Consider the following 57,671-nt stretch of genomic DNA (forward strand, 5'->3'; position numbering starts at 1 on the left):
CACATCATAAAGTGAGCTGAATATTTTTTGCTTTTCCTGTCTATGATGTGAATATTGATAGACAAGGAGGTGAATCACATGTTGACGGTACAACAAGCTGTATTTACAGTTGAGGGCTTAATCGGCAAAGTCCAACAACAAAAACAGCTCATTCATCAACTCGTTCAAGAAAATGAACATTTGCGTCACGAAAACAAACAACTACGCAAAGAAAATGAACAACTGAAGTACCGTGTTCAAGAGCTGGAAGCACGCACGAAAAAAAACAGCTCCAATAGCCATTTGCCCCCATCTTCTGACCGTTTTGCCAACACACGTTCTTCTCGTCAACCATCTGGCAACAAGCCAGGCGGACAAGAAGGACATCAAGGAACGACGCTCCGTCAAGTGGAACATCCACATCATCGTGTCGTCCACCGTGTGCATACGTGTCAAGGATGTGGGGCTTCTTTGCGTGACGTCAAACCGTTCAAAGTCGATATCCGTCAAGTGTTTGATGTCCCTCCTGTGGCGATCGAGGTGACACAACATGAACGTGAAGTGAAATCGTGTCCACATTGTCGATGCGTGCAACAAGCCGAATTCCCATCCCATGTCACGAATCATGTGCAATACGGTCCACGGCTCACGGCGCTCGTTGTTTATTTACATCATATCCAATTGATCCCGTACAAGCGTTTAAGTGATACAATCGAAGCGTTATATCAACACTCGATTAGTACAGGAACCCTTGCCAATATGGTGAAACGAGGACGCGAAGCGCTGGAATCAAATATGGACATCATCGAAGACGCCTTACTTGAATCCAACATCCTGCATGTCGATGAAACGAGTTTGCGCATCAATGGGAAACTCGCATGGGTGCATGTCGCGTGTACATCGAGATATACATACTTGGCTCCTCACGCTTCTCGTGGAAAAAAAGCGACCGATGAGATCGGGATTCTTCCCCGATATGAAGGGACGATGATGCACGATGCGTTCGGTACGTATCCGAAATACACACATGCCACCCATGCCCTTTGTCATGCCCACCATTTGCGTGAGTTAAAAGGATTCATCGAACAGGGGCATACGTGGGCGATGCGCATGACCACGTTTCTGTTAGCCGCCAAGCAAGCCGTCGAAGCCCATCACGGTGCACTTTCCGAAGAAGAAGCGAGACGGTGGGAACGAGTGTATGATCGCATCCTAGAAAGAGCACAACACCGATTAGAAACGATGACGCCTCTTCCGAAAAAAGCACTCGCTTTTGTTCGACGCCTTCAAAAACGAAAGGAAGAAGCGCTGCGTTTCTTACGTGAAGTACATGTTCCCTTTGACAACAACCAAGCCGAACGCGATCTTCGCATGGTCAAAGTCAAAGAGAACATTTCGGGTACGTTTCGCGAAGAAACATTCGCGCAGTCGTTTTGCATCGCAAGAAGCATCGTTTCCACACTGACGAAACACGAAAAAAACGTGTGGGATTCGTTATGTCTTCTGTTGGCAGGCGAAACGATCGATCGAGTTCTTTCCGCTACCTAGGGCATTTTCTATGACCGAAATGCCCTATTTGTGCTGGGCTTTTTTATACACTAGCACTGGGGTGAATAGTTACAATAAATTTTATACATCAGAGCTTAAGAATAAAATTATTAATAAATTAAAAGAAGAAGATTATGATTATATCTATATTGACCATTTACCCATGATGGTCTACCAACATCTTGTAAATTATCATTTTATTTCAGCACAAAACACCCATTTTTTTGCACATTCTTTCAGAAAGCCCTCTCCCCTTTTCTGAAGGAATGTGCTAAATTTTTTGTGAATTGTTTCGGACAAAGATTTCCATTCGTTTCAATGAGGGGGAGGAAGTGTGATCCAGTTTCACGACTTTGGCATTGACATTCAAACGTATACGGATCGTGGGAAAGGGAACGATTTTCCCGACGTGAACCAATGCCCCCACTGTTCATCCCGCCGCCCCTTGCATCGTCACGGATACTACCAACGTTATGCGTTGACGGCAGAGGGGGAGTATCACCTTTGGATCGCACGATATCGCTGTCAAGAGTGTCGCAAAACCGTGAGTGTGCTGCCTTCTTTTCTCCTCCCGTATGTTCAATATACACGATCGGTTATTTGGCAAGCGGTCAAAACGTGGCTCGAAACGCCAAGGCGAGGAGCGAAGACCAAACAGGTTGGTTTTCCCACCAAGGAGGTCATCTTATTTTATGTCCGACGATTTTTACGGAATCTCTCCCGCTTGCATCACGCGGCGGCGAGAAGGTGGGGGATCATCGGCCCTGTGGGGAACGCAAGAACAGAACGGGCGGTTTGGTGGATGCAGACTTTGGAGGGACGGGGGTGGGCTCGATCATCCAAGACCTGTGGACAAACGAGAGGTGGCATCTGTTTGCGGATCAAATTGCTTCCTGATTTTCTACTTAACACCAAAAATGGAGATGGTTGATGTTCCCACAAACCCTTCCTCTCGACGAATCTCGAGCCGTTTCGTAAGATAGGAGGCAGAGGGACCGGGACGGTCCAACATCACAGGGAGACAGGGAGGAGATCCGGATGGATGAATCGATGAGACACGACATCGCGCTGTTTCGGTACGGGCTGATCGCTCCGTTGGTGAATGGCCAGGTGGAGCCCAAGGCGTATTTGAATGAGGTGGGCGGGCGAGTGCATTCGATTCCTCATCAAGGGGACAAACCCATTGCGGCGAAGACGATTCTGGATTGGTGCGCCCGATACAAAAAAGGGGGCTTTGACGCCTTAAAGCCGAAGCGCCGTTCGGACCGCGGCCACTCAAGGCGTCTGTCGCCCGATGATGAGGATCATATTTTAGCCCTAAGAAAAGAACATCCCACCATGCCCGTGACGGTGTTCTACGAACACCTGATCGAGCAGGGGGAAATCCCAAAAAACCATATCTCTTACTTTACTATATACCGATTATTGAAAAAACACAACCTTGTCGGGAAAGAAATCTTGCCGATGCCGGAGCGAAAGCGCTTTGCGTATGACCAGATCAATGAGCTTTGGCAAGGGGACTTATCCCATGGACCCACGATTCGCGTCCATGGGAAAGCCCAGAAAACGTTTTTGATCGCGTATATCGATGACTGCTCGCGGTTAGTGCCATATGCCCAATTTTTCCCTTCGGAGAAGTTTGACGGGCTGCGGATCGTCACGAAGGAAGCGGTGCTTCGTTGCGGGAAGCCGAAACGCATTTACTCGGACAACGGGAAAATTTATCGGTCCGAGGTGCTGCAGTATGCGTGCGCCGAGATGGGGATTACACTCATCCACACCCAGCCGTATGACCCGCAAAGCAAGGGAAAAATCGAACGGTTCTTCCGCACCGTACAGACACGGTTTTATCCACTGTTGGAGCTGAATCCGCCGAAATCGCTTGACGAGTTGAACGAGCGTTTTTGGAAGTGGCTTGAAGAGGAGTATCATCGAAAACCGCACGCCTCACTGGACGGAAAAACGCCGCATGAGGTGTTTCAATCGCAAGTGCATCTCGTGTCGTTCATCGAAGATGGCGATTGGCTGGATGCGATTTTTCTGAAACGGGAGCACCGCAAGGTGAAAGCCGATGGCACAATCACCCTGAATAAACAGCTATACGAAGTGCCGCCTCGGTTCATTGGGCAATCGATTGAGCTCCGCTATGACGAACGAGGCGTCTATGTGTACGAAGAGGGCAAACGGGTGGCGGAAGCCATTCGGGTGCGTTTGGAGGACAATGCCTATGTAAAACGCCATCGGTCCCCGTTTGCGGCGATTCCGGCGAAGGAGGGAGAACACGGTGTATAAATCGTTTTACTCCCTTTCGCGGGAGCCGTTTGCGAAAGAAACAGACCCGTCCGAGGCGTATCAAGGGGCGTCATTTCAAGCGTTGCGGGCGCTGGAGTACGTGAAACGAACCCGGGGGATCGGGCTGTTGATCGGAGAGCCGGGGGCGGGCAAGACGTTCGCCCTTCGGGCGCTGAAAGAGTCATTGAATCCATCATTGTATCATGTCGTCTACTTTCCGTTATCCACCGGAGGCGTGATGGATTTTTACCGTGGACTGGCCTTGGGATTAGGAGAGGAACCGAAGTACCGCAAGGTAGACCTCTTCCGCCAAATCCAGCAGGCGATCGAGCGATTGTATCATGAACGGCGGATCACGCCGGTGTTCATTTTGGATGAGATGCATTTAGCGAAGGATGCATTTTTACAGGACATCGCGATCTTGTTCAACTTTGAGATGGATTCGACCAACCCATTTGTCTTGATTTTGGCCGGGCTGCCCCATTTACAGGGGAAGCTGCGGCTCAATCAGCACCGCCCTCTCGACCAGCGGATCATCATGCGATACCGGATGGGGCCGCTGGAGAAGGAAGAGGTGGCGGGCTACATCGAACATCGGATGAAACAGGCCGGGGCGAAGCATCCGATCTTCACCCCATCGGCGTTAGAGGCGATTGCCCTGCAGTCGCGGGGATGGCCTCGGGTGATCAACACGTTGGCCACGACGTGCCTGTTATACGGGTATCAGCTGAAAAAGGACGCCATTGACGAAGAAGTGGTGCGCATGGCCGCAGAGGAAATGGGGTATTAGCACGAAAGGGGCCGAATCGGCCTCTTTTGTGCTTTCTCTTTTCCATAGGTCCATCAGGCGCGCTGGAAATCTTCATCTGAAAGAGCGTGCAAACGTTCCGAAAGAATGTGCAAAATCCGGAACAATCCGCAAAAATTTTGCACATTATTTCCGAATCCGCCTGAAATAATTTGAAAAAGGGATTCTGAAATAATGTGCTAGTTTACAACATCTTTTTTCAAAAAACAAACTAGTTCTAGATCAGCATAACGTTGAAAGTCTAATTTTTAAAAGATTAATTGAAACAGAGTCAAATTTTATAAAAAAAGCATTAGGTTTACTGGAGTTTATTAAGCTTAAACGATTCGAAATAAAATCTTTACAACTTGCACAACAGATTATTTGCTTAAGTGAAAATGATAAGGAAGTCTTCAAAGGATTTGGTATAAAGGAAGAAAAACTAAATGTTATACCTATACATTTAAAATTAAATAAGAAATACGAGTATCAAAAGAAGGAAAAGGATAAATTGAAAATTTTATTTCTTGGTTCTATGTCTTGGTATCCTAATCAAAATGGGATTAGATGGTTTATGGAAAATGTTTGGGTTAATCTTAATCAAAATGATTATGAGATGTATATAGTTGGAAGTAATCCACCCAGATACATCCAAAAATATCATAATGGACAAAATGTATTTGTAACGGGTTATGTTGATGATGTTGATGAATACATTAGACAATGTGATGTTAGTGTTGTTCCTTTATTTATGGGAAGTGGTCAAAGAGTGAAAATTATAGAGTCTTTTGCCAAAGGCATACCAGTCATTTCGACTTCTATAGGTGCCGAAGGTCTGGTATATGAGAAAAATAAAAGTATAATCATAGCTCACGAGTGTTGATTATCCAAAATTATACATACGCCTTCCATAAATTTGGGCATACTCAAACAAAGCAGCGGCCATCCCGGATTTCCAATCGAGAGGAAGCTGCCCAGAGAAAAAACGGCGAACGAACGAAATGAAGGAAAGAGAGACGTTCGTCTGTTTTTTGGTTTGATCATACAGCCATCGCAGCAACACATACGCGATGAACGCCGCAAACAGTTGGTTGTATACCGCATTTTCCGTCGTGCCAAACAAGGTCGGGACATTCAGATATTGCTTCACCCAACGGAAAAAGACCTCAACAGTCCAACGTTGTTGGTACATGTCGGCAATGGTTTCCGCAGACGCATGGAAGAGGTTCGTCACGACCCGAATGTCGCGGCCATTCGCATCTCGAAAGATCACTACCCGGTGACGCTTGGTGGAGCGGCATTGTTTCGTCCCCAACTGGCACGTGAAGTCGGCTTGAACCGATGAGGATGTGCTGGAAAGGCGTTTCAAGCTTTTTTCTGATGAAGTTCGATGTTGTCCTTCATTCGAATGACAAAGAGCTGATGCTGCTCCACAAATCGATCGAGGCGTTCGATTTTGAAATACGCCCGGTCTTCCACGAGCACTTGTTGAGCGTTCGTCAACTGTTCTCCCACCGGGCCATCATGACGCAGTCCGATGGTTTCCACCACGTCTGCCGGCAGCGAGGATTCCGGCGAATACGCGACGTGCAGCTTCACTCCGGCGCGTTCGCCGTGATATGGCGCCCATGGCAGGCGGTTTTTCCCGACCGTGACGGTCGTCGAATCCACCACCCGAAGCGGTTTGGGAAACCGAAGCGAGCGGCGGGTTTGGCGGTTGCACTTGGAAATGATCAACGCCAACAAGCGTTTCATGATGTCATAGGGAACTTCTTTCGCTTTCTTGGATACTGTGGAATAATGGAATCGCGGCAATCCATACAGAGGCCCCACATCGGCTCCGTGGCGAAAGCTTTTCCATTGATGCATGGCGGCCAGCAGGAAGAAGTGAATCAACTCGCGCAACGTAAAGGTTCGAGACGAATCACGATACCCAACCGCTTCGGCAATCAGTTGAATCTCTTCATCCGAAACAAGTTTTTGCATCAAATTCGGGAGTGTGGTATGCTTGTTCATAGAGAGCACCTCCTGGGTTTGTTTGTGTCGTTACTCACATTCTACAGGAAAGGTGCTCTTTTTTCTATACCCTTTGGATTTTATTGGATAATCAACACGCCTGATCATAGCTGATAATGCAAAACAATTTATAGAGTCCCTTAATATGTTAAAACGGGATAGCAATAAACTAATCGAACTATCAGAAAATGGAAAAAAGCTTTTTTACAAACATTATTCATTTGAAAATTTACCTCACAAATTAACATATGTATTAAATAAATTGGATTTAGAGGATGATTTGGTTGAAAAGAAATAAAGTTACTCTGTTTAATGTTACATTTGATAATCTAACTATGGATGAGGCTGTTAGAGAGATTGATAATATTATAGTTCAAAATAAAAGGCATAATAAAGCAGATTTTGTAGTAACACCTAATGTAGACCATATAGTTAATATTCATAAAAATAGGCTTTTTAAAGAAGCGTATCAAAAAGCGGCACTAACTTTAGTTGATGGTGCTCCAATTGTCTTTTTGTCAAGAGTCTTCAATAAATCTTTAAAGGAAAAAGTATCTGGATCAGATTTAACCCCTCGTCTTTTTGAATTAGCCCAAAAAAAGCAGTACAGAGTTTTTATTTTTGGTTCCCTGCCGGGGGTAGCGGATTTAGCAATAAAAAGAATAAAGGAAGAACATGGATATAACTTCCCGATATCTTCGTATTCACCTCCTTTTGGATTTGAAAATGAGGCGTATACCTTAAATAAATGTATTAACCTGAATCCGTGATAAAAACGCGTTCAAACTGCTGAGAAAGCTTGATAAATCAACAAATATCACACTTTTTGCTTTTCACTCAATAAGTGAACATCCGAAACTGGGCTAAACCCTTGATATGATTACGTTTTCCGGTGCTTTTGATGAGCTGCTGTCACGGATTCAGGGTATTAATATTATTAAAGAATTTAATCCAGATATACTATTAGTTTCCATTGGATCACCTAAAGGGGAATTATTCATATATCAAAACTTAGAAAAATTAAAAGTACCTTTATCTATCCAAGTGGGAGCCTCTATAGACTTTATTGCTGGAACGGTCAAAAGGGCACCCCTATGGATGCAAAAATACGGTTTAGAATGGTTTTATCGATTCTTAAAAGAACCGAAGAGATTGTTTAAAAGATACTTTGTAAACGATAGTTATTTTTTTCTATTAATAATAAAAGAAATTTATTCAATTTATTTAAAAAGAAAGTGATTTTATAGGGAATAACGTCAAAATTGGTCCACTTACAAATATTATTGATAGCAACTATCATCAGATTGATATGGATGACGAAATGAGACCGAGGAAAATTAAAATTTCTGATAATGTTTGGATAGGAAGACAGTGTATTATATTACCAGGAGTTACTATAGGGGAAAATTCAGTCATTGCCTCTGGGAGTATATATAGATGCAACAAAGAAGTTTAACATATCCTTGACAGAAAAGTGGTTTGCCCATTTTCGACTGTCGAAGGCAAGCGTGTGGCTTGCCTTCGACAGTCGGATGCAATGACCGGCAAAGACGAAAAATGTTAAAGCTTTAAATTGCATCTATCCTGAAAATACCCGAACTCCAAAATGTGTAAAATTGTAAAATTCAACATAGAGGTCTTTTCATCCTTCCGATGGTGACGAAATTTTTTTGTCATGGGAGTCTATATAGTTACTAAAGATGTACCACCTAATGTTTTAGTAGCTGGTTCACCTGCTAAAGTAATACGTCAGTTAAATATAGGAGATAATTGGATAAGAAAGTAATTAAATTTTAAAAAAGCGAGTTAATTGGCTCTTCACCACAAGTTGTACTTGATCATTTAAGGTAGGTGTGCATAGAGGGTACAAAAAATGCGAATTTTCCTGTATGGTAAAGGTGACCAAACCAAACCATGGAGGGAAATTCGCATGTACTCTCAGTTTATCAAAGAACTCATCGATTTACCAGATGTTTTGATTCAAAAGGTGCGAAAAGAAGGGGAACGTTGGATTTTCGAACTTTCTCTACCCGAACAATGCCCGTTATGTCCTGTCTTGAAGCGCACGATCAAAATGACAGACAAAAAGAAGCAATGGATGCATGGCTATGCTCAGCGAATCGGAATTTTTTGGATCGAACTTCCTGTCGAGCGCAGACGTTGTAGCACGTGTGGCGTGACGTTCAGCACGTCGTATCCAGCCATCTCTCCTCGAAGTGTGGCGACGGATGCTTTTCAGCGATGGGTCGCGCAATCTTGCATCGGAACATCCATTCAGGCGGTGGCTCGTATGCTCAAGCTTCCTTACACGACCGTTGAACGATGGTTTTATACCCATGCCCCTTCCTTCCTATCGAATGACGTCCAACCAAAGGCGGTTTGTGTCGATGAGTTTGCTTTTCGAAAAGGGCACGACTATGGAGTGGCGATCATGGATGCCGAAACGGGAGAAGTGTATGCCATGGAAGCAGGAAAGAACGAGGAAGCCATTGGGCGTGCATTGGCTCATGTATCTCGTTCCGTTCAGTATGTCGTGAGTGACTTGGCTCCAGCGATGAAAAAAGCGATTCAACGGGTTTGCCCAGAGGCGACACATGTCGTCGACTATTTCCATGTCATTCAGCTGTTTACCGATGCTTTAGAACGTTGTCGCAAATATTTGGGCAAAGGAGGCAAGAAACACGGAAATGTTCGTTACGTTTGCCGTTTATTGAGCCAATGCCCAGAGAAATTGACGGAGGAAGAACGTCAAATCATACGAGAATGGTGTAATGAAAGCGATTACTTAAAGTCTGTTTACCAATCGCTCCAACATGTTCGCTATGTGTTCAAAAGCAGATGAGCAACAGGCGAAACGACGCTTGAAGGCTTGGATTCATCGGTATTTGTTTTGTCCTTGTTCCGTTGTTCGTGCCATCGCAAAATCACTCGTCAAACGAACAGACGAAATGATATCGTGCATTTTATCCCATTATTCGAATGGGAAGATGGAGGGAACGAATAACAAGATCAAGCTGATGAAACGTCGGGGATACGGATACCGAAATATCCAGCGTTTTGCACTGCGGGTTCGGCTGGAAACAGCTAACATACTTTCATGACAGGTGCAAGTACATCTTTTGGTGATGAACCAGTTAATTATAAATTATAGAAAATATTACCATGAAATTTTAAATAATAAAATAGGGGGAGTTTTTTTGAAACTAGTACTTTTGTCAGGCGGCTCGGGCAAACGCCTTTGGCCTTTATCTAACGATGCGCGCTCTAAGCAATTTTTAAAAGTGTTAGAAAATCAAAACGGTGAGCTGCAGTCAATGGTACAGCGCGTATGGGGTCAGTTAAGAAATGTCGGCCTAGCTGATTCCGCTGTGATTGCTACAAGCAAATCCCAAGTCGATATGATTCAAAGCCAATTAGGACAAGAAGTACCGATTATCATTGAACCGATGCGGCGCGATACGTTTCCGGCGATCGCTCTAGCATCGGTTTACTTGTATAGTGTGGAAGGAATTCGTTTAGATGAGGTCGTTGCGGTGTTGCCTGTTGATCCGTATGTAGAGGATCGCTTTTTTCATCGAGTCAAAGATTTGGAAGAAACCGTACTTGCAAGTGGGGCTGATTTGGCGTTAATCGGTGTGGAGCCAACGTATCCATCTGCGAAGTACGGTTATATTGTTCCAGCTTCCAAATCTAGTGATAGCGGTTATTTAAGAGTAAGTCATTTTACAGAGAAGCCAACTGAAGAAAAAGCAGCGGAATTAATTAAACAAGGCGCGCTTTGGAACTGTGGTGTGTTTGCATTTAAACTTGACTATATTATTTCATTGCTGCAAGAAAAAGGATTTCCAATTCAATATGATGAGTTATTAAAGCAGTATGATAAGTTACCAAAAATCAGCTTTGACTATGAGGTCGTAGAAAAGACAAAACATATTGTTGTATTGCCCTACGATGGTTATTGGAAAGACCTAGGTACATGGAACACGCTAACAGAAGAAATGGCAACAAACCAAATCGGTAAGGGTGTTATTAGTCCTGATTGTGAGAATACCCACCTCATTAACGAGCTAGATATTCCTGTGACAGTATTGGGAGTATCTAATGCGGTTGTTGCGGTGAGCCCAGATGGGATTTTAGTTGCCGACAAAGCGAAGAGCCCGAAAATTAAAGAGTTAGTAAATGGTTTTGGCCAGCGTCCAATGTATGAAGAACGCCGCTGGGGTTGGTATCGGGTATTAGATTATACAAAGTTTGAAGATGGAAGAGAAGTATTAACAAAACGAATTGGCGTTACCGCAGGGAAAAATTTAAGCTATCAAATGCATCATCAGCGTAGCGAAGTGTGGACCATTATTAAAGGTGAAGGGGAATTTGCTTTAAATGGAGAAATTCGCCGCGTTAAGCCAGGGGATGTGCTTGAAATTCCTGTCGGTGCGAAACATGGAATTAAAGCGATTACGGATTTAGAATTTATCGAAGTGCAAACAGGAACACAGTTAATTGAGGAAGATATTGTTCGTATTTATATGACGTGGGAAGAAGTAGAGGCAAATTGCTTCTCTGCGAGTAAATAATGGTTTGGCTGCTAGAAGGATGGTTCATCACCAAAAGTTGTACTTGCACCTGTCATGAAAGTATGTTAGCTGTTTCTAGCCGAACCCGCAATGCAAAACGCTGGATATTTCTGTATCCGTATCCCCGACGTTTCATCAGCTTGATCTTGTTATTTGTTCCCTCCATTTTCCCATTTGAATAAGGGGATAAAATGCACGATATGATTTCGTCTGTTCGTTTGACGAGTGATTTTGCGATGGCGCGAACAGCAGAACAAGGACAAAACAAATACCGATGAACCCAGGCGTTCAAACGACGTTTCGCTTGTCGCTCGTTTTGGCTTTTGGATACATAACGAAAATGTTGAAGGGATTGATAGACAGCCTGCAAGGAATCACTCTCTTTCTGCCACTCCCGCACCGTTTGGCGCTCCTCCTCGGTGAGTTTCTCGGGGCACTGGGTCAATAAGCGGCAAACATGCCGAACATGCCCATGTTTCTTGTTCCCTTTTCCGAAGGATTTGCGGCATCGATCCAACGCTTCCGTAAACAATTGAATCACATGAAAATAATCGACCACATGCTTCGCTTCCGGACACACCCCTTGAATGGCTTTTTTCATCGCTGGAGCCAAATCACTCACGACATACTGAACAGAACCAGACACAGGAGCCAACACACGTCCAATGGCTTCCTCGTTCTTTCCTGCTTCAACGGCATACACTTCTCCCGTTTCGGCATCCATGACTGCCACTCCGTAATCATGTCCTTTTCGAAACGCAAACTCATCGACACAAACTGCCTTTGGTTGGATGTCATTCGATAGGAAGGAAGGGGCATGGGTATAAAACCAGCGTTCAACGGTCGTGTACGGAAGCTTGAGCATACGAGCCACCGCCTGAATGGATGTTCCGATGCAAGATTGCGCCACCCATTGCTGAAACGCATCCGTCGCTGCACTTCGAGGGGAAATTCCGGGATAAGACGTGCTGAATGTCATGCCACATGTACAACAACGTCTACGCTCCACAGGGAGTTCCACCCAAAAGATGCCGATCCGTTGAGCATACCCATGCATCCATTGCTTCTTTTTTCCTGTCATTTTGATCGTGCGTTTCAAGCAAACAGGACATAACGGGCATTGTTCAGGAAGAGAAAGTTCGAAAATCCAACGTTCTTCTTCTTTTCGCACCTTTTGAATCAAAACATCTGGTAAATCGATGAGTTCTTTGATAAACTGAGCGTACATGCGAATTTTCCTCCAATGGTTTGGTTTGGACACCTTTACCATACAGGAAAATTCGCATTTTTTGTACCCTCTATTTTCTCTATGCACACCGATCTTCAATGATCAAGTACAACTTGTGGTGAAGAGCCAGAAGGATGTGTTCCTTCTAGAAGTTTCTTTTTTTGTTAGTAAGAGAAAAAGGAAGGGTTTTAATCAATTTTCTTGCGCCCCGCTTTCTAGGAACGCATCTGGAGCGGAATGAAATTGTTGGATTTGTACGGGTAGGACATTCCTTCCGAGCCAACGGGGGACTGTTGGACCATTTCAACACATCTGTAAACAACAAAGGAGCATTCCCGTTAGGAGCTTTTCCGGGGACTTGATCAAAAAAAGCCCTCTTGGTATGATGCAGGGGTGTCAAACAATACCTACCATCATGCCAAGGAGGACTTCAGATGAATTGTACACAAAACTATAAAATTGATCAAGTTACGGAACAAACGCTTGTCGTGGGCATCGATATCGCGAAACGAACCCACTACGCCTGCTTCGTGGATGACCGGGGGCGCGTGCTTCGCAAGTCGTTCCCGATCTTCCAGTCGAAAGAGGGGTTTCAGCAGCTGTATAAAGCGATTCAGGGGGCGATGCAAGCGTTCGGGAAGTCAGAGGTGATCGTCGCCGTGGAGCCGACCGGGCACTACTGGTTGAACCTGGCCTACTTCCTCGAGGAGCACGGGATCCCGTTGGTCATGGTCAACCCGGCGCATGTGTGCCGGTCGAAAGAACTTGATGACAACCTGCCGACGAAACACGACGCCAAAGACGCCCTGGTCATTGCCAGACTGGCAAAAGACGGACGATTCCTCGTTCCCCGGCTGCTGCACGAGATCGAAGCCGATTTGCGCGTGGGAAGCACGCTCAAAGAGAAGCTCCGCAAGGAACAGACGGCGGTGAAAAACGCGATCGTCCGCTGGACGGATCGGTATTTTCCAGAGTTTTGGACCGTGTTTCGTGACTTGGGGAAAACGGCGCTTTCGGTGTTGGAGTGGACGCCGCTTCCGGCTGATATGGCCGGCCGGACGGTGGAGGAGCTTCTTGAGGTGTACCGGCAAAGCGAAGGGATGAAATGCCCGCAGAAGGCCAAAATTCAGGCGTTGATCAACACCGCGAAGGACTCGATTGGGGTGACGGAAGGGACAGCGATGGCCCGGTTTGAGATCGCCGCGCTCGTCCGCCGATACCGCCAATTGGAGGCGGAGATCGCTGCACTGGACGCCGAGTTGAAGGCATTGGTTCAAACGACGATGGAGTACCAATGGTTGAAAACGGTCGACGGGTTGGGAGACGCCACGATCATCGATCTGCTGGCGGAGATCGGCAGCTTCGCCCATTATCGGGACCCGCGCCAATTGGTGAAGTTGGCGGGCCTGACGCTCAAGGAGAACTCCTCCGGCCAGCGCAAAGGGCAAAAGCACATCTCCAAACGGGGACGGAAACGGCTGCGCTCGGTGCTGTTTCGGGCGATGATTCCGCTGATTCGGCACAACGAGGCGTTTCGCGAGCTGCATGAGTATTATACGACCCGATCCGTCAATCCGCTGACCGGAAAGCAGTCCATCGTCGCCTTGTGCCGGAAGCTGTTGAATGTGCTGTTTGCGATTTGTACGAAGAAACAAGCGTTTGACGCGGAGCGAATGAAACAGGACGTCTTGTCCCAGGTGCAACGGGCGGCCTAAGGCCTCCCCCTGCGAACGGAAGAATCGTTGGACAACGAGATGACACCGGAGAAGCTGGCGTGATTTTATCCATTCGACCTTGAGTCCCCAAAGGAGCTTGGCCGGCCTCCGCCTGATGACGAGACCGAACGAGGGAATGTTGGCGCGAAGACGCCCGGAGACATGGGAGGGTTCGTCCTCATCAGCGACGCGGAGATCCAAAGGGTGCATCGAATACGCTTCCCCCACGGCAGGAAAATATAACCAGCCGTGGCCGCGAAGCGCACCCTAGGTCTGTAAGATATCCACAAAACTGAAAAAGGATGTAAGAGATTTTGTCGAAAAATATTTTTTGGACACCCCTGAGGGGCCGAAAAGCCTTGATAAATCAACATTTCTAGAGGGAGGGGACAGAAAGATGACATATAAAGCAGCAGTAGAAAAATGGATTTCATATCCAGAGTTGGATGCAGAATTAAAACAACAATTAATTTTGATGCAGCATAATGAAAAAGCCCTTGAAGATAGCTTTTACAAAAATTTAGAATTCGGCACAGGCGGGATGCGCGGGGAAATTGGCCCTGGTACGAATCGAATGAATATCTATACAATCCGCAAAGCATCGGAAGGATTAGCACGTTATATCGTGGAACAAGGCGAAGAAGCGAAAGAGCGCGGTGTCGTGATTGCCTATGATTCCCGCCATAAGTCGCCGGAGTTTGCGCTGGAAGTCGCAAAGACGGTTGGAAAGCATGGGATTAAAGCTTACTTATTTAAAGAGCTTCGCCCAACGCCAGAGCTGTCGTTTGCGGTTCGTTATCTTGGGGCGTTTGCCGGTGTTGTCATTACCGCAAGCCATAATCCGCCTGAGTATAACGGGTTTAAAGTTTATGGCCAAGATGGCGGACAAATCCCGCCAGCTGTGGCAGATGCGATTATTCAATACGTCAATGCCGTCGAAAATGAATTGACGGTTGAAGTAGCAAGCGAGCAAGAACTTCTGGAAAACGGATTGCTTACCTATATCGGCGAAGAAATCGATGAAGCCTACCTTCAGCAATTAAAAACGATTCAACTCAATCCAGAAATAGTTGCGGAAGTGGCGAAAGAGTTAAAAATTGTTTTTTCTCCTTTGCATGGCACAGCCAATAAGCTAGTCCGCGCTGGTTTAAAAGCATTTGGCTTTGAAAACGTGACGGTTGTAAAAGAACAAGAACTTCCAGACCCGAACTTTTCCACTGTTGCCTCGCCAAATCCGGAAGAGCATGCCGCGTTTGCATTAGCGATTCAATACGGTGAAAAAATCGATGCCGACATTTTAATGGCGACCGACCCGGATGCGGATCGGCTTGGTGTCGCGGTGAAAAATTTAGATGGCGAATATGTCGTGTTAACAGGCAACCAAATGGGCGCGTTGATGCTGGAATATTTATTATCGCAAAAGCAGGCAAAAGGAATCTTGCCGAAAAACGGCGTCGTTGTGAAAACGATCGTGACGTCGGAAATCGGCCGCGCGATTGCCGAGCATTATGGTTTGCCAACGATCGATACGTTGACTGGGTTTAAATTTATTGGCGAGAAGATTAACGAGTTTGAACGGACGAAAGAATACACGTTCCAATTCGGGTATGAAGAAAGCTATGGCTATTTAATCGGCGACTTTGTCCGCGACAAAGATGCGGTGCAATCGGCGATTTTTGCCGCGGAAGTAGCGGCTTATTATAAAACGCAGGGAAAAACATTGTATGAAGGGTTATTAGAGATTTTTGAAAAATACGGTTACTATCGTGAATCATTGCGTTCGCTAACGTTAAAAGGAAAAGACGGCGCCGAGCAAATCGCGAACATTTTAGCGGCCTTCCGCAAAGAACCTCCGAAAGAAATCGCTGGCGTTAGCGTTGTCGCGATCGAAGACTATTTGATAAGCAAGCGCACCATTGTCGCGACAGGGGAAGAACAGACGATTGACTTGCCTCGTTCGAACGTGTTGAAATATCATCTTGCGAATGGCTCATGGTTCTGCTTGCGTCCATCAGGCACAGAGCCGAAAGCGAAGTTTTACTTTGGCGTGAGAGGAACATCGTTACAAGAGAGCGAAGAACTTGTTGCCGCATTAGAAAACGCGGTAATGGCTATAGTCCATCAAATAGTTAATGTATAATTGGGGGATTGTATATGATTCTTGTTGTCGGCGGAGCCGGTTATATCGGCAGTCATTTAGTGAAAGAGTTAGTGGAAAAAGAGCAAGTAATTGTGCTTGATAACTTATCGACTGGCCATCGCTATTTAGTGGATGACCGCGCGGTGTTTGTGCAAGGGGATTTAGGGAACAAAGCGGACCTTGAACCGATTTTTGAAAAATACCCGATTCAAGCCGTCATGCATTTTGCGGCGAACAGCTTAGTCGGCGAATCGGTGGTGAATCCGCTGAAGTATTATCAAAACAACGTTGCCGCTACCTTAACGTTACTAGAGACGATGCTAAAGTATAATGTGAAAAACTTTATCTTCTCGTCAACCGCGGCGACGTATGGAATTCCGAATGTCGAATTGATTACGGAAGATTGCCCAACAAATCCAATTAACCCATACGGCCGCTCAAAGTTGATGATCGAACAAATTTTAGCGGATTTTGCTTCTGCGTATGGTTTGAACTATGTCGTCCTTCGCTACTTTAACGCGGCTGGGGCGCACGAGTCGGGGGAAATTGGCGAAGACCATAACCCGGAAACACATTTGATTCCGCTTGTCTTGCAGCACTTGTTAGGCCAGCGCGACAAAATTTCCGTCTTCGGTACGGACTATGATACACCAGACGGGACATGCATTCGTGACTATATCCATGTCACCGACTTAGCGAAGGCGCATATTTTAGCGTTGGAAGCTTTATTGTCAGGCAAAAAGAAAACCGCCATTTACAACCTTGGCAACGGCTTAGGCTATTCCGTGAAAGAAGTGATTGAAACGTGTGAAAAAGTAACTGGTCGCAAAGCGGTAATCGAATACACTGACCGCCGCCCGGGCGACCCGGCGCGCCTTGTCGCTTCCTCGCAAAAAATTTACGAAGAACTTGGCTGGAAAGCGGAATATTCGCTTGAGGAGATTATTGCAAGCGCGTGGAAGTGGCATAGCCGAAATACTAAGTAAATTCAAAGCCTCCTGTTGAAGTAATTCAGCGGGAGGCTTATTTATGTTGGAGGTGACTGTTGTGACGAAGAAAAAGAATCTGCGACCAGAAACCGAGCGTTTCAAACATATATTGATCAAAGCGTATCAACGAGGGGAATTGTCTGCAATATGACCGCGAAAGACATGCCCGAGTTCGACAGTGACTAGGCAAACAAAATGCCTCTCGCCCCTTGATACAACTCACATTTCGCACCCTAACAAGGTCAAAACAAAGGATTTTTTATTTAGTTTTTCAGAATAACTTTTTGACCAACACAACGAGCGATGGCAATCCTTTTTTTACCATCGCTGGTCGTTCCGTATCACGTTACACGTAGATGCTCTCATCCATGCCCAATCCCTGCAGAATCCTTCGCTGATCAGGGGTAAGGGAGCGATCCAGTGAGCGTTGGATGCGCCCATCCGGCAGCTTGAACAGGACGACGTTCACATATTGAAACAGCTGAAAAATCGCCTGTCCCGTCGGCCGGGTCAGCTTGCGGCCTCCAGAACCCTTCAACGGGTGTTCTGGAGTAATAAACTGACGCACTCTCAAGGATTCATTCGACATCGGAACGAAAAAATCCTCCCGATTTTCGTCGAGAGGGTGCGAAATGTGAGTTATATATTATCCAAAAAATGCATTAACGATTAGTAGCGTGATTAAGGATACATCCCATGCAAGAGTTGTTGGAATTGACCATGTTAAAATTTGTTCTTTCACTTCTTTTATTCCAAGCATACGGTTAATGACCCAGAATAGGCTATCGTTAAAATACGAGAAGATCATAGCTCCTAGGGCGGCTGACTGTGCGGCTCTTTAGTGTTGCCTATTTGTCCATTGCCTTTGCCGCTTTGGCGATGGCCGGTCTAGCCTGTGCCGCAGCTTGATGAATGAGGTTGTCTAGGAGTACCAATGTGACCGATTTAACAGCGGAAAACGGCAAGGATTGATAGAATGATAAACAAAAAGGTTCATCACCAAAAGTTGTACTTGATTTTTTCTGAACATACTCTATTTACGCTTGTGAGGGAAAATCAACAAATCAGTGATTTTTGCACATCTTTGGGCAGGAAACCGTATTGCTTGTCAAGTACATGTTGTGGTGAAGAGCCAACAAAAAGGTGTTGGAGACATGAAGTGGATTCCGTCCCGATTTAACGCGATGGCGCAAACGAAGCAAGGTGAATTGATTCTCTACAATAGCTATACAGGGGCGATTGGCGCGGTGGCGGAAGGCGAGAGAGCCGCCGTGCTTGAGGCGCTCAAGAGAACCGGGATTGACCGCGAACTGTCACCGGTGGAACAAACGCTGGTGGAGTGTGGGTTTCTTGTCGCTGAGAACGTCGATGAGAAGCGACGGGCGCAGTTTTTGCATCAATCGTTGCACCGGACGGATGTGATGCATCTCGTGATCTTGCCGACGGAGGCGTGTAATTTCCGTTGTGTCTATTGTTATCAAGAGTTTTTGCGCGGACAGATGAAACGTGAGGTCATTGACGGGTTGAAACGTTTTTTGACGAAGACGATTCCGCGTCTCACCCATTTGACGGTCAGCTGGTTTGGCGGCGAACCGCTGTTGGCGATCGATGTGATTGAAGAGATTAGCACGGTGATCATCGAACAAACGAAACGGTATGGCGTTGCGTATCAAGCGGACATGTCAACGAACGGCTACGGTTTGTCGAAAGAAACGATGCGGCGTTTGTTGCGGTGTGAAGTGACCCGTTTTATGGTGACGCTTGATGGAAGCAAAGACGTGCATGATGTGCGGCGGGTGCTGGCGAATCGGGGACCGACGTACGAGACGATTCTTGGCCATTTGCGTGATATTCAGACGCTTGACGAATCATTTGAAGTGGACATCCGGGTCAATTTTGATGAAGACAACCTTGACCGGATTCCGCTGTTTTTAGACGAGCTGGCTTGTTACTTTGCCGGGGACCGGCGTTTTCAGCTGTTTTGCCGTCCCGTTGGGAGATGGGGCGGGGCGAATGATGAGCGGTTGCCGGTTTGTGACCATCGGACGGCAGAGGTGAAAATATGGGAGTTGACGGAATACGGAATCAAGAAAGGACTTTCGATGAGCTCGATGGTGGAGTCGATGTTGATGCCTTCTGGGGCGGTTTGTTATGCGGCGAAGCCACATTCCTTCGTCATCGGGGCCGACGGCCAAGTGTATAAATGCACATGCGCCTTTGACGAGGAATATAACCGTATCGGCCGTCTGCATGCCGATGGAACGATGGATGTCGATATGGATAAGCTCGCTCTATGGGTAACGTCAGGAGAGGAAACGGATGAACAGTGCCAAGCTTGCTTTTTTCGGCCGGCGTGTCAAGGAAATCATTGCCCGTTGTACCGCCTGCGAACAGGGGATCGTCCTTGCCCTCACGAAAAGCGAAAAATCAAAGAAGTGCTCCGGCTGATTGATGCGCAGTCATTCGTACGAGATGAAGGGAAAGGGAGGTGAGAATATGCGTATTTTGCGTCCTGCCGCATCGCCTGTTGCGTTGTCCCATTCTGGGCGGCTGACGAAATCAGTGCCTGGTCATTTGAAATGATGAATGGGAGAGAACCACGGTTTGGTAGGCGATCCGAGAAAAAGCTGTGAAATGGTTTAAGATTCTTTCCCGGCTGACGTCACTATGTATCAAGCATTCCTTTTCTCGCGATGCGAAAAGATTTCGTTTTTTCAAGAAGATACACGATCAACCATGCGCCAAATGAAGTGAACGAAAAAGTATTTGATCATGACAATGGCCCTTGTCGAATAGACAAGGGCCATTTTATGTGCTTCATGGCATGAATAAGGATGGTGATGTAGTTGGAAAAACGATTTGATGTTCCTCTCGATGGCTCTTGAGAACATTGTGTGGCAAGAAACAGTTGTTTCTCGTCCTTTACGAGTCTCCATTCAGGTGGAAAGGCGGTTAATCAATTGTTGCAGCGAATGAAGTGAACGTGGCTGGGTTTGGTGCCTGTCACCACCCGAAATTTGTCGAAACATTGGTAATTGAAAGATAAAGGAGAGGGTATTACAATGATGGGTAAGAACTAATGTTCTGTGATTGGGAGGGATGGATGAGTGACGGTGAAGATTTTAAGCATTGGGTTAAGGGGGGTAGAAGGGTATCGGGTGCAGGTGGAGGTGCAGGAGGTGCCGGGGATTGCGGCGATGGTGATTGTTGGGTTGCCGGATGCGTCGGTGAAAGAGGCAAAGGAACGTGTTCTTGCTTCGCTTTATGCTTTCGGATGTGATTTTTTTGATAAAAGGCTTGTTGTTCATTTGTCTCCGCCGGAGCGGAAAAAGCATAGCCCGATGTTTGATTTGGCGATGGCGATTGGGATTTTGAAGGCAATGGGCAAGCTGACAGCGCCGGTTTCCCCCGATGCAGCGTTTTTAGGTTCGTTATCGTTGGATGGAGCGATTCAGCCGGTGGATGGCATGCTTCCAGCGATATTGGCAGCAAAGAAGCTCGGTTTTCAAAAAGTATACCTTCCGTATGATCCCACACTTCCGTTTCATCATTTGAAAGATCTCGATTGTATCTTTGTTCAGACATTGGAAGAAACGGTGCAATATCTGCAAGGACAACGTGTTCTTTCGTTATCCCCAGCTTTTCGCACTCCTGAAATCATAGACTCCCCGCGAAAGCATCATCGGGATTTTCAATCGATTATTGGCCATCATCAAGCAAAGCGAGCATTAGAGATCGCAGCGGCAGGCGGACATAACGTGTTAATGGTTGGACCGCCTGGGTGCGGGAAAAGTTTGTTGGCGGAAACGTTTCCGACGATTTTGCCGAGCCTTACTCATGATGCGCAGTTAGAGGTGATCAGTTTGTACCAGCTGGCAGGGGAAAAAATCGAGAACGGCCATCCGCCTTTTCGTCATCCGCATCATTCCGCTTCATCGGTTTCTTTAACATCTTTCCGAAAGAAGTCTCCCACTTCTAAACGAAGTGAAAGTGGGAGATGAATTTCGGTTAGGTATAGCCTAAAATTGTCTCTTTTTTGTGTATTACAATATAATCAGTTATAGAAAAAATATATCGAAAATCAAGGTATGAAGTGATGTGGTGTCGATATGGCAAACAAAGCCTATCAGTTCCGTCTATACCCAACAAAAGAACAAGAACAACTGCTCGCCAAAACCTTCGGTTGTGTCCGTTTCGTGTATAACAAAATGCTTGAAGAGCGCATACAAATGTTTGAAAAGTTCAAGGACGATCAAGAATCCTTGAAACAGCAAACATGTCCGACCCCTGCCAAGTACAAAAAGGAGTTTCCTTGGCTAAAAGAAGTGGACAGCCTTGCGCTGGCAAACGCCCAATTGAATTTGCAGAAAGCGTTTCAACACTTCTTTTCTGGCCGCGCTGGATTTCCCAAGTTCAAAAACCGCAAGGCGAAACAGTCGTACACCACAAATATGGTAAATGGCAACATCAAGCTTTCAGATGGCTATATCAAGCTGCCCAAACTGAAATGGATCAAGCTCAAGCAACATCGGGAGATCCCTGCCCACCATATCATCAAGTCTTGTACGATCACGAAAACCAAAACAGGAAAATACTATATTTCTATTCTCACAGAGTACGAACATCAACCTGCCCCAAAAGAAGTACAAACGGTTGTTGGGCTTGATTTTTCCATGAGTACGTTGTATGTCGATAGCGAGGGTAAGAGAGCCAATTATCCTCGATTCTATCGCAAAGCATTGGAAACATTAGCGAAAGAACAGCGTAAATTGTCTCGTAAAAAGAAAGGCTCGAATCGTTGGCATAAACAGCGTCTGAAAGTGGCAAAGCTGCATGAAAAAATTGCGAACCAACGAAAAGACTTTCTGCATAAGGAGTCGCACAAATTAGCGAAACGGTATGATTGCGTGGTCATCGAAGACCTCAACATGAAGGGAATGTCCCAAGCCCTCCATTTCGGTCAACGCGTTCATGACAACGGCTGGGGCATGTTCACCTCTTTCCTTCGGTACAAATTGGAAGAACAGGGGAAGAAACTGATCAAAATCGACAAATGGTTCCCCTCGTCCAAAACGTGTTCGTGCTGCGGTCGAGTCAAGGAGTCTCTATCGCTTTCTGAGCGTACATTCCGCTGTGAATGTGGATTCGAGAGCGACAGGGACGTCAATGCGGCCATCAATATCAAACATGAGGGCATGAAACGATTCGCGATCGTCTAACTTGTCCTCGAACCGTGGGGCACACGGGGATCGCTCGGTCAACTTCCCATCATGAGATGGGATTACCCGAGAAGCCCCCACCTCTAAGCGAAGCGTAGGTGGTGGGAGTATGTCACTTGGCGGGGGAACGCACCCAAAGCCTGGCGAGGTGTCGCTAGCACACCGCGGTGTTTTGTTTCTCGATGAAATGGCGGAATTTGCGAAAAAGACGCTGGATATGCTTCGCCAGCCGTTAGAGACGGGGAAAGTGACGATTAGCCGTATTTCGTCGACGGTAACATATCCTGCGGACTTTATTTTGCTTGGGGCGATGAATCCGTGTCCGTGTGGATATTTAGGCTCAAGAACGCGCTATTGCACATGTAGTCCGAAACAAATTCAAGCGTATCGAAATCGTGTTTCCGGGCCGATTTATCTTAATTAGGCGAGAAGACTCCCACTTCAACGAAGCGAAGCGGAGTAAGTGGGAGATGAATCGCCTTAACTATATTTTGCTGAAAATAGGATAGATTCAGTAAAATATAGTATCATATAGTTAGATGGGAGGTGAAAACATGTATTTTTGTATCAAACAACAGCTAAATGGTTTGACCAAAGAAGAATACTTGACTCTTCGAGAACTGTGCCATATTGCCAAGAACATGTACAACGTCGGATTGTACAATGTCAGACAATACTATTTTGAACACAAGGAATTTCTTAATTATGAGAAAAACTATCATCTTGCAAAAACTAACGAAAACTATAAGCTGTTAAACAGCAACATGGCACAGCAAATTTTAAAAAAGGTCAATGAAGCCTTTACATCTTTCTTTGGTTTGATCAGTCTTGCCAAACAAGGAAAATATGACCACAAGGCTATCAGTATTCCAAAATATCTTAAAAAAGATGGCTTTCATTCACTGATCATTGGCCAGATTCGTATAGACGGCAACAAATTCACGATACCGTATTCTCGCCTATTTAAAAAGACTCACAAGCCTATCACGATAACGATTCCGCCTGTGTTACTGGACAAAAAGATTAAGCAGATTGAAATCATTCCTAAGCATCATGCCAGGTTCTTTGAGATTCAGTACAAATATGAAATGCCTGAAGATCAAAGAGAATTAAATGACCAAAAAGCACTGGCAATTGATTTAGGATTAAACAATGTTGCCACTTGTGTCACATCAGACGGCAGATCATTCATCATTGATGGGCGGAGATTAAAAAGTATAAATCAATGGTTTAACAAAGAAAATGCCAGACTTCAAAGCATAAAAGATAAGCAAAAAATCAAAGGCACCACTCGTAAACAGGCTTTGCTTGCTATGAATCGCAATAATAAAGTGAATGATTATATCAACAAGACTTGCCGTTACATCATTAACTACTGTATTGAAAATCAAATTGGCAAACTTGTCATTGGCTATGCGGAAACATGGCAACGCAATATGAATCTAGGAAAAAAGACAAATCAAAACTTTGTCAATATTCCTCTCGGTAACATAAAAGAAAAACTAGAATATCTTTGTGAATTTTACGGCATTGAATTCTTGAAACAGGAAGAATCATATACGTCTCAAGCCAGCTTTTTTGACGGCGATGAGATTCCTGAATATAATGCCGACAATCCAAAAGAATATAAGTTCAGCGGCAAACGTATTAAGCGCGGCTTGTATCGAACAAAGTCTGGCAAACTAATTAATGCTGATGTCAATGGCGCATTAAACATCTTAAAGAAAAGTAAAGCTGTAGACCTGAGTGTCTTATGCTCTAGCGGCGAAGTGGACACGCCTCAAAGAATAAGGATTGCTTGAAGCAGTCAAACTTCTTTGGAAGCCTCCACTTCAAATTTTCGCTAGAAAATTAAGTGGGGGTAGTTCACACCGGTGAATATTAATTTTCATATGATTAACGAACAAATCCATTAGTTTTGGCCGATTTTGCCTCTGCTATGGGCTCGACGATGTCGTCCTTCGCTATTTCAATGCCGCTGGGGCGCACGAGTCGGGGAGAATTGGCGAAGACCTCACATGTCGCACCGTCTCGACAAAGAAGCAGGTGTCAACCGCTCTATCGCAGGGCGGTTGTTTTCAAGCAAATCTCCCACCTTTTCGCGGTTGCGCAGGTGGGAGAAGGGTCAAATGTATTTGATCATGGCTGTTTCATCGCAACAGTCCAGTTTCGGGCAGTTGACGCAATCAATCCACACTTTTTCCGGCAGTGTTGATTTATCTACGATCTCAAACCCGCATTTTCGAAAAAACTCGACTTGGTAAGTAAAGGATATTAACCGCTTCACCCCGAGTCTGGCCGCCTCGTCGGCAATATGGTGGACGAGCAGGCGGCCGATTCCTTTCCCCATATGGTCAGGAGATACGACGAGCGAACGCACTTCCCCGAGATCGTGCCCTAGGATATGCAGCCCGGCGGTGCCGACGATTTGGCCGTTTTCCCTGGCGACATACATGCATTGCAAGTGCTGGTAGATGGACAGCAGCGAGCGGGGCAGCACGAGTCCTTTTTTTGCATAGTGTTGGATGAGCGCGTGCATGTCTTTGACATCGCTCGTGACGGCATGGTCGATTTGCATTGGGATCCCTCGCGATCAGTCGTCATTGTATGTTTATAAATATACAATATTTTGTTTCTATATACATGCAACATGAAGAGTTAACTTCTCAGTCATCCTGCACACCCTAAGCGCTGCAGCACTTCCTCCGGACGTTCGTGGATGTAGTGGACAAACCGAGTAATGGCTTGAATGATATCGTTGCGATCCTTGTGAAATACATTGGCAATCACCGTATCTTTCAGCCATTTCCATAAGCGTTCGATCGGGTTCAGCTGTGGCGAATAGGGAGGAAGGTAAATAAAGTGAAAACACTGCCCTTCTTCCTGCAAAAACTCCTTGACCATTTTGGCATGGTGAATGCGGGCGTTATCCAACACCAAGACCATGAGACGGTCCGGATAGCGCTCTTTGAGCATTCTCAAGAAATCCAAGAACGTCGCGGCATTGGCAGCGGTCGTTTGATGAAGCACCGTTTCGCCATCGTGGATGTTGACCGCGCCAAACAGCGATACGTGGGCATGATGGCCGAACGTCGGCACTTGTTTTTGGCGGCCGACTTCCGACCATGTGGACCGCAAGACATGGTAAGAGCGGATATGTGTTTCATCAAGGTACAACAAGACCGAATCAGGATCCATTAAGTTTTTTTTTATGAAGTCGATCTGTTTCTCAAAATTCTTTTGTCGATCCGGATCGCCTTTCGCCAATGTGTAGGTCGGCCGTGTCCACGACAGCCCTTTGCGGTGCAGGAGTTTTCGCAACGCTTCGCGGGAAATGGAAACACCGAAGTGCTTTTCGACATAGGATTGCAGGAGTTTGGTGTTCCACGCCGAAGCGACGTCCCAGCCCAGTTCCGCGGGAGTGGTGGTCAACACAAGCTGTTTGATCTCTTCCTGCTGTTCTTCGGTGAGAAACGGCTCCCGCCCGGGGGCGAAATCCCGATGAAGCAAGAGCTCCAGACCGCCTTCGTTGAACAGCGACACATAATGGGAAACGGTTTGTCGGCACACGTTGACCATGGAGGCCACCTCTTTGCCCAAATAGCCTTCCATGACCAGGCGAACCGCCATCACCCGTTGGCGAAGAAGGGTGTTTTTGATTTTCCGTTCCTGTTTGCGAAGTGTCCGAGGTGTCCATCCGTGATCGTTGGTGATTTTGAGACGTTTCATGCAGAATTCCGCTCCTTTTCCATGCTTTTCCTTAGGAGCAGTATAACCGGAGTGGGCACCACTTATACGAAGGTTAACTTTTCAATGAGCATATATATATATTCAATTACGAATTTTCGTTGGCTGGGGGATGTTTCTGCCAAACGCTGCGCGGCAGGAGGAACAAGAATGCCATTGTCGAAAGAATAAAGTGTTTTTTGGAAAGCAACAGGAATATGCATTAGATGATGGCATATTGGTCGATTAAATCGTATGGAAATGTAGGGTTTTTCATGAAACGAGGGGGGAAGGATATGAGCACGATTACCACGTTTGACAGTACGGTCGAAAGTTTGCTTGATTTGCTTGAGAGCATTCAAGAATGCCGAACACAGCTTCTTGAAAGGGTTTATTCAGGCGGCTCAATTTTTGCATGAGCAGCATGTGTTTTCCGCGCGCGACTTGCCGTACGGCACTCAGTTGATCCCGCTGGCAGCCATTTTTGTAGAACTAGGGAAAGAAGCGCATAATGTCCATGTCCGTGATCAAATTGCCCGCTGGTATTGGTGTGGCGTATTGGGTGAACTATACGGAGGAGCGACGGAGACGCGGATTGCCCGTGACGTGGTGGAAGTCGTCGAATGGATTCGCGGCGGTGCGGAGCCGACGACGGTGCGGGATGCCCATTTCGCCGCTGACCGTCTCTTCACGCTGCGCACGCGAAACAGCGCCGCTTATAAAGGGTTGCACGCCTTGCTCATGAGGGAAGGGGCGCGGGATTTCTTATCTGGGGTGCCGATTGATATTCAGACGTATTACGGCGAATCGATTGATATTCACCATATCAGGCGTGTTGATTATCCAATAAAATCCAAAGGGTATAGAAAAAAGAGCACCTTTCCTGTAGAATGTGAGTAGCAACACAAACAAACCCAGGAGGTGCTCTCTATGAACAAGCATACCACACTCCCGAATTTGATGCAAAAACTTGTTTCGGATGAAGAGATTCAACTGATTGCCGAAGCGGTTGGGTATCGTGATTCGTCTCGAACCTTTACGTTGCGCGAGTTGATTCACTTCTTCCTGCTGGCCGCCATGCATCAATGGAAAAGCTTTCGCCACGGAGCCGATGTGGGGCCTCTGTATGGATTGCCGCGATTCCATTATTCCACAGTATCCAAGAAAGCGAAAGAAGTTCCCTATGACATCATGAAACGCTTGTTGGCGTTGATCATTTCCAAGTGCAACCGCCAAACCCGCCGTTCGCTTCGGTTTCCCAAACCGCTTCGGGTGGTGGATTCGACGACCGTCACGGTCGGGAAAAACCGCCTCCCATGGGCTCCGTATCACGGCGAACGCGCCGGAGTGAAGCTGCACGTCGCGTATTCGCCGGAATCCTCGTTGCCGGCAGACGTGGTGGAAACCATCGGACTGCGTCATGATGGCCCGGTGGGAGAACAGTTGACGAACGCTCAACAAGTGCTGGTGGAAGACCGGGCGTATTTCAAAATCGAACGCCTCGATCGATTTGTGGAGCAGCATCAGCTCTTTGTCATTCGGATGAAGGACAACATCGAACTTCATCAGAAAAAAAGCTTGAACCGCCTTCCGAGCGCATCTTCATCGGTTCAAGCCGACTTCACGTGCCAGTTGGGAACGAAACAATACCGCTCCACCAAGCGTCACCGGGTAGTGATCTTTCGAGATGCGAATGGCCGCGACATTCGGGTCGTGACGAACCTCTTCCATGCGTCTGCGGAAACCATTGCCGACATGTACCAACAACGTTGGACTGTTGAGATCTTTTTCCGTTGGGTGAAGCAATATCTGAATGTCCCGACCTTGTTTGGCACGACGGAAAATGCGGTATACAACCAACTGTTTGCGGCGTTCATCGCGTATGTGTTGCTGCGATGGCTGTATGATCAAACCAAAAAACGGACGAACGTCTCTCTTTCCTTCATTTCGTTTGTTCGCCGTTTTTTCTCTGGGCAGCTTCCTCTCGATTGGAAATCCGGGATGGCCGCTGCTTTGTTTGAGTATGCCCAAATTTATGGAAGGCGTATGTCTAATTTTGGATAATCAACACTCGTGTCACCATATTTTCCCTCGTGACTATTGTGAAAAACGAGGGATTGAGAAAGCGAAGTACGATTGTATTATGAATAAAACTTCATTGTCCTATAAAACGAATCGGATGATTGGCCGTGATGCTCCAAGTGTATATTTGAAGAAATTGGAGGAGAGGAACGGCGTTTCGGCAACGGTGTTGGATGACATCCTGCAAACGCATGTCATTGATGTGACATCCATAAGAGCGGATGATTTTGACGAGTTTTTTGAAAAAAGAAGGCTGGCTCTGCTTGCGATGATCGAGCGGGTGATGGGCAAGAAAGTGGAGTGAACGGGATGGGCGGATGTTGTAGGGGAGAGGTTTTGGTTTATATTTCAAGGAAAAGGACCTTTAGGATCTTTTTTGGTAAATGCCTTGGAACGACGTATCCGCGGGGAGATCAAAGGGGGAAAGCTTGATGGAAAAACAGGAACAGATACATTGGCTGCTGGACAGCAGACAAATGGAAATAGAATATTTAAAAGAAATCATAAGAAGTTTAGGCAATACGAAGGAGAGGCTTTTAGACATCATTACTAACCCTGGGAATTATGATGAACAAACGGTTCAACGAGCATGGGATCATTTGAAAATGATCGACCTAAGATTGTTGGGGGAAAAAGACTGGGTAAAAATACATAATGAGATGATCAACGTCAAGCGGGAATTGAAAAAGATCCGGAAATGGTGCCGCCAGCGGAAACGGGATCATGGTGATGGGAAATGAGGGCCCCTGTTTGTCAAATATGTATGGACAAAAGAGGGGAAACTGTTTATGGGTGAAGGAGAAACATCCTTCTTCTGATCTTTATGCATCTTTTGTTTTTCAAAAAGACGGCAGCCCCAAGGATAGGCTGCCGATTTTCGTGTTTACGCATTTGCTTCTGGAGACAGTTCAACAGCGACGCGGATGGCCTCGAGCATGCTTTGCTCGCCGGCTAAGTTTTTTCGGCAATGTCCAAGGCAGTGCCGTGGTCGACCGAGATGCGGATGATACCGTCCTTGAGGACGACGGTGAAGTTCTTGCTCGCTAAAAATGGCAGGCGAGCGTATGTCAGTTCGAATGTACTGTTTTTTGATTGCTTGCTGAGGTAGCCGAAGCTTGCCTCTGCGGTATGGTTTTTCCTAAAAAGAAGGTGACAATGCCTGCCAAGGCGAGAGACAAGGCTAAGAAATAAAAGCCTGCATGGTAGTTCCCTGTTAGGTCTTTGAGTACACCAAAGAATTTTGGTCCGTTGTAACCACCAAGGTTGCCGATGGCGTTTTGCAAGCCCATGGCTGCACCGGCTACTTCAGCAGGAATAATGGCCGTCGGGATCGCCCAGAGCGGCCCGTATGGTGCATATACGCCGATTGCTGTGATGGATAAGAGAATCATTTTTAACAGAGGTGTTTCTACAAACTGTCCCATTATCATAGCGCAAGCTGCTACAAACAACGGGATGACGACGTGTTGTGTGCGGTTCATGCGCCGATCCGACCAAGATGAGTTCACAATCATGCCAACGAGCGCGCATGTGAACGGAATGGCGGTCAACCACCCCATGACAGATGAATCGTCGGTGAACTCACTGACAACGCTAGGCACCCACATCGTATAACCGTAAAATCCAGTCATCCAGAGGAAGTACATGATGACAAGTCCCCAAACGGCTTTGTTTTTAAATGCAGCCGCATATCCTTGAGATTTGGCGGATTGGCTTTGTTCAGCAGTCAAGGCGTGCAATAATTGCTGTTTTTCGTTCTCATCCATCCATTTAGCTTCAGTTGGACGGTCTTTAATCATCGCATACCATACAAACGCCCAAACAATGGGTGGGATGCCTTCCAAAATGAGCACTGTCTTCCAGCTGAAATGCTTCAATAAAATGCCTGTGATTGGCGCCATGAGGATGGCGGAAACAGGCAAGCAAGCCATCCAAAATGCGTTAGCCCGCGCTCGTTCTTGAAGGGTAAACCAGTTGGCGAGCAATACGAGAACCGCTGGCCAAACCCCTCCTTCAGCTACGCCTAGCAAGAATCGAACGAGTTTTAGCTGTCCCTCGGTTTGAACAAAACCAGAGGCCATAGCGGCCAATCCCCAAACATGTTTGGTGCCTGTCACCGCCCGAAATTTTGCCGTTTCCATTGTCATAGGTTTTGATGAATTCGTGGAATAAAAAGGGTTTTTTGAGGGTATATAGAATCAGTTATAAATGGCATGAATTTCTTTTCACTTTTCATGGCCGATTGCGCTGCGGTGCACTGGAAAAGGCCGACGTTTGGGGTGAAATGAACAGAGAGTCTTCAGCGAGAAGGGCATAAGGTTGATGATGGGGGAAGCAATATCAGCTGGAAATGATTTTGCATGGGCGAGGCAATCCCGTTAACTGGACGCAGAAGCAAGTCAATGTTTACCTGAAAAACGCTGCTGGCAAGAGGGGATGCCCACGATAAACGACTGTAACGAAACGGGTAATGAGTACATACCCGAACCCATCAATCAAGGCCAAAGGTCCGAGACAGGTGCAGTCGTCTTATGACTGGACATGTTTCTTCAGCGCACAGCGGTGTGTATCAACGGACAAAGGGAGGAGAAGGACGTGAAGGAAGAAATAGTGCTGGTAAAAATCCATCATACATTGGCAGAGGGAAAAGACTACTATGAAGCGATACGTGGAAACTGGCTGATAAGCGAACGGAGGTTCTCGTATATCCAGTATGTAGTAGGGATCAATCATGGAAAAATCGTTTGTGCTTTTCGTCCTGAAAAGTGGGAAACTATCGAGGAAAAAGGTCAGAAAAAAAGGCGGTTTGAGGGCGTAGAGGCTCCAGTAGAAATTCTGCAGAAGTTGCGACGGAAGGAAAGTGAAATAGCGAGAAGATTCAAGGGACAAAATCCCGTCAGGTATCTTTCTTTGGACGAACTGGAGAAAATGTAAACCGCACTTCAACAGCGGGCATCTTTGTTTATGGCTGAATATTTTTGCATGGTTGATCCTAGGCATAACGGCGGTGTGACGAAATAAGATGTACATCGTGAGGGTGATTTTGGTTAACAAGGGACAGAGTCGGGCGCCAAGGTGATGCATAAGGAACGAAAGCGCTAGGGGCGGTGGGGTTTGGCTGACGGGCATACAGACTAGTGGAATTAGGCCGGGGTGAGGAGAGGGCGTAACACGGTGCAGGGATGGAAGGTAGCGCTGGCCTATCGAGGAGGGAAGTCGGCTGTTAGACTCCCATGACAAAAAAATTTCGTCACCATCGGAAGGATGAAAACAACCTTCTGTCGAATGGTCTCCTTGCAGCTGGGGTCATGAGGTCGTTGTATCTATGGTACGTAAAAGTCCGAAGGATAGACAGACCCCAGTAGTCTGGTGCACCACGGAATGTCGCTCCCTTGAGGGAAGCACGCAGGATAGAAAAAGGTGAAAATGTAAATGAAGAAAATAATTCTTCCTGTAATTTTATTCGTCAATCTTGTTTTTATAGTGGGTTACCTCATAGATACTGGGTTCCCCTTCGGTTCTTTATGGCTAGTATGGCTACCCTTTTTCGTTGCTGGTATCATCCTGTCCATTATGTTTCTGGTTCGTTATAGAAAGGAATCCAATGCTAGCCTATTTTTATCGCTTGCTGTCTTGTTAAGTAGCCTTAGTTCTTTAGGTCTTTGGAGTTTTTATTATTATTTAGCTCGTGTTATGGGAGGATAAGAGCGCGAAAAGAGGTTGTCCCCATAGCCATCAAGTGAAGCCTTGGAGCGAGTAGCTCCAAGGCTTCACTTTTCATCTTTGGAGGCTGTGACCGTGAGAATATATAAAGATAGGCATGCCAAATACACCTTCCCTATAGAAGGTTTTTTTCATGGTATGAGGCGGGAATTTCTTACGACACCGGTATGATGACCAAACTCTCGATAATGTCTAAAGCGCTCTTTTTTGTATAACGCCTTGATTTTTTTCCGTGTTGAGCGATGATGTCACACAGTTTTAAAAGGAGGGATTGGCGAATCTATGGAAACGAACATCGGATAACGAACCATATGCCAACGGGAAGTCCGTCCTGATGATAGGGCGGTTTATTTATGGGAAAAAAATCTGTGAACTAGTCAACACCGGAATGCTGGGAGGAAGGAAAAGGGTTATGAGGAAAAAGGTCGAAATTAAACAACGGACATCTACATCGACGGACATGGAGGGAACTTCATTGAGTGCGTTTCGGGAACTTGGCAGATTAGCAGGGAAAGCAACAGGCGCATTGATTGGAGGGGCGGTAAACGCAGTCGGCGAGCTGGCGGACAGCCGCTTTCTCAAAGAGGTCGGAAACGGGGTGAAAAAGGCGTCTGAGTTCGCTGGCGACACGTTCGGCCAGGCAGTCGACGGCGTGTGGAATACGGCTTCCGGCCTTATCCAAAAGGACGAGGCGAAGATTGAGAGGGGGATCGAGAGCATCGGCCAGTCGATTTCACGCACGGCAAAAGGCGTATATGAGACCGCTAAACATACATACCAAAGCGGCAAGGAAGTGTATGAGGGGATGCGCGATGATGACGTCCAAAAGGTGAAAAACGGGCTGGCCAGCATCGCCAAAACGGCGGCGATCGGAACGTTGGCTGTCGGAATTGTCGACATGATCGATGGAGCAGACTACGGTGATGGGGTTGAGGGGAGTGAAGATGTGAACTTGGAAACCCATGGTGCAGATGTTCAGAGTCAGCTGGTCAGTTCCGCGTCCCTTGAAGCAGCTGCGGCCGTCGAGTCAGACGAAAGTCCGGGAACGCATCATGTCCGCCCGCACTGGGTGGAAGGACATTGGCGTGACGGGCAGTGGATTGAAGGATATTGGCGCGACGGCGACGGGAATACTGATGTGAACTTGACCGAGGAACAGGGCGGCGGCTATGAGCGGACGAATCCGGACGGTAATCCGGGGAATAACTTGACGTCGGCCTGAAGACCTTTAGGGCAGTGTGGTGTGCAACCGCGATGGATCGCAATCGATGGTTTTGACAATTGAGGCCGTTCATCGTCTTTGGCGAGGAGACCCCCACTTCAACGACCAAAGGGAGTAAGTGGGGGAGGTGATATAATATATTAAATATATTTAGTGAAAGAGAGGTGAGACAAATGGACATGACGTTAACAGCCAAAATAAAAATTTACCCAACAGCGGAACAAGCAGAAGTATTGAAAGCCACCCTTTCCGCTTATCGACAAGCGTGCAACGCTGTATCTGTTGTGATTTTTGACACAAAAGTGCTTGCACAAGCCAAGTTACACGACATGACCTATCGTCTACTTCGATCAAACTACGCTTTGCGTTCACAAATGGCGCAATCTGTGATTAAAACGGTGATCGCTAGATACCGTTCCCTAAAAAGCAATGGTCATGAATGGACATTGGTTCGCTTTAAAAAGCCTGAATATGATCTCGTTTGGAATCGAGATTACTCCATTGTTCAAGGGTTATTTTCTGTCAATACGCTAGAAGGACGAATCAAAGTGCCATTCGAACCAAAAGGCATGGAACAATATTTTGATGGCTCATGGACGTTTGGCACAGCCAAACTCGTCTATAAGCATAACAAATTCTTTTTGCACATTCCCATGACTAAAACAATTCCGACCGTAGATGAACACAACATTCGCCAAGTGGTCGGTGTCGATGTAGGGGTTAACTTTTTTGCAGCAGCTTATGATTCGCAAGGGAAAACTACCTTTTTTAACGGACGAAAAATCAAGCATATGCGGGCGAAGTACAAACGAATGCGAAAAACCCTCCAGCAAAAAGGGACGGCTTCTGCGCGTCGGAAGTTGAAAACAATCGGACAACGAGAAAACCGTTGGATGACGGATGTGAACCATGCTGTCACGAAGGCACTCGTTCGTCAATATGGAGAACGTACCCTTTTTGTATTAGAAGATTTAACAGGCATTCGTGAAAAAACAGAACGTGTACGTATCCATGACCGATATGAAACTGTATCGTGGGCGTTCTATCAGTTCCGTCAAATGTTAGAGTATAAGGCACGTTTGCATGGGTCAAAAGTGATGGTGGTTGCTCCGCATTACACCTCTTTGACATGTCCAAAGTGTGGTCATACGGAAAAAGCCAATCGAAACAAGCGTACACACACCTTTTGTTGCTGAACATGCGGATACACCTCAAACGATGACCGCATTGGTGCTATGAACCTTCAACGAAAAGGAATAGAGTACATCGTTGAAGGAACGACACAGGCATGACCTGCGTCGTTGGGCAGTTGTCAACCTGCCCCTAATGCAACCCCAAGTCAAGGAAGGAGGACGAAGTCCGCTCGCACTTCTGGGGAGTTGCAAGCCCCCACTTCAAGCGTTAGCGAAGTGGGGGTAGTTGACACATAGAGAAGGGGGGAGCCTGCAGGGTGCTGGATCGAATCAAAGGTGGCTTGTTTGGGGTGGCGATCGGGGATGCGCTTGGGGCGACGACGGAGTTTATGAGCGCTGATGACGTCCGCCGTAAGTATGGAAAGGTGACGGACATCATTGGCGGCGGTTTCCTTGACTTGAAGCCCGGGGAAGTAACGGACGATACGGCGATGACGATCGCGGTGGCGCGGGGGATTATTCGCGATCCGACATGCCCGATTCATGACATTGGCGAAGAGTTTTGGCGGTGGTACGAGACTGACCCGCCCGATGTCGGCATCATCATCCGCACGGTGTTGAGGCGGTATCAGGGCGACTGGTTTTCAGCCGCGGTGCAGGCTTGCGAGGAGTTAGGGGGAAGATGTGCAGGCAATGGGTCACTGATGCGCTGTTTGCCGATCGCGCTGGCATATGCGGACCAAGAGAAGATGGAAGAAATAACGGCTTTGCATTCCCGCATGACGCATGCGGACGAACGGGCGACAGAGGCGTGCCTGATTTACAACCGCGTCGCCTTTCGGGTGCTTCAAGGAGAGCCGCTCGCCAAGGCGATTCGGAAAGAAGTGGAGCATACCCGTTATGAGCCGCTGCTTATGGTGACGCCTGTCTACCCTCCTGACGGGTATGTCGTCCATACGATGGGGTGGGTGCTGCATTGGCTGCTCCGTTGTGACTCGTTCGAAGATGTCGTCATTTCGGCGGCGAATATGGGTGGAGACAGCGATACGATTGCAGCCATTGCGGGAGGACTGAAAGGGCTGGAAATCGGATACAGCCAGCTGCCGAAGCGGTTTGTGGAAGCGATCGTTTGCGCTGATGAATTGGAAAAACTGGCGTTGCAATTGGCGGATGTTCGGCGTTCGTTCAGTTCGAGCGGTTCGGATGGGGCGAATGGAATGAGGGACAAAGAAAGATAGGGGGTGAAACGGATGGATCGACAAACGTTTGCCGAGAACATGTGGAAATCGTTGTTGGTTGAACTGTACGAAGGAAAAGTCGTATCGACGTTCAAAGGGAAGGAAGCGTTTCGCGTCGTCTCGTTTTCCGATGAGGGGATTACCGTGCGCTTGAGTTCGAAGGAAAAGGAAGTGTTTCTAAGCAAGAAGGCGATGCTCAACGTGATTGAAAAACTCATCGCCCATGAAGATGGCGTGCGGCAAAAAATGGTGGACCCGGAATCCCGTCTAAAGTTAGGGCTGTTTTTGCTTCACCCGTGGACGGAGAAAGTGATGCGCCAGGAGGAGGGGAAACGCCGTCCGTATTTGTTGTTAACGGATGAAGCCCGTCAGAGATTGGCAAGCGGCGAGTAGAGGGATTGACACACTAGGACGTGCGCTCGCTTTGGCGGCCAAAGGCCAAGGGAAAAGTCCGACTGTTGCTTGTTCCACACGCCAAGAGCCATAGGGAAAAGACCAGTGATAAGAGCCGAACGGTTGCGGCTCTTTTGTGCTGCCTATTTGTCCATTTCCTTCGCGAGGTCGGCGACTTCGGCGACGGTCAGGCCGATTCGCTTTGTTGTTTCCGGCATCAGGAACATCATTCTGGGAGGAAGTGATAACAAGGAATGCTTGTTTCGTTTTGATCGGCTCTGCGGTTTGCCATTGGCGACCGGCAAAATAGAGAAATGACTTTGTTGTGCTTTTAGGAAGACGATGCGGTCTAAATCATCTGTTGATGAAGTCATTCAATTCTTGGAGCATGCCCGTGAATATTGGGTCATGATGAATGGTGTCATATATGCTCGGAGAAATGGTGATATAATCATTTGATAAAAGATTAAGCAGTCTATGTTCGTGTTGAGGAAACAGAAGAGGATAAAGCGCAAAATCTTTTATATTGGCTGTGACGAGAATGCAGTCGTATTGCCAAGCGGTTAGCAGGATACGGGCATCAGACACGCTGCCGTATTCCATGTCTCTCATGGCATTGATTTTCCTCTGGTATTCAGAGCGAATATAAGCCACCATTTTCCTTACTTGATGTTCCATATCGGGAGTTGTCCAATCGGGAATCGTTATCGTTATATTTTCCAACAATTCCGAGATCCGTTGTCTTTCCTTTTCGCCAAGTGTGTAGGATTGCAATTCAAGCTCTCGGATGACTTCTTTAGGGATATAGAGCACAGCCTCTTCATGGCGAACTTCCTGCAAAACATCTTTCCAAAAACGCTTGGCGGCTTTTTTGTGGTTCGTGTGGGCAGATGGGCTTGACTTGTATCGGAATACGTTTGTATCCAGCAAATATGCTTTTGTTTCCGTGCCGTTTCCGCTCATGAAGAACTTTCTCCTATTCTCCAAACTCTTTTTCCATTTTTTCCGCGATACGAATCGACTGGCTTTTCAGCTGTTCTCTCATTTGGAGAAATGAAGGCCAGTTTGGGTGGTGAAAAAACTGTGCGGCCGGGATGATCCATTTTCCACTGTCTCCAAGCCGTTGGTAAGCCTCGATTTTTCCTTCTGCGCAATAACGGCGCACCATTTGCGGCGTGACATCAAGCAGAAGAGCCACATCGCGGACATGGAGATCATCTGGAATTGTTTGTTCCGCCATTTCGGTAAGAATATGCCGTACGCTCTGTTTTTCCTGGTCGCTTAGGTTGGAATAGATTTCTTTTTTTCGCTTCTCAAGTTCAAGCGACTGTTGGACCAATTCTACATAACGTCGAACGTTGTCGCTTAGTACAGTTTCGTGAAGAGGTGGGGGGGCTGTCTTTCGGGTTTCTGTTTTGCGGGACAAAGTACTCATTTTTCTTTTCCTCCTTGATGTTTATATCCATTATACTATTTTGGCTGGAGAAACAAAAGAAAAAAAGGAAACAAAAGAAATTGAGATCTTGCCAAGCAGCAAAGGGAGGATGAAAAGAGCCGCGCGGTTGCGGCTCTTTTGTGCTGCCTATTTGTCCATTTCCTTTGCGAGGTCGGCGACTTCGGCGACGGTCAGCCCGGTTCGTTTGGCGATTTCGTGAATGGGGAGGACGTCAAGCAAATTTTTGGCGATTTCGATGGCCTTCCGTTTTTCCGTTTGCTTGATCGCCTGTTCTTTTTCCTGCATCACTTTCTTCAACATTTCTTCTCTTTCTTGTTCAAGTTCTTCGACTAATAGGCGAAACACTTTGTTCATTTTGATCCACTCCTTTACTTTTTCGGCGTATGACCGGTCGATGAATTTATCTGTGGCGGTCAGGACGCCGGCGATGATGTGCAGCTGTTTCGGTTCGTCGTCGATCGTTTTCGCCAGTTCGATCGTTTTTTCGATCATCGTTTGCCGGTCGAAGCGGGTGTGCATGAGCGGCACGAGGATGAGTTTCATCGTTTCTTCCGGAGTGAGCGGTTCGCCGTTGTGGACTTTTTCTTCAATGGCATGGAAAATCGCATCGCCGTTGAATTCGCCAAGCAGCACTGCTTTGGATGAAAGAAGCACATCGCCGGCGTCAAGCTGTTCGCGGGCGCTCGTGACATCGCTTGTGTAGATCACAACGATGCGAATCGGGCGGATTCGTTTTTCCTGTTGATAGTATGTGTGGAGGAGCCGACAGGCATAATCGAGATACTTCAAATGGTTGTCGAGAAATCGTTCGTTGCTTTCGTATTCCAGAAGCAAAATGGAATCGTCTTCGAGAAGAAACACGGTGTCGGCGCGCCGTTCATCCGCCCGTACAGACGGAAATTCGGTTGGAAGCAGTGCTTTGATCCGTGGGAGTCCGTGAAGTCCGTACACATCGAGGGCTTGGTTTTGGTACAATGCGCTGAGTGATTTGAACAAAATGTCTTTGGCGTGATGCGAGATCCCGCCTGGCATCGTCTTCACTCCATTCGCTTTTGACCTAATTATACTACTTGCCCGACCGGTTGTCAGCTGCCATCGTGAGCGGAAACACGGTGTTCGTTCGGTGGGAGTGAATGACATCTTCTTGAAAAATAAAACGGGTTGTGACTCAGAACAGACGGATGAATGACGCTGTTTTGCCCTCACGGCCGGATAAACACCTCCGTTCCGTTCGGGACGATGGAGGCGAGCTCGAGCACGTCTTTGTTGTGCATGCGGATACAGCCTTTGGATACGTATTTGCCGATCGAGGACGGGTCGTTCGTGCCGTGGATGCCGTAATGGAGTTTGGATAAGCTTAACCACATCGCGCCGAACGGACCGCCCGGGTTCGGCTGGCGGTTGACGATGACAAAATCGCCGACAGGCGTGGCGGTGACCATTTTCCCGACGCCGATCGGATACGTGCGGATCGTTCGTCCCCGGTGTTTTAACGTCAGCTGGCGGCGGCTGATCGATACATGGATCGTATACGGAATCGAGCCTTTCGCCGGGAGGTGGGGGATGATGATCGCTTGGCCGGGAAAGATGACGGACGAGGCGGTGAGGCCGTTGGCGCGAAGCAGCGCCTCGACAGACGTGCGGTAGTCTCTGGCGATGGATGCGATCGTTTCCCCGCGTTTGACGATATGTTTGTACATGGCATTTCGCTCCTTTTTTTCGCTGGATGGAGAAACCAGCTCCGATTGATGATACATTAGTGTATGAGAAGATTCGAATAAGGTTGCTCAAATGGGAAGAGAGTCTCATGCGCATGGCATGCGGCCGCCAATGCCGTATGAACGCGCTGTGCGTTAGTCTATACTTGACAGGGAGCGTTGCCTAACGGGTGTTTCTTGTCAAAACGTGTAGGGGAAAAAGGAGGATGGCGCGAATGAGAACGTTTGTCCTAAAACCAGAGGAAGGACAGAAGGTTGATGATGAGCTGTATGCCGAGCTTTCCCCTGTCCCGCTTGAGATCATGGACGGCGATCTCTTTTTTTGCAAAAGAGGAGCGGGAAAACTTGCTTAAGCTGTTGATATACAATGTCGGCATGAATCGGACGCTTGAGATCATCGAGGAATGGAAGGAGCGGTGAAAGCGGCGCCCGTTCGATATCGGGGCCGCGTCGATGTTGGGGTTACGGGCGGTAAGGGAACAAAATGTTCTTTTCCCCTTTTTCTTTGGCGACGAAGACGTCTTGATGGATTTCGAACACGCCAAAAGCGCTATGGAACGTCTGAATGACGCGGACGCGATACACGTCGTGAAGCGGTTTGTTCTCATCAGACATCGACCATGACGACAGGTTTTCCACCTCATCGATGCGGTAGTCGAACGTCTCGACGCCGAAGTCTTGCATAAAGACGTGGGCACGGCGCTGGATGTAGACGTCTTTTGGGAATTTCTTTTTCATGAGCGGGTGAAACAGCCCCCAAGAGCTGCCAAAATCCCCTGCCTGTTCATAGCGGTAAAACTTGTCCACGATTTCCTTCGCCTCATTTTGTTCGTTCGAAAGAAACAGGGTCAAAATCGCCACCAACACGGCGGCGGCAGTGAGAACCGCCACCCCCGTCCTGGCTCGGATCGTTTTTTGACGGTAGCGTGGGAACATGGGGTCTTCTCTCCTCTCTGTTATACGATATGCACGATGGACGGCCGATATGGGCGGAGAAAGGAAGAACATGCTGCGGGCTTGAGATGACGGTGCTTTTGAGTCAAAAAATCCGCTGTGGTGTAGTAAAATAGAGGGTAGAAGCCATTGCAGCGGAATTGAATTCATTCGTTCTATGCGGAAACGGGTGGGAAAGCGGAGCGTCCATCGGCTCCGTTTTTCCTTTTCCATGTTGAGAAAAACCGAACGTGCAGGAGAGGGAGAGAGGGATGAAGAGATCATTCATTTATGTGTTGCTTGTCGGGATCATGGTCGCCTGGGGGCTGAATGTGACGGCGTTGAAAGTTTTGGTGGAGCATTTTTCGCCCGTCGCGTTGACAGCGCTGCGCATTCTAACGGCCGGGTTGGTCGTGCTTTTGTTTTTATGGGGGATCGGCAAGCTGGAACGAGTCAGTTGGAAGGAGGCGAAACAGATTGGCGTGGCCGCCTTGTTCAGCGTCGTGGCCCATCACTTCTTTTTAGCGTTGGGAATTGCGAGGACGACAGCGGTGAATGCGGGTCTTGTGTTAGGGCTTGTGCCGCTTGTGACGGCGCTGTTGGCGATCGTGTTTTTAGGCCAGCGGCCGACGTTGTTTCGGCTGCTTGGCATTGCGCTTGGGTTTTTTGGCGTCGTGTTTGTTGTGGCGAGCGGCGACGGGGGCCTTGGCCATTTGTCCATTGGGGATGTGTACGTCTTTTTGGCTGTTTTGGCGCAAGGGATCAGCTTTATTATGATCAAAAAAGCGACGGTCGAGGCGCGGTTGATGACTGGGTGGATGCTTGTCTTCGGGTCGCTTTGGCTGTTTGTCTTAAGCCTCGTGCTCGAGCCGAGCGGCCTATCGAGTTTGAAAGAAGGCACGCTTCCGCTTTGGATGATTTTCCTTGCTTCGGCGGTCGTCGCGACGGCGCTTGGCCATATGTTTTATCTTAATTAGGCGAGAAGACTCCCACTTCAACGAAGCGAAGCGGAGTAAGTGGGAGATGAATCGCCTTAACTATATTTTGCTGAAAATAGGATAGATTCAGTAAAATATAGTATAATATAGTTAGATGGGAGGTGAAAACATGTATTTTTGTATCAAACAACAGCTAAATGGTTTGACCAAAGAAGAATACTTGACTCTTCGAGAACTGTGCCATATTGCCAAGAACATGTACAACGTCGGATTGTACAATGTCAGACAATACTATTTTGAACACAAGGAATTTCTTAATTATGAGAAAAACTATCATCTTGCAAAAACTAACGAAAACTATAAGCTGTTAAACAGCAACATGGCACAGCAAATTTTAAAAAAGGTCAATGAAGCCTTTACATCTTTCTTTGGTTTGATCAGTCTTGCCAAACAAGGAAAATATGACCACAAGGCTATCAGTATTCCAAAATATCTTAAAAAAGATGGCTTTCATTCACTGATCATTGGCCAGATTCGTATAGACGGCAACAAATTCACGATACCGTATTCTCGCCTATTTAAAAAGACTCACAAGCCTATCACGATAACGATTCCGCCTGTGTTACTGGACAAAAAGATTAAGCAGATTGAAATCATTCCTAAGCATCATGCCAGGTTCTTTGAGATTCAGTACAAATATGAAATGCCTGAAGATCAAAGAGAATTAAATGACCAAAAAGCACTGGCAATTGATTTAGGATTAAACAATGTTGCCACTTGTGTCACATCAGACGGCAGATCATTCATCATTGATGGGCGGAGATTAAAAAGTATAAATCAATGGTTTAACAAAGAAAATGCCAGACTTCAAAGCATAAAAGATAAGCAAAAAATCAAAGGCACCACTCGTAAACAGGCTTTGCTTGCTATGAATCGCAATAATAAAGTGAATGATTATATCAACAAGACTTGCCGTTACATCATTAACTACTGTATTGAAAATCAAATTGGCAAACTTGTCATTGGCTATGCGGAAACATGGCAACGCAATATGAATCTAGGAAAAAAGACAAATCAAAACTTTGTCAATATTCCTCTCGGTAACATAAAAGAAAAACTAGAATATCTTTGTGAATTTTACGGCATTGAATTCTTGAAACAGGAAGAATCCTATACGTCTCAAGCCAGCTTTTTTGACGGCGATGAGATTCCTGAATATAATGCCGACAATCCAAAAGAATATAAGTTCAGCGGCAAACGTATTAAGCGCGGCTTGTATCGAACAAAGTCTGGCAAACTAATGAATGCTGATGTCAATGGCGCATTAAACATCTTAAAGAAAAGTAAAGCTGTAGACCTGAGTGTCTTATGCTCTAGCGGCGAAGTGGACACGCCTCAAAGAATAAGGATTGCTTGAAGCAGTCAAACTTCTTTGGAAGCCCCCACTTCAAATTTTCGCTAGAAAATTAAGTGGGGGTAGTTCACAACCAGGCTGTTCAACATCTTGGTCCCGCTGAGTCGGCGGTGTTCATCAATCTCAATCCGTTTTTTTCGCTTCTTGGGGCGCATTGGCTGCTGGGCGAGCCGATTTCGCCGATGCAGCTGGCTGGTTTTCTTTTCATCGTCGCGGGCGTGTTGTTCGGCAGCGGGGGGATGGATAACGTGATCGCCCGTTTCCGCCGGGCGAAAGTGGCGGCTGGGGGAAGGAAGGCGGGGATGTAGCCGCCTTGGAATCCCCCACTTCTAGGCCTTGCGTGCAAGTGGCGAAACATTCATATCCAGGAATGGAGGGGGCTTCACATTGCGGTCGGCGTCTTGGCTGTCTCTTCTCGAAAAGGGACAGCCATTTTTGTGCCATCGGCAGGATTTTGCTTGATGATGTCGAAAAAGAGAATACGAAACGTATTCGTGTGAGGTGAATGTATGGCGATCGATCACGACCGGTTGTTCAAGGAGTTGTTGCAGACGTTTTTTGAGGAATTTGTGCTTCTCTTCTTTCCGGATATGCACGAGCATATTGATTTCAACCATTTGTCGTTTTTGTCCGAAGAGCTGTTTACGGACGTAACGGCTGGGGAGAAGTACCGCGTTGACCTGCTCGTCGAGACGAAGTTCAAAGGAAAAGACGGATTGATCATTGTTCACGTAGAAAACCAAGCGTACGTTCAATCGTCATTTCCAGAAAGAATGTTTCTTTACTTCAGCCGCTTGTTTGAAAAATACCGCACTCCGATCATTCCGATTGCTGTCTTCAGCTATGATGCCATCCGAGATGAACCCTCTTCGTTCACGCTCTCCTTTCCGTTTGGAGATGTGCTTGACTTTCGCTTTTTCCACGTGGAGTTGCGCAAGCAAAACTGGCGCCAATTCATCCGCACCGACAACCCGGTGGCGGCTGCGCTGCTTAGCAAAATGGGGTATACTGAAAGTGAACGAGTGGAACTGAAAAAGCAATTTTTGCGCATGTTGGTGCGTCTTGAGCTAGACGAGGCAAGACAGCGTTTGTTGATGGGCTTTTTTGAAACGTATGTGAAGCTGTCCGATGAAGAAGAACAACAGCTTCGAAGCGAGGTGGAACAATGGAGACGAAAGAAAAAGAACGCGTGCTGGAATTGATCATTTCGTACGAGCAAAAGGGAAAAATTCAAGGCCGAAAGGAAGGACGGGAGAAAGGGCGCAAAGAGGGAGCGGAACAAGAAAAACGGCACATTGCGAAACGGATGTTGATGAAAGGGTTTGATGCGCAGACGATTCACGAACTGACCGGATTGCCTGTGACGGAGATTGAGGAAATGAAACAAAGCGGCTTCAAGTGAATGGAAATCAAACAGGCGGGGCAAAAGGCCAGCCCCGCCCTAGCGCGTTGGTTTTGTTGCTGTGGATTCCCGTTTGATCAGTTTCGTAGACAATAGCACTTCCTGAAAAGGTTCGTTCGGGTTGTCCCACCGCCAGCGCAACAATTCCACCGCTCGTTTGCCGTAGCGCTTCAGGTCGATGTCGACGGTCGTGATTTTCGGCGTCGCGATTTGCGACAGCTGCCCGTTGTCAAAGTTGCACGAAAGAAGTGTATGAAGCGGCGGAAATGGACGGCGCGATTGGCTGGAAGCGGGTTTGGCACGTGACGATTCCGATGCTGTACCCTTCGTTTTATACCGTGACGATTTTGGCGGTCGGTTTGATGTTTGGCATTTTCACCGAACCGTATGTGCTGACGGGAGGCGGGCTGGAGTATGCGACCCATACGTGGCAGCTCGAGATTTACAACCAGGCGTTTGAAAAATTAAATGCGGGGTATGGAACCGCGGTCGCGATTATCAATTCGATCGTCACCTTTGCGAACACGTATTGGGCGATGATCTTGCCGAAGGCCGTCAACTTGTGGGCGATCTTTATGTACACGAACTTTTTCCGCAGCATTCCCGATGAATTGATCGAAGCGGCAAAGATGGATGGAGCGGGCCATTTCACCATCATTCGCCGCATTGTTTGGCCGATGTCGCGGTTGATCACCACGATCATTTTCTTGTTCCTTTTCATGGAGCGATGGGTGGAACTGCTTTGGGATATGCTTGTTGTGAATAACGAAAAGATGTTGACGTTAAACGTGTTGTTGGCGCAAATTCGCCACAAGAGCCCATTTCCTCGATGGCCCGGCGAAGCGTCCGGATTTGGCGGATGTCGTGTTTAGCGGCGGACTGATTCGCAACGGGGACGGCACGGCCGATTTTTACGCTGGAACAAGTGACGCAGAAGCGCAAAAACTCACGATCGTGGATCCATTTACGAAATACGAAAGGCAGGGGTGACGATGCACCTTTACCGCTATGAAGAAAACCCGCTCATTACGCCGAACGATGTGCCGCCGTATCACGACGGGTTTGAAGTGATCGGGGCGTTTAACGCTGGGGTGGCGAAATTTCAAGGGGAAGTGTTGCTGCTTCTTCGGGTGGCGGAGCGCCCCGTGTCGGATGACCCGAATATCGTGAAAGCGCCGGTATGGAATCCAAAGACGGGGAAGGTCGAGGTTTACGAATTTCGCCAAGACGATCCGCGCTACGATTTTTCCGATCCGCGCGTTATTAAAGAGGCGGGGGCGGAGCGGTTCGCCTATTTGACGTCGCTTTCGTATTTGCGCCTCGCCCGCAGTCGGGACGGGCGGCGGTTTGTGATCGACGACCGCCCGTTCGTCTATCCATCGAATGAGCTCGAGACATTCGGTATTGAAGACCCGCGCATTACATGCATTGACGGCACGTATTACATTTATTTCAGCGCCGTGTCGCCAAAAGGAGTCGGCGAGGTGATGGTGTCGACAAAAGACTTTCAGACGGTGACGCACCACGGCATGATTTTCGCGCCGGAAAACAAAGATGTGCTCATTTTTCCGGAGAAGATCAACGGCAAGTATTACGCCCTTCATCGCCCGGTGCCGAGAAGCAACGGCCGCCCCGAGGTGTGGATCGCGGAGTCGGAGAATCTGCTTCATTGGGGGAATCACCGCTTTTTGTTCGGTCTGCGTGAAGGAAAGTGGGACAGCGCCCGCATCGGCGGCGGAGCGGTGCCGATCAAAACGGAGCGCGGCTGGCTTGAGTTGTACCACGGCGCGTCGGATGACCACCGCTATTGCATGGGGGCGGTGCTGCTCGATTTGAACGACCCATCCAAAGTTCTCGCCCGCTCGGAGCAGCCGTTTGTCGAGCCGGAAGCGGATTATGAGGTGAACGGCTTTTTCGGCCGCGTCGTGTTTTCATGCGGGGCGATTGTCGATGGCGATATCGTAAAAATGTATTATGGCGCCGCGGATACGTCGATGGCGTGCGTCGAGCTGAAGCTTAGCGAGATTTTGGATTCGCTTGTGAAAGTATGAAAGCGAAGTTGCCCGCACGTTGCGGTGTAAGAACGGAAACGCCTGGATGGCCGGGCGTTTCTTTTTTGGTTTGCCGCGAACATACCGTGAGCGCAGGTGGGAGAGCGTTCAACGCTCATTGCGTCGTTTCGTTTCTTTTCCGTTCAACAGGATTTGGTATAATAAAAACAACGCCGATTCATCGGTCAGGTCGGCAGAGCGGTTTGCGGCTGGGCAATGAAAGACACTGGCCATGACTCGAAACAACAGATGATCATCGGATAGAGGAGGAACCATCGGAGATGAAAAAAGTACGCAAAGCGATCATTCCGGCAGCGGGCCTTGGGACGCGGTTTTTGCCGGCGACAAAGGCCATGCCGAAGGAGATGCTTCCGATTGTCGATAAGCCGACGATTCAATATATTGTTGAAGAGGCGATGGCATCAGGCATTGAGGACATCATCATCGTCACCGGGAAAGGGAAGCGGGCGATTGAAGACCATTTTGACTATGCGTTTGAGCTCGAGCAGCTGCTGAAGCAAAAAGGAAAATTGGACTTGCTTGAGAAAGTAAAAGAGCCATCAAAAGTGGACATCCACTACATTCGCCAAAAAGAGCCAAAAGGGCTGGGGCATGCTGTTTGGTGCGCGCGCAATTTCATCGGAGACGAGCCGTTTGCGGTGTTGTTGGGCGATGATATCGTCCAAGCGGAAAAACCTTGTTTAAAACAGCTCATTGAGCAATACGAACAAACGTTCAGCTCGGTGATCGGCGTCAAGCGCGTGCCGGAGGAAGAGACGCACCGTTACGGGATCATCGACCCGCTCGAGCAGAAGGGACGGCGCTACCAAGTGCGCCGCTTTGTCGAAAAACCCGCTCCGGGCACAGCGCCGTCGAACCTCGCGATCGTCGGGCGGTACGTGTTGACGCCGGAAATTTTCTTGTTTTTGGAGAAGCAGGAAGTCGGCGCAGGCGGGGAGATTCAGCTCACCGATGCGATCGGGCGGCTGAATGAAATTCAGCGTGTCTTTGCCTACGAGTTTGAAGGAAAACGGTACGATGTCGGCGAGAAGCTCGGCTTTATCGAAACGACGATTGAATTTGCCTTGCAAAACGAGGAGCTGCGCGCCGATTTGCTTTCGTTTTTGGAGCGGGTGGTGGCCGAGGCGAAGGGATCGAAGAGCAGCTAATTCAACCATCAGTCGGTCGCATTTCATGTTTTGCATGACAGCTTGTCGTTTTTTAGGGATGAAGACAAAAAGGAGATTCTGCTATCGAAGCATTATCGATGATGAATTGCAGTTCATACAAGTGGAAGCCATCGATGAAGCATCGTCTGCCATCAACCGTGTTCTGGATGAGCTTATGGAGGCGGAGGAAGCGGGGGAATAAACATGGCTAAGGAGGGGTTCGGATGATTCGTGCCATGGTCGGCGATCTGACCAAAGTGGAAGGAGTCGAGTACATTTGCAATGCCGCCAACGGCATCGGGCCGATGGGCGGCGGCGTGGCGGCGGCGATCCGTCGGGCGGGGGGACGTGTGATCGAGGAGGAAGCGATCCGCGTCTGTCAAGCGCAAGACCCTAAGCCCGGCGATTTGTACGTGACAGGAGCAGGCTCGCTGCCGTTTCGCGGGGTCCTTCACTTAGTGACGATGAAGCAGCCTGCAGGGGCGACGTCGTATGACATCGTTCGGGCGTGTCTCGAGCGTCTCGTCGCGCACTGTCGGGAGAACGGAATCAAGAAGGTGGCGTTGCCAGCACTAGGGACAGGCGTCGGAAGGCTTGACAAAGAAAACGTGGCGCAGTTGTTTGTCGAGGTGTTGGGTCCGGTCGAGGACGTGGAGTTTGTGGTGGTGGATATTGATCAAGCATTCATCCGTTTTGTCCAACAGCGCCAATAAAGGGAGAAAAAGGGCCTTGACTTCGTCTTGGCCCTGCTTTTTTGGCAATGAATAACGTGTTTCCTTCTTTCTCATATCATATTATAATAGGAGCACACGAAAGAATGAGTTTCATTGACTTTCTCATCCGGCCGACGGGAGGTGGCATCGCCTTTGGTGTCCGAATGACGAAGCCGGTGTGAAAAGAAAGTGACGGTTTCCTGTTCGAACCGCGATCAGGAAAAACAGCCAAAAATGCCAATGCGGGCGTTTTGGGCGCTATCCGGAGGGATGAATCATGTTATTCTCATTGCCAACATTAAAGACATGTCAAGTGTTAGTAGACGAATTTCGTTCGGCCCCACAGCCGTTTGAGCCGGAAAAGCTTCGCTTTTCGGGTGTCGGGGACCGGGACGTTTATAATATTTCCGCACCGTTTGTGGATGAAGGAGAATGGGTGATCGCTGGGCGCGTCGAGGCGCGCGACAGCGAGCAATCGGAAGTGTACTTTTTCGTCGAGCGCGACGGCGTCTGGGTTCCTCGTGACGGGGCGCCGGTGTTCGCCTTGCAGGATCCGTTTGTGGCGCGCATTCACGGTCAGTTGGTGTTCGGCGGCGTGGAGACGTTTCCGCATCCGGTGTTTGACGGCGAGCTGAGCTGGCGGACGGTCTTTTACCGCGGCCGCAATATTCGCAGTTTGAAAAAGTTCGCCGAAGGGCCGGACGGAATGAAGGACATTCGCCTTGTCGAGCTGAAAGATGGCTCGATCGGCGTGTTCACCCGGCCGCAAGGGGAAAAAGGCGGACGCGGGAAAATCGGGTTCACCCGCATTTTCTCGCTCGATGAGTTGACGCCGGACGTGATTGAGGCCGCGCCGATTTTGGACGCCCAATTTATGGATGAAGAATGGGGCGGCGTGAATGAGGCGCATTTGCTGGCGAACGGGCTTGTGGGGGCGCTTGGCCATATCGCTTGCTTTGACGAGCACGGCAACCGCCATTACTACCCGATGGTGTTCGTGTTGAACCCGGAGACGATGGAGCGTTCAGAGCTGCAATTGCTTGCGCTTCGCTCCCACTTTTTGGATGGTCCGGCGAAACGGCCGGATTTGGCGAACGTTGTCTTTAGCGGCGGACTCATCCGCAAAGGCGACGGCACGGCTGAGCTGTACGCCGGCGTCGGCGACGCCGAGGCGCAAAAAATTTCGCTCATCGACCCGTTTGCGAAATACGAAGCGCAAGAGCTTGATCGGATGTATGCTTCCGTTTAGGGAAAAGGACCGGCGCCGTCCCACCTTCTTTTGATGAGAGGGGGGCGGCCGGCCTTTTTTCGTTTTGGCCGGTAATGGGCGATGGTTCCCGATTTGACGGTCATTTGCGGTGAGAAAGAGTTGGATGGAACGAAGTACATTGAGGTTCCGCCGCTGATTGTCGAGATTTTAAGTCCGTGGAACCAGGCGCATGATCTTGTCGCAACGTTCAATTTGTACATGGCGTGCGGCGTTCACGAATGCGGGATTGTCAATCCGATGAAGCCAGCTGTGACGGGATACCGGCTCAATGAGGAACGGCTATATGAGCAGGCGGATGTTCAAGTGAAAACGGGAACGGTTCGCTCCGTTCATGTTCCCGGGCTTGAAATCGACATGACGGAATGGTTTCGTTGACAAGAGGACGTTAAAAGCGGACAGCGTGGGACGAATCCCACGCTGTTTTCATGAAAAGGCACGCGTCTTGACGGGGCATGTTCATGCCCGGGCGGGAGGGCAAAACGTCGCCCACGGAATTTTTTCATGAAAATGCGCGTGCCTAAACGCATCATTTTCATGCCGGGGAAGGACAAAAACGTGCTCATGGAGCTTTTTGTTTGTCCAATGGAGTCGGGGCGGCGCTCATCAGCCGCGTGGTGTCCCTTTCCCGTTGCGTTTGCCGCTTTTCTCGCTCTTTCAACTTTTCTTCCATCCGCTTCAGCAGCTTTTCCCACGGGTTTTCCGCCGTTTTTTTCTTGCGCTTTCGTTTTTCTTCCGCCATGCTCAAGCGCCTCCTTTCGCTGCGGCCGATAAGGCGAGCAAGTCGCGCAGTTCGTCATCGGACAGTTCGGTGATCCATGCCTCGCCTTCGGTGATGATGTCGGCGAGCGCTTGTTTTTGTTCGAGCATCTCGTCGATTTTTTCTTCGATTGTCCCGACGGTGATCAATTTATGGACGTGGACGAATTTCGTCTGTCCGATGCGGTAGGCGCGGTCGGTCGCCTGGTTTTCCACCGCCGGGTTCCACCAACGGTCGAAATGGATGACGTGGTTGGCAGCTGTTAAGTTGAGCCCGGTGCCGCCTGCTTTGAGCGATAAAAGGAAAATCGGCGCTTTTCGTGCTTGAAACTCTTCGATCATTCGATCGCGCGTTTGTTTCGGGACGCCTCCGTGCAAAAACAACACCCGCTCATCAAACAGGTCGGAAAGCAGCTGTTGGATCATCTCGCCCATTCGCACGTATTGCGTGAAGATGAGGCACGATTCGTCGTTGGCGCGAATTTGCTCGATCAGTTCGATGAGCTTTTCGAGCTTGTGCGACCGTTCAACGAGCTGGCGGGGGCGGCGTTCTTTCAAATACAGCGCCGGATGGTCGCAAATTTGCTTCACACCGTTTAGCATTTGCAAAATCAAGCCGCGCCGCGCAAACGGACTGGCATTTTTGGCGCGCTCAAGCGTATCGTTGACGAGCTGCTCGTACAGCGCTGCTTGCTCGGCCGTGAGCGGGCAATACTCTTTTTGTTCAAGCTTATCCGGCAAGTTGAGCGCAACCGCTTCATCCGTTTTCGTCCGCCGCAAGAGAAATGGGCGGATGAGTGTTTGCAGCGCCGCTTTTTTGCGGGCATCTCCTTCTTTTTCAATCGGCCCGGCAAAGCGCCGCTCAAACTCCGCACGGCTGCCGAGATAGCCAGGGTTGAGGAAGTGGAAGATGCTCCAAAGTTCGCCGAGACGGTTTTCAAACGGCGTGCCGGATAAGGCGATTTTATGTTTTCCGCTCAAGCGGCGGATGGCGCGCGCTTGTTTTGTTTGCGCGTTTTTAATGTTTTGCGCTTCATCAAGGCAAATCGCATGCCAATGAATCTGTTTTAAATCGTCTTGGTCCAAATGAGCAAGGTTGTAAGACGTAATGACGAGATCGGCCTCGCCTGCCGTTTGCACGAACGCATCGTGTTTCGCCCGGTTCGGTCCATGGTGCACGTAGACGCGCAAGTCTGGGGTGAAGCGGGCGCATTCCTTTTGCCAGTTGCCGATCACGCTGGTCGGACAAATGAGCAACGCCGGCGTGTCTGGACGTTCCATTTCTTTTACATAGGCCAAATAGGCAAGCAGCTGCACCGTTTTGCCTAGCCCCATGTCATCGGCCAAGCAGGCGCCAAAGCCGAATCGGCGCAAAAAGACGAGCCAGTCGACGCCGCGCTGCTGGTACGGGCGGAGCGTGCCGCGAAACGACGGCGGCACATTCGCTTTCGGCAATCCATCCAGCTGCTGGAGCTGGCGGATGAACGCGCGGAACTGATCATGGACGTCAATGTGGATCGGGATCGATTCGTCCGTTGCCTCTTCACGCTCCTCTGCTTCCGAAAGCAGCGTTTGCGCCACGATATCGTGGATCGGCACGCCTTCTTTTTTCGCCTTTTCCATGAGCGCCTGGGCGCGGCGGACAAGGGCGGGGTCAAGGATGAGCCATTGGCCGCGCAGGCGAATGAGGCGCCGCTTTTGTTCCGCCAAAGCGGCAAACTCCTCTTCCGTCAGCTCAATCCCGTTGGTCGCGACGCGCCAATCGAAATCAGCGAGCCGCTTAAGGCCGAACAGTGATTCGGCGTTGACGGAAGGCGACAGTTTCGCTTTGATCGACAGCTGCGCCTGGCGGATGTCGTGCCACCAGTCGGGAAGCAAGAGGCGTACGCCCGCTTCGGTGAGCTTTAAGCTGTCTTCGGACAAAAAACGCCACGCTTCTTCATTAGACAGTTCCGTCCGCAGACCCTCCCCGGCGTCAAGCCACGGCACGATCGCGCAAATGCGGCGAATGGCGCGCTGGATCGATGATTCATATGGGCGCCAGGCGCGCGGAATATCACGGGCAGAGGTGATGACGCTGTCGTCGATGGCGATGAACACCGTTTCCAGCGTCCATGCGTCGCCGTCCTCAGGCGGCTCGACGAGGCGAAGCCCGACCGTAAACGGCGGCCGGTCGCCGAGCCAGCCGATTTGTTCCAGCCAATCGTCTTCCGTTCCGATCCATTGGCCGCTGGGGGAGGCGATTAATGGATAAGCGCGAACGATGTCGCCCCAAATGCCGCGCAGCTCTGGGTCGCGCGACAGCCAGTCGGCGATTGCCAGCGACCGCCATGCCGCAACAAGCGGGTGCGGATCGTCTTTGAGCCCGCGCCAACGCGTCCGCTCAGCTTCGGCCCATTCAGACGGCTGCGCTTGTTTCCACGCCGAGAAATCGGGGCGGAAGCAGCGTGTGCGCACATCGTCGATGATTTGCTTCGCCCATGTTTCAAGCTGGGCGGTGAACTCATCTCCCCATTTGATGGAAAGAAAACGGTTGGACGGGCGCCAGGCGAAAAACGTGAGCGCCTGCCACGGGGACAGCCGCACCGCGTCGCGTCCGTGGACGGTCGCGACATCAAGCAAGGTGCCGTAAAAGGTTTCTTCATGCCAGGCGAACACAAGCGGCGCCCAGCTCGAAACACGGTCCGGGCCGCTGAGCCAGAAGCATCGTCCTTCTTCGCTCCATTCACATGAAAGGGTAATCGTCTGCAACGCTTGTTCCATCATAGAAGCAATTTTCCTTTCTCCACTTCTTCATGAAACGCGCGCATGCGCGCTGTTTTGGCTAACAGCTGTTCAAGATACATCTGCCATTCGTTCATTCGTTTCAACGATCGGTAGCACGCACGCAATTTTTTTAAATATTGCACGGCGACGCGATAGCTTGCGCGGTTTTTCGCCTCGACAAAACGCATGACCGCTCGGTGATACAATGGCAAGACGAGCGCCGGGTTTTGTTTTTGCAGCATGGCGAGAAATGTTGGATCAATGTCATGGGCGGTGGCGTCCCCCCATAAGTATAAGTCGACTACATCATGGTAGCGCCTTTGATCGAGCAGCCAATGAACGTAGCGGTTCGCGCTGTATGGGAAGCATGCGGCCAACAGCTTCTCATAGTCGTCCCATTTGTTGTGTTGGCGAGCGTATGATTCGTACAGCCGACCGATTTCGTTGACAAACGGCGACCGCTCCATCTCTGGAAGAGCGGATATGTAGAAGGCAAGCTCTTGCTTTCCTTTCGCCCAAAATGATGCGAAACGTTCCGGCGAATGCGAGGATGCGAACCGCTCCATCCAATCGATAAAAAACGGAGCCGCTTCCTTGGGATATTGGCGGTAGATGGCGAGCGCTTCGTCATCTTCGCCGAGTAAAAAGGCGAGATGGGCGGCAGCTAGCAACAGAGTGGTTGACTGTTTTTCCGTTGCCAGGCGGATCAGCGTTTCTTTCTCTTGCCGGCGCTGCGCTTCTTTCGTGAACAGCAGCTCCCAAGCGGTTGTGTATAGGCTGTAGACGAGTGAAGGGGACGCCTTTCCCCACCGCAGCAACAACTCCCGTACATACGGGATCATCTGTTCGATGTGCGTTTCAACAGACGGGGGCAGCAGTTCGGACGGAAACCGTTCCAACGTTTCGAACCATTCGTCGGCGATATAATCGACGTCTTGTTGCCACGAAAACTGCTCGTATGATCCGAACAACAGCCCACGGTCCCAACCGCGTTCGCGTCCGTATTCGAACAAATGGTCAAGCAAAAACAAGGCCGCATGGAAGCGATGCAACAAACGGACAGCGCTGTGTTTCGGGCTGTTTTTGACGAGTCGCGGAAACAGTTGATGGGACAAGCGGTACGGCCAATCATTGCGGCGGCGGTGGCGGGCGCTCCACTCGTCCAATAGGTCGGCGAACTGCTTCCGCCATTGGGCGACCGATTCCGCTGTGTTTGGTTCAGACGGTGTTTGGACCGATGCCGCTTTCCGGTTCGGTTTTTTCTTTCCTTGTTTCCATTGCCGCAACAACTCGCCGTTGTCAAATACATTTCCGTACACGTAAAAGAACAGCGCCAGTACGTGCGGGCAAAGATCTTCCGCCCCGCATGTGCAGCTGTGGAGGGAGATGTCCGACAAATCAAGCGTCACGTCATGAATGGCGGTGTCGATGACTTTTCCTTCGATAAAATCGCTGTCTATGACCGTGACGTTATACACCAACCCTTGCCGTGACAATTCCCGCCCTTTTTGGATGACATGTTGGAAGAGAGAAAACGACCATTCCCGCTGCAAGTCGGCAGCGGCTTTTTGCAACAGAGGTTTGGAGATTGCGGTCTGCAACATATCAGTCCGTCCTTTCCGTCCATTGTGCATCATGGGTTCCCGAAGAAAGCCCCCGTTTTCCGTTCATTCTTTATATCTACATTATTATAGCATGGCGGATTGTACCGTTGCTATGTTTGTTTGGCGTGAGATTTATTCCTGCTTTTCTCTCTGTTATGATACAATGAACATAACGGCAAGGCCGAATCGAAGGAAAGCGGGTGACGATATGATGGTGTCGCGGAATGCCCTTTGTCCGTGCGGCAGCGGCAAAAAGTACAAGCATTGTTGTGGAAAAAAAGAGGCGGTTTCGATTTCGTCATTGATTGACCGCGAGTTGATCGAATGCATGAATGATATGCGTCAGTTTGTTTTACAGCGGTATGAGAGGGAGGCGGAAGAGCTTTTAGACCAGTTCCCGCTTGATGAGATGCCGGAGGAACTCGAGCTTGGCGTGCAGATCATGGCGGTGAATTGGATGTTGTTTTGTTGGCCGCTTGATGAAACAGGACAAACGATCTTTTCTGCTTACCGGAAAAGCCGTCATTGGGAGCGGTGGCGCCCGTCCGTTCAGGCTCACATCGAGAGGTGGGAAGGAGCCGTTCCGTCGCTTGGCGAGTTCATCGGCTATGAGGACGACAATCGCCCCGTTGTCCGGGATTTGTTGACGGGAGGGGAAAAGATCGTTCATTTATTGGCTTCCCATCAATGGCCGAGCGTGATCGAAACAGGAGATGTGGTGTTCGGCTTCCTTGTGCCGTACCAAGACGTGTTCACGTGTTTCACAGCGGTGTTTCCGCTCCCGGCGTCAGGGAAAGATCGATTGCTTCGGGCGATTCAACAAGAAGGGGAGTGGAGCGGTCAGCCATCGGCTTTATGGATGCGCGATCGGTTCGTCGCTGTGCTTTCCGATGTGCTCTTGGAGTGGCTTTGGCAGTTCGCCAAACAGTTCAAATGGGATGATCCGAAACAAGCGGCCGTCATTCGCGAGCTCGATGAAAACGAGCCGGAGGCGCCAGCGGCGCTGCTCAATCAAGCGTTCGCCATATGGGCGATCTATTGCGGAAAAACATCCCGCCTCCCTTATTCGGTCCCCGTCTACGCGGCGGCGCTCCGCTATGTGGCTGGGCATTTGATGAAGGCGGAAGGATCGGAGGTGGAAGACATCGCCGATCGGTATGACGTGATGCCAGAAGATGTGCGATCGGCGGCGTTGGATTTTTTCCTGATGGCTGTTGATGATGAAGACGACGAGGAATGGCTCGATGACTGGGAGGAAGACTGGTTCGAAGAGGAAGGGGATGAGCTTGATGCGCGCATCAATGAATGGATCGATGACATCGATCTGATGTTGATGCGTGAAGGATGGGACGAGAAGCGAGTCAACCGTCATATTGACCGCGCCATCCGTTCGTGGCGGAATGAAGGCCTGCTTGAGGAAGTGAATGAAAAAGAATTGCGTAAAGAACTCCGTGATGTAGCGTGGGAGATCTTCACCGATCGGGGATTCATCTAGAAGCTGGCAGAAAAACGGGCGCTGCGCGCAAGTCAGCGGCATTTCGTCAAAAAGGAAAGCCGGTTCCACAAGGGCTCTCTCATTCAAACATCATTGGGCTCAACCCAAGCCCTCTATAAGTAGAAACAGGGAATGGAATGCGTTCCATTCGTGAAACTCCAAAAAAAGCGGCGGGGAACGATCGGTTTTGACCGAATCCATAATGGATTGGGAAAAATGGCTTTGTGCGCGATTCCGACCGTTTTTAACATAAATCAGCCAGAAGTCCCCCACCTCTACAGGTGGGGGATGAATGGCGTTCGGTTTTTCTGTTTTTTTCTTTCTTCTTTGGATGGCAATAGAATACAATAAACATAGGAGGTGAAACCATGTATCGAACGCTGAAAACCCGTTTTCGGGCAAAGAAAGAAGTTATCCAAAAACTATTTGAATGCAATCGTATCTCCGCAGAAGTTTGGAACGAATGCCTTCGTTTGGCAAAAGAACATCATTTGGAAACAGGAAAATGGATAACCAAAACGGAACTGCAAAAAGCAACAAAAGGTCGTTTTTCTATCCACAGCCAAAGCATCCAGGCGGTTGTGCATAAATATATCTTTGCCCGTGATGGGGCAAAAGAAGCACGGAAAAAAGGAGAAAAAATCAAATATCCATACAAAAAGAAAAAACATTTCAACACGAAATGGGCAAAAGATGGGTTTGTTTTGCATGAAGACGGAACGTTGGAACTGTCGCTAGGAATTTGGAATCGAAAACGACAATCTCCTTTGGTGGTGAAAATCGACAAAGAGAAACTTCCAAACGGAAAAGTCAAAGAAATCGAGTTGGTCTATGACCGTGGTTTGTGGCTTTGTTTATCGTATGAAGATGGGAAAAAACCAAAAGAAAATCCATGTAAAAACCGTGTTGCTATTGACCCAGGGGAAATTCACACCATCGCAGCCATTTGTGAAAATGGGGAAAGCCTCATTATCACGGGAAGAAAAATAAGAAGCATTCATCGGTTGAGAAACAAGAAATTAAAAGAACTGCAAAAACTCATGAGCAGATGCAAAAAAGGCTCCAAACAATGGAAAAAGTACAATCGGGCGAAACAATATGTACTTTCGAAATCAGAGGCACAACTAAAGGATGCACTGCACAAAACCACGAGACAATTTGTTCGTTGGTGTTTGGAAAACCAAGTGAAAGAAGTCGTCATTGGAGATATCGAAGGAATCCAACGGAATACGAAAAAGAAACGAAACAAAAAGACCAATCAGAAATTATCCAATTGGTCGTTTGGAAAATTATTTGATTATCTCAAATACAAATTGAATGCCGAAGGAATTCAAATCGAGAAAAAAGATGAAAGTTATACCTCGCAAACATGCCCTGTTTGCGGGAAGAAAAATAAATCTTCTTCTAGAAATTATACATGTCAATGCGGGTACAAACGACACCGTGATATCCATGGGGCAATGAATTTATTTGCCAAAGTATATTATGGTGAAATCCGCCCATTGGAATTTACGGTCAAACCGTTTACGTATCGACGGATTGCTTAGGTATGAAGTCGTAGATGGCGAGTTCCCGCCCTTGAGTATCATGGATACTCATGTTGCCTGTGGCTCCCAACGGGACGGGTGCCAGGTGTTGCCTGCAGATAGGCTGCCAACCAGCCTATCATGCATCCACCTCCGAAGGGGAAACAGGAAACCCCCACTTCGATAAGTGGGGGAGGTTCATTATCTTGGTCGCCGTTTTGGAAAGGAATGATTAGAAGGGAGGATTTTGCATGGCAATCGGCCGAAATGACCCGTGCCCGTGCGGAAGCGGGAAAAAGTATAAGAAGTGCTGCATGAACAAACAACAGGAGCGTGAAATCAAGCGGGTGCGGCAGCGCCGCTTTTTTGACCAAAAATATGAGCTGTCGCAAATGGTGCAGCGGTTTTTGGATGAATCGCTGTCTTATGATGAACGCGAAGCGGTCAACCGTACAT

At 48.4% G+C, this 57,671-nt stretch carries 48 protein-coding genes and 15 pseudogenes (1 of these 63 running past the window's edge); 47 read left to right on the forward strand and 16 right to left on the reverse strand.

What is annotated here, in order from left to right:
- Nucleotides 1–78: 78 nt before the first annotated feature.
- From tnpC to NSS88_RS09495, 5 genes and pseudogenes are all read left to right on the forward strand, one after another.
- The gene (tnpC, locus tag NSS88_RS09475) at nt 79–1,527 is read left to right on the forward strand and encodes an IS66 family transposase (protein WP_341083186.1); all 1,449 of its coding nucleotides are present in this window, start codon (nt 79–81) and stop codon (nt 1,525–1,527) included.
- 334 nt (nt 1,528–1,861) lie between these two features.
- Nucleotides 1,862–2,424 (forward strand): annotated as a pseudogene (locus NSS88_RS09480) (DUF6431 domain-containing protein).
- A gap of 141 nt (nt 2,425–2,565) precedes the next feature.
- The gene (locus tag NSS88_RS09485) at nt 2,566–3,819 is read left to right on the forward strand and encodes an IS481 family transposase (RefSeq protein WP_341084188.1); all 1,254 of its coding nucleotides are present in this window, start codon (nt 2,566–2,568) and stop codon (nt 3,817–3,819) included.
- On the forward strand, nt 3,812–4,609 hold the full coding sequence (locus tag NSS88_RS09490; protein ID WP_341084190.1) for an ExeA family protein: 798 nt from the start codon (nt 3,812–3,814) through the stop codon (nt 4,607–4,609). Before NSS88_RS09485 ends, NSS88_RS09490 begins: the two co-directional genes overlap by 8 nt.
- Before the next feature lie 454 nt (nt 4,610–5,063).
- Nucleotides 5,064–5,489: a glycosyltransferase family 4 protein gene (locus NSS88_RS09495; protein ID WP_341085378.1), complete on the forward strand. Its 426-nt coding sequence runs from the start codon at nt 5,064–5,066 to the stop codon at nt 5,487–5,489.
- Here NSS88_RS09495 and NSS88_RS09500 read toward each other — a convergent pair.
- Nucleotides 5,490–6,622, reverse strand: a pseudogene (locus NSS88_RS09500) (IS4-like element IS5377 family transposase). It abuts the gene before it with no gap.
- A gap of 284 nt (nt 6,623–6,906) precedes the next feature.
- Here NSS88_RS09500 and NSS88_RS09505 point away from each other — a divergent pair.
- From NSS88_RS09505 to NSS88_RS09530, 6 genes and pseudogenes are all read left to right on the forward strand, one after another.
- A complete protein-coding gene (locus tag NSS88_RS09505) occupies nt 6,907–7,392 on the forward strand; it encodes a WecB/TagA/CpsF family glycosyltransferase (RefSeq protein ID WP_341084191.1) in 486 nt (161 codons plus the stop codon).
- Between the two features lie 106 nt (nt 7,393–7,498).
- On the forward strand, nt 7,499–7,861 hold the full coding sequence (locus NSS88_RS09510) for a WecB/TagA/CpsF family glycosyltransferase (protein WP_341084193.1): 363 nt from the start codon (nt 7,499–7,501) through the stop codon (nt 7,859–7,861).
- An 82-nt stretch (nt 7,862–7,943) separates the two neighbouring features.
- Nucleotides 7,944–8,078: a DapH/DapD/GlmU-related protein gene (locus NSS88_RS09515; RefSeq protein ID WP_341085380.1), complete on the forward strand. Its 135-nt coding sequence runs from the start codon at nt 7,944–7,946 to the stop codon at nt 8,076–8,078.
- A 231-nt stretch (nt 8,079–8,309) separates the two neighbouring features.
- Nucleotides 8,310–8,408: pseudogene (locus NSS88_RS16735) on the forward strand (acyltransferase); the annotation flags it as partial.
- Nucleotides 8,409–8,720: 312 nt separating this feature from the next.
- Nucleotides 8,721–9,723, forward strand: a pseudogene (locus tag NSS88_RS09525) (ISL3 family transposase).
- A gap of 96 nt (nt 9,724–9,819) precedes the next feature.
- Nucleotides 9,820–11,196 (forward strand): sugar phosphate nucleotidyltransferase, encoded by a 1,377-nt coding sequence (locus tag NSS88_RS09530; RefSeq protein ID WP_341084195.1) that lies wholly within the window; start codon nt 9,820–9,822, stop codon nt 11,194–11,196.
- Between the two features lie 52 nt (nt 11,197–11,248).
- Here the strand turns inward: NSS88_RS09530 and NSS88_RS09535 are convergent, their stop codons facing one another.
- Nucleotides 11,249–12,424: an ISL3 family transposase gene (locus NSS88_RS09535; RefSeq protein WP_050367390.1), complete on the reverse strand. Its 1,176-nt coding sequence runs from the start codon at nt 12,422–12,424 to the stop codon at nt 11,249–11,251.
- Between the two features lie 434 nt (nt 12,425–12,858).
- Here NSS88_RS09535 and NSS88_RS09540 point away from each other — a divergent pair, with 434 nt between their 5' ends.
- The 3 genes from NSS88_RS09540 to galE all read left to right on the forward strand — a co-directional run bounded on the left by NSS88_RS09540 (nt 12,859) and on the right by galE (nt 17,265).
- Entirely contained in the window at nt 12,859–14,139 is a 1,281-nt protein-coding gene (locus tag NSS88_RS09540) for an IS110 family transposase (protein ID WP_012749092.1), read from the forward strand.
- A gap of 397 nt (nt 14,140–14,536) precedes the next feature.
- On the forward strand, nt 14,537–16,279 hold the full coding sequence (locus NSS88_RS09545) for a phospho-sugar mutase (RefSeq protein WP_341084196.1): 1,743 nt from the start codon (nt 14,537–14,539) through the stop codon (nt 16,277–16,279).
- 14 nt (nt 16,280–16,293) lie between these two features.
- A complete protein-coding gene (galE, locus tag NSS88_RS09550) occupies nt 16,294–17,265 on the forward strand; it encodes a UDP-glucose 4-epimerase GalE (protein ID WP_061580997.1) in 972 nt (323 codons plus the stop codon).
- Nucleotides 17,266–17,614: 349 nt separating this feature from the next.
- Here galE and NSS88_RS09555 read toward each other — a convergent pair.
- Together NSS88_RS09555 and NSS88_RS09560 are read right to left on the reverse strand one after the other, a co-directional pair.
- A pseudogene (locus tag NSS88_RS09555) lies at nt 17,615–17,839 on the reverse strand (IS1634 family transposase); the annotation flags it as partial.
- Nucleotides 17,840–17,914: 75 nt separating this feature from the next.
- Nucleotides 17,915–18,103, reverse strand: a pseudogene (locus NSS88_RS09560) (GntT/GntP/DsdX family permease); the annotation flags it as partial.
- Between the two features lie 319 nt (nt 18,104–18,422).
- Here NSS88_RS09560 and NSS88_RS09565 point away from each other — a divergent pair.
- The 5 genes and pseudogenes from NSS88_RS09565 to NSS88_RS09585 all read left to right on the forward strand — a co-directional run bounded on the left by NSS88_RS09565 (nt 18,423) and on the right by NSS88_RS09585 (nt 24,289).
- Nucleotides 18,423–19,760, forward strand: a complete 1,338-nt coding sequence (locus NSS88_RS09565; protein WP_053532356.1) for a radical SAM/SPASM domain-containing protein — start codon at nt 18,423–18,425, stop codon at nt 19,758–19,760.
- A gap of 615 nt (nt 19,761–20,375) precedes the next feature.
- Nucleotides 20,376–21,215: pseudogene (locus NSS88_RS09570) on the forward strand (magnesium chelatase domain-containing protein); the annotation flags it as partial.
- 162 nt (nt 21,216–21,377) lie between these two features.
- Nucleotides 21,378–22,487: an RNA-guided endonuclease InsQ/TnpB family protein gene (locus NSS88_RS09575; RefSeq protein ID WP_341084198.1), complete on the forward strand. Its 1,110-nt coding sequence runs from the start codon at nt 21,378–21,380 to the stop codon at nt 22,485–22,487.
- A 115-nt stretch (nt 22,488–22,602) separates the two neighbouring features.
- A pseudogene (locus NSS88_RS09580) lies at nt 22,603–22,902 on the forward strand (ATP-binding protein); the annotation flags it as partial.
- A 139-nt stretch (nt 22,903–23,041) separates the two neighbouring features.
- Nucleotides 23,042–24,289, forward strand: a complete 1,248-nt coding sequence (locus NSS88_RS09585) for an RNA-guided endonuclease InsQ/TnpB family protein (RefSeq protein WP_341084199.1) — start codon at nt 23,042–23,044, stop codon at nt 24,287–24,289.
- A gap of 323 nt (nt 24,290–24,612) precedes the next feature.
- Here NSS88_RS09585 and NSS88_RS09590 read toward each other — a convergent pair whose 3' ends face one another.
- Both NSS88_RS09590 and NSS88_RS09595 read right to left on the reverse strand, forming a co-directional pair.
- A complete protein-coding gene (locus NSS88_RS09590; RefSeq protein WP_015375987.1) occupies nt 24,613–25,065 on the reverse strand; it encodes an N-acetyltransferase in 453 nt (150 codons plus the stop codon).
- 92 nt (nt 25,066–25,157) lie between these two features.
- The gene (locus NSS88_RS09595; protein WP_339239467.1) at nt 25,158–26,216 is read right to left on the reverse strand and encodes an IS630 family transposase; all 1,059 of its coding nucleotides are present in this window, start codon (nt 26,214–26,216) and stop codon (nt 25,158–25,160) included.
- Nucleotides 26,217–26,509: 293 nt separating this feature from the next.
- On the opposite strand from NSS88_RS09595, the gene NSS88_RS09600 reads away from it, so the two are divergent.
- The 6 genes from NSS88_RS09600 (at nt 26,510) to NSS88_RS16740 (ending at nt 29,342) form a co-directional block, all read left to right on the forward strand.
- Nucleotides 26,510–26,632, forward strand: a complete 123-nt coding sequence (locus NSS88_RS09600) for a hypothetical protein (RefSeq protein ID WP_268761877.1) — start codon at nt 26,510–26,512, stop codon at nt 26,630–26,632.
- Nucleotides 26,625–27,113: a hypothetical protein gene (locus NSS88_RS09605; RefSeq protein ID WP_341084205.1), complete on the forward strand. Its 489-nt coding sequence runs from the start codon at nt 26,625–26,627 to the stop codon at nt 27,111–27,113. The genes NSS88_RS09600 and NSS88_RS09605 overlap by 8 nt, the downstream gene beginning before the upstream one ends.
- A 30-nt stretch (nt 27,114–27,143) precedes the next feature.
- Nucleotides 27,144–28,277, forward strand: coding sequence for an IS4 family transposase (locus NSS88_RS09610; protein ID WP_121678437.1), 1,134 nt, complete (start codon nt 27,144–27,146; stop codon nt 28,275–28,277).
- Nucleotides 28,270–28,599: a hypothetical protein gene (locus NSS88_RS09615; protein WP_341084208.1), complete on the forward strand. Its 330-nt coding sequence runs from the start codon at nt 28,270–28,272 to the stop codon at nt 28,597–28,599. Before NSS88_RS09610 ends, NSS88_RS09615 begins: the two co-directional genes overlap by 8 nt.
- Nucleotides 28,600–28,726: 127 nt before the next feature.
- A complete protein-coding gene (locus NSS88_RS09620; RefSeq protein ID WP_061580554.1) occupies nt 28,727–29,035 on the forward strand; it encodes a hypothetical protein in 309 nt (102 codons plus the stop codon).
- A 52-nt stretch (nt 29,036–29,087) separates the two neighbouring features.
- Nucleotides 29,088–29,342: a hypothetical protein gene (locus tag NSS88_RS16740; RefSeq protein WP_063329480.1), complete on the forward strand. Its 255-nt coding sequence runs from the start codon at nt 29,088–29,090 to the stop codon at nt 29,340–29,342.
- A gap of 20 nt (nt 29,343–29,362) precedes the next feature.
- On the opposite strand, the gene NSS88_RS09630 is transcribed toward NSS88_RS16740, so the two are convergent.
- The gene (locus NSS88_RS09630) at nt 29,363–30,442 is read right to left on the reverse strand and encodes an MFS transporter (RefSeq protein WP_341084211.1); all 1,080 of its coding nucleotides are present in this window, start codon (nt 30,440–30,442) and stop codon (nt 29,363–29,365) included.
- Nucleotides 30,443–30,890: 448 nt separating this feature from the next.
- Between NSS88_RS09630 and NSS88_RS09635 the strand changes: the two genes are divergently transcribed.
- The 6 genes and pseudogenes from NSS88_RS09635 to NSS88_RS09660 all read left to right on the forward strand — a co-directional run bounded on the left by NSS88_RS09635 (nt 30,891) and on the right by NSS88_RS09660 (nt 36,004).
- A complete protein-coding gene (locus tag NSS88_RS09635) occupies nt 30,891–31,229 on the forward strand; it encodes a hypothetical protein (protein ID WP_061580552.1) in 339 nt (112 codons plus the stop codon).
- Between the two features lie 498 nt (nt 31,230–31,727).
- The gene (locus NSS88_RS09640; protein WP_035018403.1) at nt 31,728–32,000 is read left to right on the forward strand and encodes a hypothetical protein; all 273 of its coding nucleotides are present in this window, start codon (nt 31,728–31,730) and stop codon (nt 31,998–32,000) included.
- A 493-nt stretch (nt 32,001–32,493) separates the two neighbouring features.
- Nucleotides 32,494–33,240 carry a hypothetical protein gene (locus NSS88_RS09645; RefSeq protein ID WP_153016543.1) on the forward strand — a complete coding sequence of 249 codons (747 nt, stop codon included), beginning with the start codon at nt 32,494–32,496 and terminating at the stop codon, nt 33,238–33,240.
- A gap of 173 nt (nt 33,241–33,413) precedes the next feature.
- Nucleotides 33,414–34,532 (forward strand): annotated as a pseudogene (locus tag NSS88_RS09650) (RNA-guided endonuclease InsQ/TnpB family protein).
- A 158-nt stretch (nt 34,533–34,690) separates the two neighbouring features.
- Nucleotides 34,691–35,611, forward strand: a complete 921-nt coding sequence (locus NSS88_RS09655) for an ADP-ribosylglycohydrolase family protein (RefSeq protein ID WP_341084217.1) — start codon at nt 34,691–34,693, stop codon at nt 35,609–35,611.
- A gap of 12 nt (nt 35,612–35,623) precedes the next feature.
- Nucleotides 35,624–36,004 (forward strand): hypothetical protein, encoded by a 381-nt coding sequence (locus tag NSS88_RS09660; protein ID WP_061580898.1) that lies wholly within the window; start codon nt 35,624–35,626, stop codon nt 36,002–36,004.
- Between the two features lie 354 nt (nt 36,005–36,358).
- Here the strand turns inward: NSS88_RS09660 and NSS88_RS09665 are convergent, their stop codons facing one another.
- The 4 genes from NSS88_RS09665 to NSS88_RS09680 form a co-directional block, all read right to left on the reverse strand.
- On the reverse strand, nt 36,359–36,967 hold the full coding sequence (locus tag NSS88_RS09665) for a DUF4411 family protein (RefSeq protein ID WP_060788623.1): 609 nt from the start codon (nt 36,965–36,967) through the stop codon (nt 36,359–36,361).
- Nucleotides 36,968–36,980: 13 nt separating this feature from the next.
- Entirely contained in the window at nt 36,981–37,439 is a 459-nt protein-coding gene (locus NSS88_RS09670) for a helix-turn-helix domain-containing protein (protein WP_013524778.1), read from the reverse strand.
- A 147-nt stretch (nt 37,440–37,586) separates the two neighbouring features.
- Complete coding sequence (locus NSS88_RS09675) at nt 37,587–38,492, reverse strand: hypothetical protein (protein WP_055358655.1); 906 nt, start codon at nt 38,490–38,492, stop codon at nt 37,587–37,589.
- 170 nt (nt 38,493–38,662) lie between these two features.
- Entirely contained in the window at nt 38,663–39,160 is a 498-nt protein-coding gene (locus NSS88_RS09680; RefSeq protein WP_341084227.1) for a L,D-transpeptidase family protein, read from the reverse strand.
- A 233-nt stretch (nt 39,161–39,393) separates the two neighbouring features.
- Between NSS88_RS09680 and NSS88_RS09685 the strand changes: the two genes are divergently transcribed.
- Entirely contained in the window at nt 39,394–39,531 is a 138-nt protein-coding gene (locus NSS88_RS09685; protein ID WP_233434091.1) for a hypothetical protein, read from the forward strand.
- Nucleotides 39,532–39,640: 109 nt separating this feature from the next.
- On the opposite strand, the gene NSS88_RS09690 is transcribed toward NSS88_RS09685, so the two are convergent.
- Nucleotides 39,641–40,114: a hypothetical protein gene (locus NSS88_RS09690; protein ID WP_053532362.1), complete on the reverse strand. Its 474-nt coding sequence runs from the start codon at nt 40,112–40,114 to the stop codon at nt 39,641–39,643.
- Between the two features lie 269 nt (nt 40,115–40,383).
- Here NSS88_RS09690 and NSS88_RS09695 point away from each other — a divergent pair.
- The 4 genes and pseudogenes from NSS88_RS09695 to NSS88_RS09710 form a co-directional block, all read left to right on the forward strand.
- A pseudogene (locus NSS88_RS09695) lies at nt 40,384–41,079 on the forward strand (DMT family transporter); the annotation flags it as partial.
- A 139-nt stretch (nt 41,080–41,218) separates the two neighbouring features.
- A complete protein-coding gene (locus tag NSS88_RS09700) occupies nt 41,219–42,466 on the forward strand; it encodes an RNA-guided endonuclease InsQ/TnpB family protein (RefSeq protein WP_341084229.1) in 1,248 nt (415 codons plus the stop codon).
- 53 nt (nt 42,467–42,519) lie between these two features.
- Nucleotides 42,520–42,771 carry an EamA family transporter gene (locus tag NSS88_RS09705; RefSeq protein ID WP_064213445.1) on the forward strand — a complete coding sequence of 84 codons (252 nt, stop codon included), beginning with the start codon at nt 42,520–42,522 and terminating at the stop codon, nt 42,769–42,771.
- Between the two features lie 201 nt (nt 42,772–42,972).
- Nucleotides 42,973–43,865: pseudogene (locus NSS88_RS09710) on the forward strand (Rpn family recombination-promoting nuclease/putative transposase).
- 39 nt (nt 43,866–43,904) lie between these two features.
- Here the strand turns inward: NSS88_RS09710 and NSS88_RS09715 are convergent.
- Nucleotides 43,905–44,105, reverse strand: a pseudogene (locus tag NSS88_RS09715) (substrate-binding domain-containing protein); the annotation flags it as partial.
- Between the two features lie 26 nt (nt 44,106–44,131).
- Between NSS88_RS09715 and NSS88_RS09720 the strand changes: the two are divergent.
- The 8 genes and pseudogenes from NSS88_RS09720 to NSS88_RS09755 all read left to right on the forward strand — a co-directional run.
- Nucleotides 44,132–44,305 (forward strand): annotated as a pseudogene (locus NSS88_RS09720) (sugar ABC transporter permease); the annotation flags it as partial.
- Between the two features lie 66 nt (nt 44,306–44,371).
- Nucleotides 44,372–44,704 (forward strand): annotated as a pseudogene (locus NSS88_RS09725) (ABC transporter permease subunit); the annotation flags it as partial.
- A pseudogene (locus NSS88_RS09730) lies at nt 44,673–44,855 on the forward strand (DUF1861 family protein); the annotation flags it as partial. The pseudogenes NSS88_RS09725 and NSS88_RS09730, both read left to right, overlap by 32 nt.
- 2 nt (nt 44,856–44,857) lie before the next feature.
- Entirely contained in the window at nt 44,858–45,916 is a 1,059-nt protein-coding gene (locus NSS88_RS09735) for a BtaManbiosPhlase (protein ID WP_121650104.1), read from the forward strand.
- A 281-nt stretch (nt 45,917–46,197) separates the two neighbouring features.
- Complete coding sequence (gene galU, locus NSS88_RS09740; protein WP_015375962.1) at nt 46,198–47,085, forward strand: UTP--glucose-1-phosphate uridylyltransferase GalU; 888 nt, start codon at nt 46,198–46,200, stop codon at nt 47,083–47,085.
- A gap of 224 nt (nt 47,086–47,309) precedes the next feature.
- Nucleotides 47,310–47,798, forward strand: a complete 489-nt coding sequence (locus NSS88_RS09745) for a macro domain-containing protein (RefSeq protein ID WP_020755180.1) — start codon at nt 47,310–47,312, stop codon at nt 47,796–47,798.
- A gap of 277 nt (nt 47,799–48,075) precedes the next feature.
- The gene (locus tag NSS88_RS09750; RefSeq protein ID WP_049626727.1) at nt 48,076–49,047 is read left to right on the forward strand and encodes an MTP-1 family protein; all 972 of its coding nucleotides are present in this window, start codon (nt 48,076–48,078) and stop codon (nt 49,045–49,047) included.
- Between the two features lie 81 nt (nt 49,048–49,128).
- A complete protein-coding gene (locus NSS88_RS09755) occupies nt 49,129–49,443 on the forward strand; it encodes a Uma2 family endonuclease (RefSeq protein ID WP_033013720.1) in 315 nt (104 codons plus the stop codon).
- A gap of 184 nt (nt 49,444–49,627) precedes the next feature.
- Here the strand turns inward: NSS88_RS09755 and NSS88_RS09760 are convergent, their stop codons facing one another.
- Genes NSS88_RS09760 through NSS88_RS09770 form a run of 3 tightly spaced genes read right to left on the reverse strand, consistent with a single transcriptional unit; the run spans nt 49,628 to nt 54,194 of the window.
- Nucleotides 49,628–49,807: a hypothetical protein gene (locus NSS88_RS09760; RefSeq protein WP_049625359.1), complete on the reverse strand. Its 180-nt coding sequence runs from the start codon at nt 49,805–49,807 to the stop codon at nt 49,628–49,630.
- Between the two features lie 2 nt (nt 49,808–49,809).
- Entirely contained in the window at nt 49,810–52,590 is a 2,781-nt protein-coding gene (locus NSS88_RS09765; protein ID WP_341084232.1) for a DEAD/DEAH box helicase, read from the reverse strand.
- The gene (locus NSS88_RS09770; protein ID WP_049626729.1) at nt 52,587–54,194 is read right to left on the reverse strand and encodes an SWIM zinc finger family protein; all 1,608 of its coding nucleotides are present in this window, start codon (nt 54,192–54,194) and stop codon (nt 52,587–52,589) included. Before NSS88_RS09770 ends, NSS88_RS09765 begins: the two co-directional genes overlap by 4 nt.
- Before the next feature lie 208 nt (nt 54,195–54,402).
- Between NSS88_RS09770 and NSS88_RS09775 the strand changes: the two genes are divergently transcribed.
- The 3 genes from NSS88_RS09775 to NSS88_RS09785 all read left to right on the forward strand — a co-directional run.
- On the forward strand, nt 54,403–55,689 hold the full coding sequence (locus tag NSS88_RS09775; protein ID WP_152908555.1) for an SEC-C domain-containing protein: 1,287 nt from the start codon (nt 54,403–54,405) through the stop codon (nt 55,687–55,689).
- Nucleotides 55,690–56,057: 368 nt separating this feature from the next.
- Nucleotides 56,058–57,236 carry an RNA-guided endonuclease InsQ/TnpB family protein gene (locus NSS88_RS09780; RefSeq protein ID WP_011231306.1) on the forward strand — a complete coding sequence of 393 codons (1,179 nt, stop codon included), beginning with the start codon at nt 56,058–56,060 and terminating at the stop codon, nt 57,234–57,236.
- Nucleotides 57,237–57,466: 230 nt separating this feature from the next.
- A protein-coding gene (locus tag NSS88_RS09785; protein ID WP_049626463.1) for a YecA family protein crosses the window boundary here: on the forward strand, nt 57,467–57,671 show its beginning. It continues 1,991 nt past the right edge of the window; only the first 205 of its 2,196 coding nucleotides appear in the window; the start codon lies at nt 57,467–57,469; its stop codon lies beyond the right edge, outside the window.

Source organism: Geobacillus sp. FSL W8-1251 (assembly GCF_038005945.1).
In the GTDB taxonomy this organism is placed as follows: domain Bacteria; phylum Bacillota; class Bacilli; order Bacillales; family Anoxybacillaceae; genus Geobacillus; species Geobacillus stearothermophilus.

Bases quoted from the DNA above. Each gene is read 5' to 3' on its own strand.
- NSS88_RS09620 (WP_061580554.1), top strand. From the start codon at position 28,727: ATGGAAAAACAGGAACAGATACATTGGCTGCTGGACAGCAGACAAATG.
- NSS88_RS09535 (WP_050367390.1), bottom strand. From the start codon at position 12,424: ATGTACGCTCAGTTTATCAAAGAACTCATCGATTTACCAGATGTTTTG.
- NSS88_RS09590 (WP_015375987.1), bottom strand. From the start codon at position 25,065: ATGCAAATCGACCATGCCGTCACGAGCGATGTCAAAGACATGCACGCG.
- NSS88_RS09735 (WP_121650104.1), top strand. From the start codon at position 44,858: ATGCACCTTTACCGCTATGAAGAAAACCCGCTCATTACGCCGAACGAT.
- NSS88_RS09780 (WP_011231306.1), top strand. From the start codon at position 56,058: ATGTATCGAACGCTGAAAACCCGTTTTCGGGCAAAGAAAGAAGTTATC.
- NSS88_RS09690 (WP_053532362.1), bottom strand. From the start codon at position 40,114: ATGTTCCCACGCTACCGTCAAAAAACGATCCGAGCCAGGACGGGGGTG.
- NSS88_RS09775 (WP_152908555.1), top strand. From the start codon at position 54,403: ATGATGGTGTCGCGGAATGCCCTTTGTCCGTGCGGCAGCGGCAAAAAG.
- NSS88_RS09755 (WP_033013720.1), top strand. From the start codon at position 49,129: ATGGTTCCCGATTTGACGGTCATTTGCGGTGAGAAAGAGTTGGATGGA.
- NSS88_RS09670 (WP_013524778.1), bottom strand. From the start codon at position 37,439: ATGAGTACTTTGTCCCGCAAAACAGAAACCCGAAAGACAGCCCCCCCA.
- NSS88_RS09680 (WP_341084227.1), bottom strand. From the start codon at position 39,160: ATGTACAAACATATCGTCAAACGCGGGGAAACGATCGCATCCATCGCC.
- NSS88_RS09765 (WP_341084232.1), bottom strand. From the start codon at position 52,590: ATGATGGAACAAGCGTTGCAGACGATTACCCTTTCATGTGAATGGAGC.
- NSS88_RS09600 (WP_268761877.1), top strand. From the start codon at position 26,510: ATGAGCACGATTACCACGTTTGACAGTACGGTCGAAAGTTTGCTTGAT.
- NSS88_RS09675 (WP_055358655.1), bottom strand. From the start codon at position 38,492: ATGCCAGGCGGGATCTCGCATCACGCCAAAGACATTTTGTTCAAATCA.
- NSS88_RS09750 (WP_049626727.1), top strand. From the start codon at position 48,076: ATGTTATTCTCATTGCCAACATTAAAGACATGTCAAGTGTTAGTAGAC.
- NSS88_RS09660 (WP_061580898.1), top strand. From the start codon at position 35,624: ATGGATCGACAAACGTTTGCCGAGAACATGTGGAAATCGTTGTTGGTT.
- NSS88_RS09540 (WP_012749092.1), top strand. From the start codon at position 12,859: ATGAATTGTACACAAAACTATAAAATTGATCAAGTTACGGAACAAACG.
- NSS88_RS09630 (WP_341084211.1), bottom strand. From the start codon at position 30,442: ATGACAATGGAAACGGCAAAATTTCGGGCGGTGACAGGCACCAAACAT.
- NSS88_RS09510 (WP_341084193.1), top strand. From the start codon at position 7,499: ATGATTACGTTTTCCGGTGCTTTTGATGAGCTGCTGTCACGGATTCAG.
- galE (WP_061580997.1), top strand. From the start codon at position 16,294: ATGATTCTTGTTGTCGGCGGAGCCGGTTATATCGGCAGTCATTTAGTG.
- NSS88_RS09745 (WP_020755180.1), top strand. From the start codon at position 47,310: ATGATTCGTGCCATGGTCGGCGATCTGACCAAAGTGGAAGGAGTCGAG.
- NSS88_RS09575 (WP_341084198.1), top strand. From the start codon at position 21,378: ATGGCAAACAAAGCCTATCAGTTCCGTCTATACCCAACAAAAGAACAA.
- NSS88_RS09595 (WP_339239467.1), bottom strand. From the start codon at position 26,216: ATGAAACGTCTCAAAATCACCAACGATCACGGATGGACACCTCGGACA.
- NSS88_RS09760 (WP_049625359.1), bottom strand. From the start codon at position 49,807: ATGGCGGAAGAAAAACGAAAGCGCAAGAAAAAAACGGCGGAAAACCCG.
- tnpC (WP_341083186.1), top strand. From the start codon at position 79: ATGTTGACGGTACAACAAGCTGTATTTACAGTTGAGGGCTTAATCGGC.
- NSS88_RS09515 (WP_341085380.1), top strand. From the start codon at position 7,944: ATGAGACCGAGGAAAATTAAAATTTCTGATAATGTTTGGATAGGAAGA.
- NSS88_RS09585 (WP_341084199.1), top strand. From the start codon at position 23,042: ATGTATTTTTGTATCAAACAACAGCTAAATGGTTTGACCAAAGAAGAA.
- NSS88_RS09640 (WP_035018403.1), top strand. From the start codon at position 31,728: ATGAAGAAAATAATTCTTCCTGTAATTTTATTCGTCAATCTTGTTTTT.
- NSS88_RS09665 (WP_060788623.1), bottom strand. From the start codon at position 36,967: ATGAGCGGAAACGGCACGGAAACAAAAGCATATTTGCTGGATACAAAC.
- NSS88_RS09700 (WP_341084229.1), top strand. From the start codon at position 41,219: ATGTATTTTTGTATCAAACAACAGCTAAATGGTTTGACCAAAGAAGAA.
- NSS88_RS09685 (WP_233434091.1), top strand. From the start codon at position 39,394: ATGAGAACGTTTGTCCTAAAACCAGAGGAAGGACAGAAGGTTGATGAT.
- NSS88_RS09770 (WP_049626729.1), bottom strand. From the start codon at position 54,194: ATGTTGCAGACCGCAATCTCCAAACCTCTGTTGCAAAAAGCCGCTGCC.
- NSS88_RS09610 (WP_121678437.1), top strand. From the start codon at position 27,144: ATGAACAAGCATACCACACTCCCGAATTTGATGCAAAAACTTGTTTCG.
- NSS88_RS09565 (WP_053532356.1), top strand. From the start codon at position 18,423: ATGAAGTGGATTCCGTCCCGATTTAACGCGATGGCGCAAACGAAGCAA.
- galU (WP_015375962.1), top strand. From the start codon at position 46,198: ATGAAAAAAGTACGCAAAGCGATCATTCCGGCAGCGGGCCTTGGGACG.
- NSS88_RS09485 (WP_341084188.1), top strand. From the start codon at position 2,566: ATGGATGAATCGATGAGACACGACATCGCGCTGTTTCGGTACGGGCTG.
- NSS88_RS09545 (WP_341084196.1), top strand. From the start codon at position 14,537: ATGACATATAAAGCAGCAGTAGAAAAATGGATTTCATATCCAGAGTTG.